Genomic DNA, 55935 nt, shown 5'->3' with positions numbered 1-55935 from the left:
CCGGTCATCGAGCGGACGTCGAAGCGGTCGACGACCGCTTCCGGCAGACCGACTTCCTTGTAGATTTCCACCGCTTCGCCGGCGCCCATGATGCGCACGTCGGGGCGGATTGACTGCAGCGCTTCGCGCGCGGCATCGACCTTGTCGGGCGCGGTTCTCAACACTGCATGGGTGGACTTCACCGCTATGCTCACCGGCGCGCCGATGGCCTTCGCGAGTTCGGCGTCGAGGCCGCGGAAATCGCGCTCGGGCTTCGCGGACTGGATGGTGATCTTGGCTTCATTCCTGGAAGGCGCGCCATAGATGGCGATGCCGGCGCTGTCGGGGCCGCGATCGCTGAGCGATATCAGCATCTGCGACAGCATCGAGCCGAGCTGCGGCTCAAGCGACTTGTCTTTCAGAAAAAGTCCGACGATTCCACACATGTCAGCCTCCCGACGTTACCACTAGACGATGATGTATCGAATGCGTCGTGCGAATTCAATCGTATGAAAAAAATATTCCTGTAGTTACGTATCCGGCTCGATGCGGCCTTGTGAACTATCGCCGCCGTCGCGGGCGCTGTGAATCCATGTGGCGGTGCGGATGCGGGCTATTCTGTAGGCATCGAGGATCGACAGCGCATAGATCAGGAAGCCGCCGGCGTGGCGGCCGACGAAGCTGGCATCGGCCGGCGCGATCTTGGCCGTCACCCAGGCGAGGATCACCATGAAGAACAGGAACTGCAGGCCGCGCACGGGCACGCCCAGAATGACGTGGCCGCTGGCCGGTAAGACGATGGCAGCGCCGAGCACCAGATACGGGTTTGTCGGTGCGGGTGCGCTCATGCGACCTGCCTTTCCTGTCGGTTGATGGCATCGCGCAGCACTGAGGCCGAGGTCAGCAGTCTCTCGACCAGCGTTGGATCCAGCCTTGCGCCGCCGAATGCGGCCTGCCGGAACACGCCGTAGCGCGCCCGCTCGGCCTCGGCCAGCAGCCAGACGATGCGCACGCCGTTCGGGGTGATCAAGAGTTCCTTGGCGCGGCCTTCGGCAAAGATGTCGAGATGGCTGGCGATCAGGTTCTGCGGAAAGCGCGCCGCCCTGAGGTCGGTTCGCAGCACGGCTTCAGCCGGAAATCCCGGAGCCTTCGGCAGCGTATGCTGAAGATGATCGAAATTGGAGAAGGTCGTCGGCGAGCCCGGCCGCATCATCATGTCGAAGGTCGCCGGCACCGCAACCGGCTCTGTGATCGTGACACTCAACCATCGCGCCGGCAGCTTTCGCGTTGCCAGCGTGTCGACGATGGTGCGCAGCTGCACGCGCTGTCCGTTCCATGTGCCGGCCCAGGTGACAACGCCGGCTGTGCCATCGGAGACATCAACGGCATCTGTGATGACGGTCTGGATGCTGGCTGCCTCGGCTGCAAGATCAGCCTTGGCCTTTTTGCGGCTGGCGCGCGTATGCCAGGCGAGGTGCAGGACGAGAGCCACGGCGACCGCCCCGGCCAGCAATGCTGTCGTCACGTCAGACACCTCGTCACGCCATGCCCGCCCAGACCGGCAGGCCCTCTCCTGTCAATAGCCCTGCGGCTTCGGCCACGGCATGGTGAACTGGTCGCCGCGGCGCACATAGCGGTAACGGTAGAAGTGGAACCACAGCGAGATCAGGAAGTAGAAGGCGACCATGGCGATCAGCTGCGTGCCGTAGCCGAGGAAGATCGCAAAGAAGGTCACCACGCAGAGGCAAAACAGCACGATCGCCGGGATCGGGTGGAACGGGTGCGTATAGCCGCGGCGGATCGTGCCCAGCGGCCACTTTTTGCGGAACATCATGATGTTTATGCTCATGAAGGTGTATTGCAGCACGCCCGACAGGATTGAGAAGGTGATCGCCTGGTTGAGGTCGGCGATGAAGGCGAAGGCGAGCGCGATCGGCAACAGGAACAGGATCGAGCGATAGGGCGTGCGGTATTTCGGGTGCACGGCCGAGAACCATGTCGGCAGATAGCGGTCGCGTCCAAGCGAGAACCACGCGCGGGCCGCATCGTTGATACAGCCATTGGCCGACGCCAGTGCCGCGAGCAGCGTGGCGACGAACAACAGGTTTTCCAGCAGCGGGCTGCCGGTCAGCTTGCCGGCGTCCCACAAGGGATAATAGGTGATACCGAGGTACTCCCAGGGCATCAGCGAGGCGCAGACATACCAGGTCATGGCGGCGGCGATCAAAAGCGTGATCATGCCGGCCATGGTGCCGTAAGGCAGCGAACGCGCCGGCGAGCGCACTTCCTCGGCGGCCTGCGTGGTGCCTTCGATGCCGAGATAGTACCAGATGCCGAACTGGAAGGCCGCGATGACGCCGATCCAGCCATAGGGCAGCGCATTGCCGGGGGTGACCAGTTCGTTGAGCTTCAGCACAGCACCCTGCGTCCAGGGGCTGACCGAGAAGAACAGGATAACGATCGAGACATAGGCTATCGCCGTGATGACGAAGTTGACGTTGAGCGTCATCAGCACGCCGCGATAGTTCAGCCATGCCAGCACGACGATGGTGGCGGCAATGAAGGAGTTGTGGGTGAGCCCTTCGACGCCGGCCTTGGCGACGATGGTGTCGCCGAGCAGGATGGCGTCCGAAACCTCCAGCATGGTGTAGGCAAAGACCAGGAACAGCGCGACGTTGAAGGCCATCAGCGGCCCGACAATGTGCTTGGCCTGCGCGTATTGGCCGCCGGCGGCGGCAACCGTCGATGTCACCTCGGAGTCGATCATGGCGACCGAAGTGTACAAGAGCCCGACCACCCAGCAGACGATCAGCGCCGCCAGTGCGCCGCCCTTGTCGGCCGAGAAATTCCAGCCGGTGAATTCGCCGACCAGCACGATGCCGACGCCAAGCGCCCAGACATGGGCCGGGCCGAGCACGCGTAGCAGTGAAACCCTGTCGCCGTGTATTGCCGGTTCAAGCGTGATCGTCATTGTTCAATCCCCACTCAGATCCGGTGTTTTTCGGAAGCGGCTTCAAGCTCGCCTTCGCGCGAGGAAGTCAGCACCTCCTCGGAATAGGTCGTGTCGATCTTGAACCAGTCGTAGAGCATCCACAGCGCAAGCACGACCGAGATGCCCCACGATGCGTAAGAGAGTGCGACCCACATGAGCGTGCTTCCCCAAAATCTCTGGCGTTACTTGTCGTCGAACTTTTCGTTGATGACGTCGCGATATTCGCGGTCGGAGGCGCGGAACAGGAAGACGAAATAGCCGATCAGCACCGCCGCCATGATGATCAGCGTCGGCCAGTCGATGATGTAGTGGAAGCGGTTCTGGATGATGTCGTGCGCGGTCTCCGGCGTATAGCCGAGCTTTTCCCAGATCGAGGCCATGGTCGGGTTCTGTCCCAACGCTTCCCAGGTTTTGGCATCGAGCGCGTCGATGGATTTCGCCGCACCCGCCAGGCCGAGTTTCAATGGCAGCCACAGCGCCACGAAAATGGCGACCACGACGACCACGATATCGAAAATCTGCCCGGCCTTGCCTTGTTCCGGCGGCGTGTAGCGCGACATGACTTCTACCCCTCAGGACGTTCTGTTTTCAGGACTTGCGGTTGCGGGCCGCGTCGGCGTTCTTGATGTCGAGACCGTAGATGAAGTCCTTGTCTTCCTTGTAGTGATTGACCATCGCCAGGATGGCGGCCGTATTGAAGATCAGCACGGCGGCGGCAGCGATAGCGACGACGATCTTGATCCCGGTGTCCGGGATGTAGGGCCATGTCATGACAAGCACGAAGAGGATCGTCGCCCAAAGGCAGATGATCAGGAGCGCGGATCCGCGCAGGTCGGAACGGTACAGCGCTTCGATGCGCTGCTGCAGGTCTGACATCGGTTTCCCCTTTTCCAGCGCCCGACCCCGAATTGGCCGCCCGCTGCCCTCTTTCAACAGAGTGAAATTTTTTTCATAAATTCGGGCCGAATCCAGCAATTGTCAAGCCGATTTTACGTTGGGTTAACCGTTTGTCCCCAGCCGCGAATTTTGCCTGACAATGAAATTATTTGCTTCCGGGTATTGCGGCATCAGGACGTTTGCGATCAATATTCGACCAAATGCTCCCGCCTCGCGCAGGGAGCCGGGAACACAATAGAATTTTCGAACGGAGGATTTGCGGATGACGGCATCCTGGAGATTTTCGACCCTGGCGGATCGCCATCGCGCGTTAGGCTCGAAGCTCGAAGACTGGAGCGGCATGGGCACCGCCTGGACCTACGACAAGGACGCCGACGAGGAATACACCGCCATCCGCACCAGGGCCGGGCTGATGGATGTGTCGGGCCTGAAGAAGGTTCACATCACCGGGCCGCACGCCTCACACCTCATCGACCTGGCAACGACGCGCGACGTGGAGAAGATCTATCCCGGCAAGTCGGCCTATGCCTGCATGCTGAACGAGGCCGGAAAATTCACCGACGACTGCATCCTCTACCGCACCGGGCCGAACGCCTGGATGGTGGTGCACGGCTCCGGCACCGGCCATGAGGAATTGCAGCGCGCTTCCGTCGGCCGCGACGTATCGCTGCGCTTCGACGACAATCTGCACGACCTGTCGCTGCAGGGACCGACCGCGGTCGACTATCTCTCAAAGCATGTGCCGGGCATTCGCGACCTCAACTATTTCCATCATATGCAGACGCAGCTGTTCGGCTTTCCCGTCATGATCTCGCGCACCGGCTATACCGGCGAGCGCGGCTACGAGATATTCTGCCGCGGCCAGGACGCCGGCACGATCTGGGACAGGATCCTCGACGAGGGCAAGAGCGCCGGCATCATTCCGTGCCGCTTCACCACGCTCGATATGCTGCGCGTCGAAAGTTATTTGCTGTTTTATCCCTATGACAACTCGCAGAAATATCCGTTCGAGAACGAAGGCCCCGGCGACACGCTGTGGGAGCTCGGCCTCGACTTCACCGTCAGCCCCGGCAAGACCGGCTTTCGCGGCGCCGAAGAGCATTACCGCCTCAAGGGCAAGGAGCGCTTCAAGATCTACGGCGTGCTGCTCGACGGCAAGCAACCCGCGGATGAGGGCGCGCCGGTCTATCGCGACGGCAAAAAGGTGGGCGTGGTCACCTGCGCCATGTATTCGCCGCTGGTCGAGAAATCGATGGGCATCGCCCGCCTCGACGTCGACTGCGCGGTCAAGGACACCAAGCTCGAGATCCGCAACAAGAGCGGTTCGATCAGGGCGACGGCGCAGCCTCTGCCCTTCGACGATCCCAAAAAGACCAAGCGCACGGCGAAAGGCTGAGGCACAATCGACAGCGAGGGGTTTCGAGGTACGAAGTAGAGAATGGCAGCCAAAACGATCATCAGCCGGCCCATTTACGGAACCCTGTCCCCGCAGCCCGGCAAGCATCATCTTTTCGTGGCGGATGCGGAAGGCGCGCTGGCGATCGTCGATATGGCAAGGACGGCGCCCCCCGGCTTCTTCGACGGCGCCGAAATCGTCTTCATTCCCGGGGCCGACGGCAAGCACGTTGCCGCTCTTGAGGCACTGAAGTCCGCGCAATTTCATGTCGCGCCAACCTTCGCCAGCCTGCTGCCCCGGCTGAAGCAGACGCTTGCCAACGCGCATATGGGCCTGCGCCTCTATCTCGCCGGCACCGAAGGGCTGATCGGCCAGGCCATGCAGGTGGCGCTCGAAGCCGGCATCGATCATACCTCCATGCAGACCGAGCATCGCGGCTCATTGGCGCGGCGCATGCAGTGCGTGCATTGCAAAGGCATCACCGAAAATGTGACGACGCAGCCGGCCACCTGCGCGCATTGCGGCCTGCTGCTTCTGGTGCGCGATCATTATTCGCGACGGCTGGCAGCATTCCAGGGCGTCTGCATAAATGCCGAGGATCGCTCGGAGATCCCTCCCATAGAGGAGGTCTTCCCATGAGCACCGGCACCACCAAGCTCGATGTCGTCGTCAGCGACGTCGTCCCGGTCAACGAACTGGTGACGCGCTTCCATTTCCGCCGCCGTGACGGTGAGCTTTTGCCGACCTTTTCCGGCGGCGCCCATGTCGTGGTCGAGATGCGCGATGGCGACCGCACAAGGCTCAATCCCTATTCGCTGATGGGATCGCCGCTCGACACCCGCGAATACACCATCTCGGTGCGCCGCGACGATGTCGGCCGCGGCGGCTCGTTGTTCATGCACCGGAGCGTCAAGCCTGGCCTGGAGATGGTGGTCAGCTACCCCGTCAATCTGTTCTCGCTCGACCTCAGGGCAAAGAAGCATCTGATGCTTGCCGGCGGCATCGGGATCACGCCGTTCATGGCGCAGACCGCGCAGCTCGCCGGGTCCGGCGGCAATTTCGAGCTGCACTACACCTGCCGCACCGCCTCGCTCGGCACCTATGCCGATGTGCTGCAGGAGCGCTATGGCCGTCGCGTCCGGCTCTATCACGACGACCGCGACGAGCGCATCGAACTCGACCGTCTCTTGTCCTCGCAGCCGCTCGGCACCCATCTCTATGTCTGCGGCCCGGCCGGCATGATCAACTGGGTGCGCGAGCGCGCTGCGGCTCTCGGCTGGCCGGCGGAGACCGTGCACTACGAGCATTTCGCGGCACCCCAGCCCGGCCTGCCGTTCGACGTCACACTTGCCGTCAGCGGCAAGACCATCCGCGTCGGCGAGCAGCAGAGCCTGCTCGAAGCGATCGAGGCCGCCGGCGTCGATCCGCCCTATCTCTGCCGCGGCGGTGTCTGCGGCCAGTGCGAGACCAACGTCGTCTCGTATGACGGCAAGTTCATCCACAACGACCACTGGCTCAGCGAGGAAGACCATCGTTCCGGCTGCAAGATCATGCCGTGCGTGTCGCGCTTCGAAGGCAAGTCGCTGGTCCTGGAAAGATAGGAGGCCAGCTTGGGCATCACCTTTCGCAAGGAAACGTTTCGCGACGATTTCACCTTCAGGAACAGCCCGGAACACATCAGGCGGTTTCCGTTCCCGTTCCACGAAGACGCCTACATGTATGCGGTCAACATCGAGCCGCATGTGGTTGGCCCCAAGGGCAGCGTTCTGGAAAACCTGATCGACGTCGACGAGCACTATGTCGCCGAGATGCAGGACCGTGCACTGGTGCTGGCCGACGATCCGCTGCGCTGCCAGTCGCTGCCGCATATGACGCTGGCCGGCTGGGACCTGCTCGAACTTTTGATGGAGCAACAGGCACTTGGCTATCCCGAGCATTTCACCCTGACCCGCGACGGCGACCGCTGGCGCTGGATCAACCGGCCGCTCGGCATCGACGACACCTTCACCTTCGGCGACACCTCGACGCTGCCTTACGGGCCGATGGAGTACATCACCCGCCAGAGCCAGGGTGATTTCTGCATTCTCGATCAGCGCGACGGCAATCTTTGGATGGACGCCGGCATGGTCACCACCCAGGCCGACTGGTCGCTCGATTTCGACATCGGCATGAACTTTTTCGAATGGCATGCGCCGGTGCCGCTGGCGCATGAGAAGGGCATTTTCGTCCGGGCGCTGAAATTCCTCACCAACATCCAGCAGGGCAAGCCGGCGCGGCGGCTGAACTGGACGATGACCATAAACCCGCGCCTCGACACCAGTCCGGAGAATTACCACAAATGGGGCCCGGACCGCGCGACGGTCACGCCCGAAAATGTCGCCGACAAGGTGCATCTGCGCGTCGAACTGCAAAGCTTCTGGCGGCTGCCGCGCTCGAACGGCATCGTCTTCCCGATCCGCTGCTATCTCATCAAGATGGACGAACTGGTGACACAGCCGAAATGGGCAAGGCGACTGCACCGGGTGATCCGGGATTTGCCGGAAGAGCTGGCCACCTACAAGGGCCTGACGCGGTATCGGCCGACATTGGTGGAATGGCTGTCGAAGCTGGATGATGGCAGTGCGACGTCACCGGGGTTCGGGCCGGACTAAAGGCCCCCTCATCCGGCCGCTGCGCGGCCACCTTCTCCCCGAGCGGAGAAGAGATCGCCAGCGCTGACGCCAGACTCCTCTCCCCTCGGGGCAATCCGGGTGAGCGGGCTGCGGCGGTCCGACTACCCCGCGCTCTGCGGATAGCAAATAATCGACAGATACCGCATCGGAAGTTTCGTCAGTTGCTCCGGCCCGTGCGGCGCGTCGGCGTCGAAGAACAGGCTGTCGCCCGGCTTCATCGGATAGAGGTTGCTGCCGTGCCGGTACACCACCTCGCCCTCCAGCATATAGAGGAATTCCATGCCCTCATGCTGGAAGGTCGGGAACACATCCGAATCCTCGGTCAGCGTAATCAGATAGGGCTCGACGACGACGCCGCTGGTGTTGGAGCCGATATGGCCGAGCAGATTGTATTGATGGCCGGCGCGGGTGCCGCGGCGTTCGACATCTAGCCCTTCGCCGGCCTTGACGAAGACGGCGCTGCGCTCTTCCTCGAATCGGCGGAAGAAGGCGGTGACGGGAACGCCGAGCGCCCTCGACAGCGCCTGCAGTGTGGTCAGCGACGGCGAGGTGATGCCGTTCTCGATCTTCGACAGCATGCCCAGCGAAATATCGGTGGCGACGGCGAGATCGGCGACGGTGATGCCGAGCTTCTTGCGGAAGGCGCGCACCTCGCGCCCGATCGCCACCTCCAGCACTTTTTCGCGCGTGTCGCGAATGGCGTGCGGATTCTGCGTCAGCGGCGCGCGGATGGTTTTTCCGTCCACGGAGGCCTTTGCCGGTGGCTTTGCCCTTGTCGAAGCAGTCTTGGAATCGGAACTTGTCTTCGCCATCTCGCCTCCGAATCCCCATGATTATTTCACTCCAGGTGAACATATTCGGTGCCGATACAGAAACGCAACCGCGCAGCAAGCCCCTTAAGTCGAATGGTGTCCGAACAGGATTTACGCCGTCATCCGTTTTTCCGGAAATCCGCTGGGGCGAAACGCGGTTTCTCCACAAGGCCTGTTGACAGCATCCAAGAGGCAATTACTGTCCTGTGAGTGAAATTTGTTTCGTAAGAGCAATTCCAAAAATCGAATGACACCGGGAGGCCTGCCATGAAAACGCGCGTTGCCGTCATTGGAGCGGGGCCATCCGGTCTGGCCCAGCTCAGGGCCTTCAAGTCGGCTGCCGACAAGGGCGCCGAGATCCCCGAAATCGTCTGCTTCGAAAAGCAGTCGGACTGGGGCGGCCTGTGGAACTACACCTGGCGCACCGGCCTCGACGAGCATGGCGACCCCGTCCACGGCTCGATGTACCGCTACCTCTGGTCGAACGGACCGAAGGAATGCCTGGAATTCGCCGACTATACGTTCGAGGAGCATTTCGGCCGCCCGATCGGATCCTACCCGCCGCGCGCCGTTTTGTGGGATTACATCAAGGGTCGCGTCGAGAAATCAGGCCTGCGCAAATGGGTGCGCTTCAACAGCCCGGTGCGCATGGTCACCTTCTCGGACGAGAGCAGGAAATTCACTGTCACCGCGCATGACCGCACCAACGACGTCACCTACTCCGAAGAGTTCGACAATGTCGTCGTCGCTTCCGGGCATTTCTCGGTTCCCAACGTTCCCTATTTCGAAGGCTTTTCGACCTTCAACGGCCGTATCCTGCACAGCCATGATTTTCGCGACGCCATGGAGTTCAAGGGCAAGGACATACTGATCATCGGCCGCTCCTATTCTGCCGAGGACATCGGCTCGCAATGCTACAAATACGGCGCCAGATCGATCACCTCCAGCTACCGCTCCAAGCCGATGGGGTTCAAATGGCCGGAGAACTGGAAGGAAGTGCCGCTGCTGCAGAAGGTCGTCGGCAAGACGGCGCACTTCAAGGACGGCACCACAAAAGATGTCGACGCCATCATCCTGTGCACCGGCTATCTGCATTCCTTCCCGTTCCTCACGGAAGAGCTGAAGCTGAAGACCGCCAACCGCATGTGGCCGGACGGGCTCTATGAGGGCGTCGTGTGGGAGAAGAACCCGAAACTGTCCTATATCGGCATGCAGGACCAGTTCTACACTTTCAACATGTTCGACGCCCAGGCCTGGTTCGCCCGTGACGTCATCATGGGCCGCATCAAGCTGCCGTCGGGACAGGCGATGGCCGAGCACGGCGCCAAGTGGCGGGCACGCGAAGAGACGCTGGAAGACGCCGAGCAGATGATCTGGTTCCAGGGCGACTACACCAAGGAACTGATGGACCAGACCGACTATCCCGGCTTCGACGTCGAGGCGGTCAACCAGACCTTCATGGAATGGGAGCACCACAAGGCGGAAGACATTATGAGCTTTCGCGACCACGCCTACCGCTCGCTGATGACCGGCACCATGGCGCCATTGCACCATACGCCCTGGCTGCAGGCGCTGGACGACTCGATGGAAAGCTATCTCCAGGTGAAGGGCGTGGCGGCGGAATAGGTCGGCGTGATGCAAAACAATGCGCCGGCACCGGCCCAGTTTCAATTCAGAGGGTAGTCGGGAGCCGCATCGGTCTCCGTCACCTTGACCCACACCAATTCGCTATAATAGGCACCCTCCGGGCCGGTGCCGTACATAGACAGCCTGTCAGCCATCAGCAGATGTGTCATGTCGTTGAGTGCCCGGCCGGTCGGCTCCTCGGGCCAGGCGAAGACGCCGTCGGTTTTGGCGCCGAACCTCACATCGGTGCATCCGAAATCGATCTCGACCTTCCACGACAGCAACGGCCTGATATCGCTGAGCGGCGGGCGCGGCGGATCGGGCTGCTCGAAGTGATGGTCGACCGAGACTCTCGTCGGCACTGCCGGCGTGATGCCTTTGGCTTTGAAGGAGGCGATGGCGTCGTCGCCAAATCGTGCGAGCAGGCCAGCGTGCCATAACCGGTAGGTCGCGCGGAAAAAGCCGCTGACCCGGATAGATTTGCCATCGTTGTTGAAGACGTTCACAGCGGCGTAGAAACGGCGCAGTCGTGGCGCCAGCGCCCGCCAGTCGCATTCGGCCGGTGTCCCCGGCGTCGCGATGAAATCGTCAAGCAGATCGCTGCCGCGCACATTGGCGTTCAGCACCGTGCAATCCTCACCATGGATATGCCAGTGCTGCCGGAGCTCGGCTGCTGCGATGCCGGGCTTGCGCAGCTCTTCCACCGAGGCGCGAACCCGAGCAATCGCGTAGGACGTAGCCGCATCCAACGTCTCAAACCCCGAAACCACATGCTCGCCGGTCATGGCCATGTCGAAGACGACGACAGTAAAAGGCGGTTCGCGCTGATCGGGCATTCGGCAGCAAGCTCAGGCTGGTCGAGGATGAAGCAGCTTTCCGCGCGAAAATGCGTCAAAGTCAAGAGCTGGAGCGCGGCCTGCCATTTCCAGAAGAGGCGAACTCCAGAAGAGGCGAAACCGTTCTATCCGAGCCGTGCTTGAGCTTTCGCGGCTCAGGGGTCGAAGACCGACCGCGATGATGTCGATGGCATGCTATTACCAGCCCCCGAAAATGCCGCGACCCTGGACCGTGCGATGAACACTTCCTGGCCGAGATCGCGTGTGCCGGCCACGGGGCAGGTGATGATCATCACTTCAATCCAGCGGATAGTCGGGAGGCGCCTCCGTCTCGGTCACTTTGGCGGTTAGTATCTCGCAGTCATTGGCCCAGTCGGGGCCATCGCCGCGCATGGCCATCATGTCGGCCATCAGCAGGAACTGCATGGTTCTGAGCGCCCAGTCGGTCGGCTCTTGCGGCCAGGCGAAGATTCCGGCGGCGTCGCCACCGAACTTCACGTCGTGGCAGACAAAACCGACCTCGACCTTCCAGGATCGCAGCGTCAAGCCTGGCGGCGGGTAGGGCGGGTCGGGAAGCTCGAAGTAATTGGCGACCATGAGCTTCGTCGGCTCCGCCGGCTCGATCCCCTTGGCTTTGAAGGCGGCAATGGCGTCGTCGCCAAAGCGCTCGAGGAGGCCGTCTCGCGTCAGCCTGTAGATCGAGCGAAAGAAGCCGCCCGCCCAGACGGATTCGTTGTTGCCGTTGGAGATCAGCAGCGAGGCGCGGAAGCGGCGCAGCCTGGGCGCCAGCGCCTGCCAGTTGCACTCGGCTGGCGTCGCCGGCGTCGCAATGAAATCGTCGAGTAGATCGCTGCCGCGCACTCCGGCGTTCAGCACCGAACAGTCTTCGCCATAGAGCTGCCAGAGCTGGCGAAGCTCAGCAGTGGCGATGCCGGGCTTGCGCAACTCCTCCACCGAGGCGCGAACCCGCGCAATGGCGTAGGACGTCGCCGCCTCCAGCGTCTCAAACCCCGAAACTACGTGCTCCCCGTCCGGCTCGCCGGTCTTGGCCATGTCGAAGACGAGTACGGCAAAAGGCGGTTCGCCGGGATTGGACATTCAACAATTATCCTAGTCTTGCCCGCGCCTTCGCCGTCCAGGCATTGAACAGCCGGTCTGCGACGATGCCGATGAAAGCGATGGCGAGACCCGCGACAATGCCGCGTCCGGAATCGGCCTTGGACAGCGCGATGAAGACTTCCTGGCCGAGGTCGCGTGTGCCGACCATGGCGCAGATGATGATCATCGCCAGCGCCATCAGGATCGTCTGGTTGACGCCCAGCATGATTTCGGGAAGCGCCAGTGGCAATTGTACCCGAAAGAAGGTCTGGCGCGGCGTGCAGCCGGAAACCTTCGCCGCCTCGATCAGCGCCGGTGGCACTTGCCGGATGCCGTGATTGGTGTAGCGGATCGCCGGCACCACGGCGAAGGCGACCGTGGCGATCATGGCGGTGACGTCGCCGACCCGGAACAGCATCACCACAGGAATGATGAAGCAGAAGGACGGCAGCACCTGCAGCGTGTCGATGATGGGCGTGACGATCTTTTCGAAGCGGTCGCTGCGCGCGGCCATCAGGCCAATCGGGATGCCGATCAGGCAAGCGATGAAGGCCGAGATGCCGCAGAGATAAACCGTCGCCATGGTCTTTTCCCACAGGCCGGTGACGGCGCAGAAGGCGGTCAGCGCGGCGACGAAGGCGGCGAGACGCAGGCCACCGAACTGGTAGCCGGCGAGGCCGAGCAGGGCCACCGCGCCGAGCCACGGAAAGCCTTCGCAGAAGGCGCGCAGCGGGTTCAGTACATTGAGGATGAGCGCCACGCGAAACGCTTCGATCACGTCGAAGAAGTTGATCGTCACCCAGCTCACCGCCGCCTTCCACAGTGGCGCAGTGGTGAAGGTGATCGCCTTCGGCACCGCCGCGAAGGCCGGTACGAACAGGCCGAGCAGCGTCGTCACGACCAGGATGGCGATGGCCTGCGACAGATTGGGATAGCGCCGCCAAACGCTCTGGTTCGCCTGCCGTTGAACGTGGCCTTTTGCCTGCTTATGCGCGATCGCCTGGCTGAGCCGGTCGAGCGCGATGGCGAGCGCCACAATGGCGAGCCCGGCTTCCATCGCTTCGCCGACCTTCAGCGCACGCAGCGCCAGCAGCACGTCGTAGCCGAGGCCGCCGGCGCCGATCATCGAGGCGATGATCACCATGTTCAGCGCCAGCATGATCACCTGGTTGACGCCGATCATCAGTGTCGGCCGCGCCGACGGCAGCAGCACGCGCCACAATTTCTGCCGCGCCGTGCAGCCGGCCATCTCTGAGAAATCGTCGATCTCTGACGGCACCCGCGACAGGCCGAGCATCGTCGCCCGCACCATCGGCGGCGTGGCGAAGATGGCGGTGGCGATCATCGCCGAGACCGGGCTGTTGCCGAACAGGAGCAGCATCGGGATGAGATAGGCGAAGGTCGGGATGGTCTGCATCAAATCGAGGGCAGGTGAGATGATCAGCCGCTCGGCCCATGGCTTGCGCCACGCCCAGATGCCGGCGAACAGGCCGGTGACGATGCAGAACGGCACCGCGATGGAAATCAGTGCCAGTGTCAGCATGGCGCTGGTCCATTGGCCGAACAGCGCGGTGTAGAGGAAGCAGCCGCCGACCAGCATGCCGAGTTTTCTACCGCCCACGGCGTGCCCGGCGATGAAGGCGGCTACGCAGACGCCGATCCAGGACAGGCGCGGCAGGAAATAGGCATCGGCGCCGTGACCAATCTTGAAATTCTTGGCCAGCAGGTCGAGCGCGAAATCGAGGGGAACGCCGAGCACCGCGGTGATCGAGCGGGTCAGCCAGGACAAGTTCGGCTTGATCCAGCGCATCAGCGCACTGACCCAGTCGGCGACGGGAACGACCGCATCGGCCGGATAGTTGACGGCCCAGGGCAGTCTGTCCTGCAGCAGAAACACCACCAGCACGGCGGCCAGCGCCAGCGCCCAGACCAGCAGCCAGCGCTGAACCGGTGGCCTCGTTTGGCTGGCGCTTGCCGTCACCGTCATGCGCCGGCTCTCGTATGCTCGATACCGGCCAGCAACTCGATCACCGATTGCGGCGTCACCTCGCCGATCGGCCTGCCGCTGCCGTTGACCACGGCGAAGGGCTTACCCGACGCGACAATGCTGGCCGAGAAGCTGGCGATCTTGGCGTCGGGCAAAACCGTGCCGCCGTGCTCGGCGCCATCGCAGGCACGCATCAGGCTGCGCGCCGAAATCACCTTGGCGCGGTCGACATCGCGGGTGAATTCGGCGACATAGTCGGTCGCCGGGTTGACAACCAGCTGTTCCGGCGTGCCGGTCTGGATGACCTCTCCATCCTTCATGATGGCGATGCGGTCGGCAAGCCTTATCGCCTCGTCGAAATCATGGGTGATGAAGACGATGGTCTTGTGCAGCATGGTCTGCAGCCGCATCAGTTCGTCCTGCATCTCGCGGCGGATCAGCGGGTCGAGCGCCGAGAACGGCTCGTCGAGGAACCAGATCTCCGGCTTGGTCGCGAGGCTGCGGGCAATGCCGACGCGCTGCTGCTGGCCGCCGGAGAGTTCGCGCGGATAGAAATGCTCGCGGCCGCGTAAGCCCACGAGATCGATCACCTCCCGCGCTCTCGTTTCGCGCGTCGGTCGGTCCTGGCCCTGGATACTCAGGGGAAAGGCAATGTTGTCGAGCACGTTAAGATGCGGCAGCAGCGCAAAATTCTGGAACACCATACCCATGCGATGACGCCGCAGTTCGATCAGCGCCGCATCGGAAATCTTGAGCAGGTCGTTGCCTTCGAATTCGACCTTGCCGTGGGTCGGCTCGACCAGCCGCGACATGCAGCGCACCAGCGTCGACTTGCCGGAGCCGGACAGCCCCATGATGATGAAGATCTCGCCCTGGCGTATTTCGAGATCGACGGCGCGCACCGCACCCACCAGTCCGGCGGCAGCGACATCGTCGATGCTGGCCTTGCCGTTACGCTCGCGGATGAAGCTGGCCGCGTTCGATCCGAACAGTTTCCAGACATTACGGCAGGCAAGCTTTATCGGCCGCGCATCCTCCGGCGTGCCAGCCGCCTGCGGTTCAGTCGCTTCCGTCATCCAATGGTCCTTCTGGAAAATGGAGATAAGACCCGGCCGCCAGGGCCGGGTCTGGCTTCCAGTCAGGCGATCACTGCGCCCAGGCTTTCCAGTCGGCTTCATGAGCGGCGATCCAGGCGGCCGCGACGTCTTCCGGCGTCTTGCCGCCGAGGTCGATCTCGCCGCTCATCTTGTTGAGCTCATCGGTGTCGATCGTGTAGGCCTTGGCCACCTTGTAGGCGACCGGCCATTTGTCCTTCATGCCGGACCAGGAGTATTTCCAGATCTCGCCATGCGGCTTGCCGCAATCGTATTTGGCATCCGGGTTGGTGCCCCATTTCGGATCGGTGTAGCATTCGGGCGTATACTCCGGGAATTCAACCCACTCGCCCTTGTACTTGGCCGGCGCCCAGTGCGGCGAATAGATCCACAGCATGATCGGCGCCTTGCGCTGATAGGCCGAGTCCAGTTCGGCGAACATCGCCGCGTCGGTGCCGGCATGGATGACGGTGAAGGGCAGCTTCAGCGCCTCGACGCGCTCGTCGTCAAAACCCTCCCAGGTTACCGGGCCGCCGAGATAGCGGCCCTTCGGCGCCGTCTCCGCTGTCGAGAACGCCTCGGCGCATTTCGGGTCCTTCAGCGCTTCCCAATTGGGCAGGCCGGGGCATTTCTCCTTCATATATTCGGGAAACCACCATTCCTCCTTGGCCTTCGGCCCGAGCTTGCCCAGCCGCTCGGTCTGGCCGGTGGCGTCTGAAGCCTTCATCGCCTCGCCGGCCGTCGTGTCCCAGAACTCCAGGCCGACATCGAGGTCGCCATTGGTGAGACCGGTGGTCAGGCTGGAGAGGTAGTCGGCGGTCGGATATTCGACGGTATAGCCGAGCTTTTCGAGGATACCGCCAAGGATCTTGGCGTTGAGGTTGACGCTGGTCCAGTCGAACAGCGCGATCTTGATCGGGTCGTTGGATTCAGGTGCTGCTGCGTGGACCGGTGATGTAAGCGCACTTGCGGTGGCAAGCGCCAAGGCTCCCATTGATAGGTTCGAAATCACACTGCGAAATGACATGCTTGTTCTCCTGTCAAACCATGTGGAAATTTCTTGATCGTTCCCTTCTTGCGTCTTTTCTTGATTGTGTTGGAAAGGCGGGTCGTTACGCAAGCTCGTTCGCACCAAGCCAGTGCCGCGGCCGCAACTTGCGCAGGCGAAATGGTTGCTCGACTTGGTGTTTATGTGATGCCGGGCGGGCCCGCGTCATGGCATCGGATGGATTGCTGCGTGAGCAATCGTCAACAGATCGATCGCCGCTCCAGCGGCGCTCTCAGACGTGCGAGCCATCAAGGTCCCATGATCTCGGCCGGCGAGCCCCGTCCTCGCCAAGGCCGTTCATGGGATGAAATTATATATACCAACGTTCATGCGGCGCAACGGCTGATGCCCTGTGCACTGCGGAATTTCAGACTGGTCGATTGCCAACCGCCAGAGCTGATTCACGACATGATCAGGCCGCCATCGACATTGATGGTTTGGCCGGTGATGTAGGTGGCGTCGTCGCTGGCGAGAAAGCTGACCAGGCCGGACACGTCCTCGCCGCTGCCGGCGCGGCCCATCGGGATGTTCTTCACCCATTCGGCCATCAGCTCGCCGGGCTTGTAGTCACCCATCAGCTTGCCCCAGGCGGCGTCGTTGTAAGCCCACATGTCAGTGTCGATAATGCCGGGGCAAATCGCGTTGACGGTGATCTTTTCCTTGGCTACTTCCTTGGCCAGGCTCTGGGTGATGCCGACGACGCCGAACTTCGACGCCGCATAGTGCGGCGTGTAGATGAAACCCTGCCGCGCCTGGCCCGACGCCGTGTTGATCAGCCGGCCGCCATCGCCATGCTTGCGGATGCGGGCGATCGCTTCCTGACAGCACAGGAACACGCCCTTGGTGTTGACGGCCATCACCTTGTCCCACTCGGCCTCGGTCATCGCCTCGATCCGGGCGATGGTGATGACGCCGGCATTCTGCACCGAAATGTCGACACGGCCGAATTCCTTCTCGGCGAGATCGTAAAGCGCTGTAACCTCATCCTTCCTGGTCACGTCCATGCGCATCGACGCGACCTTGGCGCCCGCTGCTTTCAGGCCGGCGGCGACGTCCTCGACGCGGGCATCGATGGCGCTGACCACGATCGCGGCACCTTCCTCGGCGAAGCGCTTCGCCATCGCCGCGCCGATGCCACCGCTCGCGCCGGTGATGACCGCAGTCTTGCCTTCAAAACGCTTCTGCATCTTTTCTCCTTACCAGCAGACAAAACCGCCATCGACGATCAGGTCGATGCCGGTGACGTAACTCGCGGCGCGGCTGGCCAGGAACACGGTCGGGCCGACCATCTCTTCCGGCGTCGCCATGCGCCCCATGGGCGTGTCGCGTTCGAAGATCTTGATCTGTTCGGCGACCTCCGGCCGCTTGTTCATCGGCGTCAGCGTGTAGCCTGGGCTCACCACATTGACGCGCAGGCCGCGATCGGCCCATTCCATGGCGAGGCTTTTCGACATGTGGATGACCGCCGCCTTCGACGAATTGTAATGCGCCTGGGTCAGGCCGCGATTGACGATCGAACCCGACATGGAGGCGATGTTGATGATCGAGCCCTTGCGCCGCGTCAGCATGGCGCGCGCCTCGGCCTGGCAGGACAGGAACACGCCGCTGACATTCACGTCGTAGATATTCTGCCATTTTTCCAGCGGCAGCGTCTCGGCCGGCTCGGCCCCGGCGATGCCGGCATTGTTGACGGCGATGGTCAACGCGCCGAGTTCGTTCTCGGTGCGCTCGATCGCTGACGCGAGATCGGCCTCCGACGTCACCGTTCCGGTCAGCACCAGCGCCTTGCGGCCAAGTGCCGAAATCTTGTGCGCCGTCTCGTCCAGCCCGCCCTTGGAGGTGTGGCCGAAACAGGCTATGTCGGCGCCGGCTTCGGCGAGCCCGATGGCAATGGCCTGGCCAATGCCGCTGCCGGCGCCTGTTACCAGCGCTACGTCGCCGCTGAGATCGAATAGTTTCATGTTGTTCCCCCTCCTGAAATGAAGGGGCGCCAGTTTTTGCTGGCGCCCCGCGCGGTCCGGTCCTTGGGAGGATACCACCTGCTGCGCTTTGTTCCGACTCCTGTCCTCAGCTCGTGGCGAGTTCCATCACCGCGACATTGCTGGCCTCGCTGCGGCCGAGAATGCCGCGCTGGCGGCCGCGGCTCAGCACCAGCACCCGGTGCGACAGACCCAGCACCTCCTCGAGGTCGGAGCTCACCACCACCACCGCCATGCCGGAACGGGCGAGGTCGGCGATGACGTCGTAGATCGCTGCGCGCGCACCGACATCGATACCGCGCGTCGGCTCATCGAGGATGAACACCTTCGGCGGGCGTGACACCCATTTGGCGATGATCACCTTCTGCTGGTTGCCGCCGGAAAGCTTGCTGACCGCCTGGCCAGGTTTGCCCTTGACCCCGAGCCTTGCGATGCCGGCTTCGGCGAATTTCTGCACCGCTTTCGGAAACACCCAGCCCTTCGGCGCGACATGGTCGAAATTGCCGAACGCCAAATTCTCGCCGATGGTCTGGTCGAGCACGACGCCTTGCGCCTTGCGGTCTTCCGGCACCAGCACGACGCCGGCCTTGATGGCTGCCGCCGGCCCGCTGAGATGCACCGGTTTGCCGGCAACGCGCACCGAGCCCGACGAGATCGGATCGGCGCCGGCGATCGCCCGCACCAGTTCGGTGCGGCCGGCGCCGATCAACCCGGCAATGCCGAGGATCTCGCCTGCTTTGACCGAGAAGGAAACGTTGTTGAAACTTTTCTCCGGCGAAGACAGGTTGTCGACCTCGAGCAGCGTCTCCTCGCGCGGTGGCGACAGATGCGGGAACATCCGCTCGACCGAGCGGCCGACCATCTGCTCCACCACTGTGCGCACGGGAATATCGGCGCGTTCGTGGCGGGCGACGATGCGTCCGTCGCGCATCACAACCACGCGGTCGGCAATCTGCGCGATCTCGTCGAGACGATGGCTGATGTAGATGAAGGACATGCCCTCCGCCTTGAGCTTGCGGATCTGCTGGAACAAAAGCTCCGTTTCCTCGCCGCCAAGCGCTGCGGTCGGTTCGTCGAAGATCAGCAATTCGGCATTGAGCGTCAACGCCTTGGCGATCTCGACCTGTTGCTGGGCGGCGATGCGCAGCGTGCCCACCTTGCGCTCGGGCGAGACGTCGAGGCCAAGCCGCTTCAACTGCGCCGAGGCCTTGGCGTTCATCGCTGCGCGGTCGATGCGGCCGCCGCGCATCGGCAGGCGCCCGACATAGACGTTCTCCGCCACCGACAGATCCGGCAGCAGCTTCAGTTCCTGATGGATCATGCCCACACCGGCATCGATGGCGGCGGCGGGCGAGGCGGGGGAATAGGGCTTCCCCCGCCAGATGATGGTGCCCGCGTCGGGCCGGGTCGAGCCGGCGATGATATTGGACACCGTCGACTTGCCGGCGCCGTTTTCGCCGAGCAGCGCCACAACCTCGCCCGGCCGCACCTCGAAGCTCGCATCGGCCAGGACCTGGACCGGTCCGTAGCTCTTGCAGAGGCCGTTGACGAAAAGCCCGTTGTGCGGGCTTTCGCTGTGGCGAGGATCAGGAGACATCGTGGCGCTCTCTCTAAGCGGTGCCGCAGGTTACGGGTGCTTGGCGATGAACTGCTCGACATTGTCCTTGGTGGTCAGCGTCGCATCCTGCAGCTGCTCGGCCGGAACGCTTTCGCCGGCCACCAGCTTGATCGCCGCATCAACGGCGAGCCGGCCCATGCCTTGCGTCTGCTGCGTCGCGGTGACGTCGAACACGCCGTCCTTCAGCGCCTTGAGTGCGGCCACGTCGCCATCGAAGCCGGCAACCCAGACCTTGTGGCCGGGATTGGCGACCTTGACCGCCTGTGCCGCGCCCAGCGCCAGCGCATCGGCCTGGCCGATGACGATGGAGACATCGGGATGCGACTGCAGCAGGTCCTGCGTCAGCTTGAAGCCTTCGTCCTGGTGCCAGCCTTCGCTCCACAATTCGCCGACCACCTTGATATCGGGATAGGCCTTGAGCGCTTCGCCGCAGCCCTTCGAGCGATCGACTTCCGGCGTGGTGCCCTTCTGGCCGTGGATGATGATCAGTTCGCCTTTGCCGCCGGCCTGCTTGGCGATGTAGTCGCACACCGCCTGCGCCGAGGCGACACTGTTGGTGGCGATGAAGGTGTCGCCGGGCGCGCCGTCGGCGTTGCGGTCGACATTGACGACCGGGATGCCGGCAGCCTTGGCGGTCTTGGTCGGCACGGTGGCGGCTGTGGCGCCGGCCGGAATGTAGATCAGCGCGTCGATGTTCTGCGTGATCAGATCCTGGACCTGGCTGACCTGGGTCGCTGAATCGCCCTTGGCGTCGACGGTGACGATCTCGATGCCCTTCTCCTTGCCGTAGGCTTCGACCGACTGCTTGATCTGGTTGAAGAAGTCGGCCTGCAAATTGGCCACGGCGAGGCCGAGTTTCTTGGCCTCCTTGGCCGAGGCCATGTCGGTCAGCCCGAGCATAGGAATGATGGCGGCAGCGGCGAGCAGCAGTGAACGTTTGGTCAGCATGTTTTTCCTCCGTTGATAGTCAAACTGTCCCGCCAGCGCATCGCGCCCCTTGGAACATCCCAGTTTCGGATCGACCGATCCGTCTATCGCCCGGACGCTCCGGGCGAATTCTCAATTGTGCCCCGTTCTCTATCGCGCCCTGCGCCGCCAGGTATCGCTGGCGACCGCCAGCGCGATCACCACGCCGATCACCACCTGCTGGATGAAGGGCGAGACGCCGAGCAGATTGAGCCCGTTGCGCAGCACGCCGATGATGAGCACGCCGACCGCGGTGCCGCCGATCGAGCCGACGCCGCCCGACAGGCTGGCGCCGCCGATCACCACCGCCGCGATGGTGTCGAGCTCATAGCCGAGGCCGGAACTCGGCTGCACCGAATCCAGCCGCGCGGCAAGCACAATGCCGGCAAGACCCGCAAGCACGCCGCAGATGGCGTAGACCCAGTTGGTCAGCGACTTCACCGGAATGCCGGAGAGCCGCGCCACCTCGGCGCTGCCGCCGATGGCGTAAAGGCTGCGGCCGGTGGCGCGGTAGTTGAGGAAGATGGCGAAGACGATCGCCAGCACCATCATCACCCCGACTGTGACCGACAGGAAGCCGAAATGGCGGATGATCGACAGGCTGGTGAACCAGTCGGGAAAGCCGACGATCTGCGAACCGTCGGTGATCATGTTGGCAAGGCCGCGCGCCACCGACATCATCGCCAGCGTCGCGATGAACGGCGGCAGCCGGGTGACGGTCACCAGCAGGCCGGACACCAGTCCGCAAAGGCCGGCGACGACCAGTGCTGCAACGACGCCGGCGGCAAGGCCGAGATTGAGATAGTCGGGGTGGGCGACGAAGCCCATCACCATGGCGGCCAGCGCCAGCACCGAGCCGACCGAGAGATCGATGCCGCCGATCAGGATCACCAGCGTCATGCCGATTGCCATGATGCCGAGCACGGTGATCTGGTCGAGTACGTTGAGGATGTTGCGCATGGTGAGGAACGTGTCGGTGGTCAACGTCAACGCCAGGCAAAGCAGCAGCAGCCCGATCAGCGGCCCCATGGTTCCGGCAAACAGCGCCGAAAGCTTCGCGGCCGTCGCACCTTGAGTGCCGGGCGCGGCTTTCAACTCGCCAGCCTTCGACTCGCTTGCATCATTACTCACGGCCACTTCGTCTCCTCCGTCAGCGAAACGGCGATGGCCTGCCGTCCGCTCTTGTTCACCAGGCACCTCCCTGTGAACAATTTATCTTTGATATGCAATTTTGTTCAGCTAAACTGTTCATTAGAAAATTGTCAAGAGCCGTTGCGCCATTCGGCGGTGGTTTGCGCCACCGGGCGGTTTGTCCTAGGGAAGGCCAGGGGGTGGCGCTTGCGGAAAGATTTCCGAAATTTGCCGCGGGAGGGCAAAAGATGGCGACCGTCGAAAACGAGAAGGCCTCGCGCTTCCCCGATGCCGAGCTCAAGGCCCGGGCCGCCTGGCATTACTATGTCGAAGGTCTGACGCAAGAGCGCATTTCCGAGATCCTCGGCGTCGGCCGCATCAAGGTGCACCGCATTCTCTCCGCTGCGCGAGAGGAGGGCATCGTGCAGTTCCGCATTCGCGACAGTGTCGTCGAATGCGTGCAGCTCGAGGAGAGCCTGAAGCAGCGTTTCGGGCTCAGCCAGGCGGTCGTGGTGCCATCAGCCGCTGATCGCAGCAACGCGCCGCTGATGATCGGCCACGCGGCTGCCGCCTATCTCGCCGACAATGTGAATGCCGGCGACGTCATTGCGCTGGGCTGGGGCCGCACGCTGAAATTCGCCATCAACGAATTGCCGAGGCGGCCGATCGCCAGGACGACGGTCGTCTCGATGCTCGGCGGCCTCACCCACGCGCAGCCGCTCAACCCGACCGAAAGCGCCTGGGAGTTCGCCGAAAAGATCGGCGCTGAATGTTTCCTGCTGCCGGTGCCGGTCTATGCCGACAAGCCGGAACAGCGCGATGCCTTCATGAGCCAGCGCAGCGTCCAGGATGTCGTCTTCCGCGCGCGCCGCGCCAACATCGCCGTGCTCAGCGTCGGCTCGTTTTCCAAGGACAGCCCGATCGCCAATTACGGCTTCATCAAGCCGAGCGAACTTGAGGAACTGCAGGCCGCCGGCGCGGTCGGAGACCTCTTGTGCCATTTCATCGACGCCGAGGGCCACCCGGTCGACCATGAGGTCAACCGCCGCGTCTGCGCCTATCCGCTGCAGGATTTGTCCGATATTCCGAGCATCATCCTGGTTTCAGGTGGTCAGGAGAAGGTCGCTGTGATGCGCGCGGCGCTGGCCAACACCAGGATTTCGGTGCTGATCACCGATGAGGATGCGGCCAAAGGCCTGCTCAATCGTTGAGCGCTGTCCGGCGTCGGTCAGAATTCGCAGGGCTCCGGACGACTGTCGTCCGACCAGTCGGCCAGTGCGATCGGCACGAATTTTCCCGCGACCGGTTTGCCGTCGTCCAGGTCCTTTGAGGCAACGCCTCTGCCGGTGAGAAAATTGATGTCGCAACCGCCCAGCGTCGTCTCGACCGAGCCGTCGGCTTTCTGAACATTCCAGTCCCAGTCGCGACTGTAGCCGGCGACAAGGAATTTACCGCCGCGCCAGACGATGGTCAGCGTTGTATCCCATGATTTGTTGGCGCCGCAGCCGAAGCACGAGGTGACGACAAGCGATCCCTTGCCCTTGCTTTCGAGCCCGAGAATACGGTCCTGCGTCAGCGCCTTTTTGACAAAGTCAGGCTTGCGCGAAGGATCGAGCTTTCCTTCGCCGGCAGCCAGATAGATCGAGAGATCCGCCAGCCCGGTGTCGGAATCCGCCGCGATCGCGGCCCGATCCATCCTGCCGTCATTGTCCATGTCGAGCGTGACCTCGAAGGGCGGCTCGTCCTGCGCACGCGCCGTCATCGGAGCTGCCGCAAGCGCGACAATCCAGGGCAGGGCGGCAAGGTGAAATACTGCTTTCATGAGCCCGATGAGTCTAGCATTGGCCGGGCAGGACGCAAAATCGGCAAGCTGGGCAGGTTGGGCATGGGAGCCTCACGCAGGCAAGCTGCGCTTGAACTCAGATCGCACCGAGCCGCGCGTGGATGTCGCGTGTCGCGTGATAGAGGTCGCGGTAGATCGCCTTGCGCGCCCGGTAAGCCGGCACCAGCGTCATATCCGGATCGACACGCCTGGCCGGCGCCGCCGCCATTGCCTTGGCGGCGTCTTCCGCCGAGGCGAACCAGCCGATCGCCGAAGCAGCCAGCATGGCCGCGCCAAGGGCCGCCGCCTCGTTGACCGGCGACACGAACAGCGGCCGCTCCAGCACGCTGGCCATGATCTTCATCAGCAGCGCCGAATTGGTGCCGCCGCCGGCGGAAATCATCTCTCCCGACTTGCCGCCGCTTTCGGCCTCCATCGCCTCGCTGGCGATGGCCTGCTCCAAAGCGATGCCTTCCAGCGTGGCGCGGAAGAGATGCCTGGGCTCATGGTCGAGCGACAGGCCAACAACGGCGCCGCGCGCCGCGCCATCCCAATAGGGGCTCATGACGCCGGCCCAATAGGGCATGACCAAAAGACCGTCGCCGCCGGCCGCAACATCGACCGCACCCTTCTCCAGTTCTGCCGCGGAAGACGCGCCGGTGGTGCGCACGATCCAGTCGACCAGTTGCATGCCCGAGCGCAGCACGGTTTCCAGCATGAAGCCGGAGCCGGTCGGCGAGACCAGCGTGCGAAACGCATCCGAAGTGGTGACCGTGCCGGAATAGCAGCCGCTGACGACGCCGGAGCCGAGCGAGAGATAGCTCCTGCCGGCACCATAGACGCCCATGCCGAGACCCATGGCCTGGCCATCGCCGGCGCCGGCGACAATTGGCGTGCCCGCTTTGAGGCCAGTCAGCTGGGCAATGCTTTCGGCAAGGCCGCCGCAGATTTCGCCTGGGCCGATCAGCGCCGGCAACTGCCGTGGCTGCAACCCTGCAGCCGAGACAAGCTCAGGGTGCCATTCGCCTGTCGTGACATCGAGCAAGCCGAGCGGGTCGGCACTTGCCGTGCTGGTTACCAGCCGTGCGGTCAGCCGGTGAACGAAGAAGCCATGAACATCGACCAGGGCGGCGGCGTTGGCCAGCACCTGCGGCTGGTGTTCCGCCAGCCAGGCGATGGCATAGAGCGCCGGCGTCGGATCCGGCGGCTTGCCGCTCCAGTCGCGGATCGTCTCGCGGCCAAGCTCGGCCGACAGCCTGGCGACTTGAGGCCGGGCGCGCTCGTCAAGCCACAGGATCGCCGGGATGAGCGGCGTGCCGGCCTGATCGATCAGGGTGAAGGTCTCGCGCTGATGGGCTATGGCAATTGCCGCCACGCGCGCGGCGCCGACCTTGTCGGCAACCTGCTTCAGCGCACTGATAAGGGCTGCCCACCAATGTTCGGCATCCTGCTCGAAATGGCCGGGCTTAGGATTGGCCAGCGGATAGGCCTCGCGCGCCTGGAACAGCTCCGCGCCGTCGCCGGTGAAGGCGATCGCCTTCACCGCCGTCGTCGAGGCATCGATCCCGATAACGACATCGTCCATCACAGGGAGATCCCGAAGGTTCAGGCGGCGTTGGTCACAAACTGTCCATCCGACTGGTCTAGACGGCGGCGGATCTGCGTTATCACCATCGAATCGTCGGGTACACAATTTTCATAGGTAAGGAAGTCGCCGGTCTTGACCGGCTTGACCACCTTGGCGCGTTCGGCAATCCCGAGCGGCAGCGCGCCCTTGGCGCGGGCGTCCTCCCAGGTCATGGCGAAGCCGCGATAGTCGTTCTCGCCGATCATGCCGAGCGATTGGCCCGCGCCGAGATCGCTCTTGGCCACCGCCACCGCTTCGGCGACCGGATGGTCGAGGGGCTCCATGTCGGCGCGTTTGTAGACAACGGCGCGCGCCGCCGACAGTGGCACTTCAAGGCTTGTCAGGTGATAGGGACGGTAGATCGTGAAATAGGGGCCCTTGCCGACCTTGAGGTCGACCATGCGCTCCAGCACGCGCGGATGCCTCGTTTCGATGATGCAGAACACGCCGGGCGCCACGCCCTTGCCGATAGAATAGTCCACCACGCCCTTGCGGTGCAGCACGCCGCCATCCTCGCGCGGGCAAAGCACGCTGGCCAGTTCCTCCAGCGTCGCCGTCGGGCCGTGCATGCCCGGCACGTCGGGCACCAGCCCGGTGGCGTTGGCGATAGCCACCATCTCGATCGCCGTCTTGGAACCGTCGACGAACTCGACCAGCATGCGCGCATTCATGTTGCGCTCGGCCGCTTCCTTCTCGTAGTCGGCGGGCATGGCGTCGATCTTGAGCGGGTTGTTTTTGCCCTTGCCGGCGGCGATGATGTTGAAGCCGAGGCTCTTGGCGAAGCCGATGATCTCCAGCGTGCAGGCGGGTTCGTCGCCGGCCGCACCGGTGTAGACCACGCCGGCCTTGCGCGCTTCCTCCTTGAGGAAGCGGCCGATCGTAATGTCCGCCTCGACATTGAGCATAACGATGTGCTTGCCGTTCTTCATCACTTCGAGCGCAAACAGCGTGCCGATGTTGGGATTGCCTGTCGCGTCGATGATGACATCAATGCGGCCGGCCGCGGCCAGCGCATGCAGATCTTCGGTGACAGCGATCTTGCCGGCCTCGATGGCGCGGTCGATGGCAGAGGCGTTCGCAGCCTGGACGATGTCGGAGCGGTCATGGCCGGCGAGCAGTGCGGCATCGATCGCCGCTTGCGGCCGCACCTCGGAAATGGCACCGATCCGCATGCCCGGCATCAGCGCCACCTGGACGACGATGTCGGTGCCCATCTGCCCGGCGCCGGCGAGTCCGATGGTGATGGGCCCTTGGGCTTCAGCGCGCTGCAGAAGTTCCGCTGCAAATTGCGGATGGGCCATATCGCTTCCTCCAGTCATGACGCGCCGCAGCGTCAAATCATCATTTTGAACATTCCTATTTCCATTTGAAAAATATTTCAACCCGCAAATCGGAGAATGGCTGCAGGACCAAATCTCCCACGGAGGATTCGTGGGGTGACAGCTTCATGCTGCGCTTGATCTCAGCCGATCTCTAGGAAAGGCTTGCCGAGCAGGTCGGGCACGACATCGATGCCGAGGCCGGGCCCGTCGGGAATGCCCATGTGGCTGCCGGTGACCGGTGGGGCGTTGGAGGCCGTGCGCACCGTCACCCACTCATGGAAGGCGATGGCGTGCAGCCGGCGTTCTTCCGGCGTCGACAGCGACAGATGCGCCATCGCCGCCGTGTCGATCTCGGCGCCGCCCGTATCCTCGACGGTGATCATGAAACCGAGATCGACGGCGACGTCGCGGATTTGCCTTGTCGTGGTTACGCCGCCAAGCCGCGAGATCTTCAGCGTCAGCCCGTCGGCGGCGCCCAGGCGATGGATTTCCAGCATCGCCTCGAGCGAGATGACGCTCTCGTCCAGCACCATCGGCTTGTCGAGCATGCGGCGCACCGACATGTTCTCCTCGATCGTCGTGCAGGGCTGCTCGAACGTGTAGTCGATGCCGCGCGTTGCATCGGCGAACTGCCGCGCCTGGTAGGGTGTCCAGCCGGCATTGGCGTCGCAGAAAATCACCGTGCCTTTCGGCACGGCCGAAGCGACTGCGCTCACCCGCTCGATGTCTTCATGCACATTGCCGCCGACCTTGACCTGCAGCCGGCGGCAGCCCTGGGCGATGATCCTTTTGGCCAGTGCCGCCATCTGGTCGAGCGTGCCGTGGGTGACGACGCGGTAGGTCTCCGCCATGTCGCTCTCGCGGCCGCCAAGCATGGTCACCAGCGGCACGTCGGCGGCCCGGGCCGCCAGATCCCAGCAGGCCATGTCGAGCGCCGACTTGATGTAGGGATGGCCCTTGAACACCGTATCCATCAATCGGCCGATGCCGGCGAGGCCACGCGGGTCCTGGCCGATCAGGTGCGGCGCGATCTCGACCACGCCCGCGCGCGTTCCCGCCGGAAAGGCGGCCGAATAGAAATTGCCGAGCGGCGCCATCTCGCCCCAGCCGGTTACGCCGCTGTCGGAGGTGATGGCGACGATCACCGCATCGAAGCAGTCTGCAACCCGCCCCTTGGACATGCGGTAGGGCCCGTCCACGAAGGGCTGCACGACGCGATAGGCCTTGATGGTTTTGATCTGCACTTGTCTGTCCGTTGTCTCTAGGCGTTGAGGAGGGTCAGCCCTTCGATGTTCCGCTGATCGAGGCCACGCGCATAGGCAAGCAGTTCTTCGAAATCGAGGTCGATATGCTCGCGCGCATGGCGCTGGGCAGCGCGCATGTCGGCGCCCTTCAAGAGCCGCACATAGGTTTCGTGGAGATCTTCGGCCGGCACCGGCTCGTTGCGGGCCCGCTGGTGCAGGGCAAAGTACATCTGCAGCCGGCTGGTCAGCCGCTGCCAGGTTTCCAGCAGCACCGAATTGTCGGCCCATTCATAGATCAGCCCGTGCAATTGCAGTGCGGTCTCGATCTGGCGGGTGGTGTCGCGCGCGCGCGTTGCCTGCTTCACCGCTTCGTGGCGGCGGTCGAGTTCATCGAAGAAGCGCTGGTCGCGCAGCTTCCATGTCCGCTCGATGGCGAATTCATCGAGCACCTTGTTCAGCGAGTAGGCGTCGTCAATGTCCTTGGCGGTGACATCGATGACGAAGGTGCCGGCATAGGGGATGCTGGTCAGGATGCCTTCCTGCACCAGCTCGCGCATAGCTTCGCGCAAAGGCGCGCGGCTGACCCGCATCTGCTCAGCGATCCTCAGCTCGCTCAGCTTTTGGCCGGGTTCCAGCTGGCCGATCAGGATCGCCCGCCGCAACAGCGCAACGATCTCGGCTCGGCGTGTCGTATCCGCGATCGGATTGAAGTCCAGCTTGGCCATTCCGTCACTCCAGTGAGAGCCGGAAACAGACAAGCAGATTGTCGACAATCCTACAATATGTCTGTTCCGGATTCTTGTGCCTTGCGGTTACTCCAAAAACGGCGTGCGGCGCTCCATAAAAAACGGCGCCCTCGGCGTGGAAGCCGAAGGCGCCGCAGGACCGGGGCTGATGGGGGTTATCAGCTGGCCGGTTTCTCCTGGGGCAATGGCGAGATCGGCATTCCTGGTCCGATCTTCTGCAGATTGCCGGTTATCACCTGGTCGCCTTCGGCAACGCCGCTGAGCACCGCCACAAGGTCGCCGCTGGTCGCGCCGAGCGAGACGATGCGCTGGTCGACCGTGTTGCCCTTGCCGACGACATAGACATATTTGCCGAGCTGGCTCGAACCCAGCGCCACCTGCGGCACCATCAGCGCGTCGGGCAGCTGCTTGATGTGCAGCCGCACCCGGACATACTGGCCCGGCAGCAGCGAGAACTTCGCATTGCCGATGGTGGCGCGCGCCGTAATCGTGCCGGTCGAGTGGTCGACCGTGTTGTCGATGAAGGTGAGTTCGCCCTTCTGGCTGGCTTCGGTCTCGCCGGGCAGCAGCACCTCGACCTCGATCGGGCCGGCGGCCCGGGCCTGTTCGATTTCGGCCAGATCCGTCTCGCTCGGATTGAAGGTGACGTAGATCGGGTCGAGCTGCACCAGCGTGTTCAGCACCGTGCCGGCGACGCTGACCAGCGTGCCGACCGAAGCCTGGTTGCGGCCGACGCGGCCGGCAAACGGAGCGTGGATTTCGGCGTAGCTCAAATTAAGCTCGGCCGTCCGCACCGCCGCCTGGTTGACGGCAAGCGACGCTTCGGCCTGACGCAAGGTGCTCGTGCGCTGGTCGAACCCATCCTTGGCCAGATAACCGCTCTTGGCGAGTTCGGAGCCGCGGCCGAGATTGGAGCGCGCATAGTCGAGGCTCGCCTGGTCGCGCTGCACTTCGGCCTTGGCCTGGTCGAGAGCCGCCTTGAAGTCGTCAGGCGAGATCTTGTAGAGCAGATCACCCTGGCGCACATCCGCGCCGTCCTCAGCCGTCTGCTCCTGCAGATAACCGGGCACGCGGGCCTGCAAGGTGACGCTGCGGATCGCCTCGATGCGGGCGGCGTAGTCGAGATAGATCGGGATCGTCTTCTTGACCACGCTCGTCACCGGCACCGGCATGACGAATGCCGCAGGTGCTGCCGTCGCTGCCGCCGTGCCGGCATTGAGGCTGAGATTGCCCATGTCGAGGAAGTGGACGCTTGCCACCGAGATCGCTCCCAGGGCGACGGCCGTTCCCAAAGCTATTTTCCATTTACGCATTTTGGTCTCCAATTCTATTCGGCTGCTTCGGCCAGGCGCATCGGCGCTGGTTCGGCAGTCGGTTCATTATTGTCCTGGTCATGAGCAGCGTTGCGTTCGCTGCGCACGCGGCGTTCGCGCAGCTGTTCGATGACCGCGTAGAAGACCGGCACGAAGACCAGCGACAGGATGGTCGCCGCGACCATGCCGCCAAACACGGTGGTGCCGATCGACTGCCGGCTTGCCGCACCCGCACCCGTCGCAAACATCAGCGGCAGCACGCCGAGGATGAAGGCGAAGGCCGTCATCAGGATCGGCCGCAGCCTCAGCCGCGCGGCTTCCATCGCCGCGTCGACAATGCTCAGTCCCTCCTCGCGCCGCCGCCTTGCAAACTCGACGATCAGGATCGCGTTCTTGGCGGCGAGGCCGATCAGCATGACGAAGCCGATCTGTGAGTAGACGTCGATCTGCATGCCGCGCAAGAACAGGGCTGCGAAGGCGCCGAACAGGGCCAGTGGCACCGCCAGCAGCACCATGAACGGCATCGCCCAGCTCTCATACTGCATCGCCAGGATCAGGAAGACGAAGACGATGGCGAGGCCGAAGACGACCGACGCGATCGATCCTGCCTTGAGCTCCTGGAAGGTGATGCCGGTCCATTCGAATCCGAAATCCCTCGGCAAAGCGGTGGCAGCGGCCCGTTCCATCGCGGCAACCGCCTGGCCCGACGAGAAGCCGGGGGCAGCGCCGCCATTGATCGTGGCCGAGGCGTTGTTGTTGTAGTGCGGCACGGTTTCCGGGCCGACGAACGGCACCAGTTTGCCCAGTGTGCTCAGCGGCACCATGCCGCCGGAGGCGTTGCGCACATAGAGTCGCGAAAGGTCGCCTGCGTCGGCACGTGCATCCTTGTCGGCCTGGATGGTCACCCGGAAGGTGCGGCCGAACAGATTGAAGTCGTTGACGTAGAGCGAGCCGAGATAGATCTGCAGCGTGTTGAAGACGTCGGGCAGGTTGAGGCCGAGCAGTTTGGCCTTGCTGCGGTCGAGGTCGTAGTTGAACTGCGGCGTCGAGGTCGAGAACGGCGAGAACAGCTGCTGCGGATTGATTTCCGGCTGCTTGCGCGCCTCGGTGATCACGGCTTGCGTCGCGTCGTTGAGAGCTGAACTGCCGCGCCCGGTGAGATCCTCGACGACGAATTCGAAGCCGCCCGTGGTGCCGATACCCGGGATCGAAGGCGGATCGAAGGACAGCGCGAAGGCTTCCGGAATCTGCATCAGCTTGCCGCGCACGTCGGCTACGAGCTTGGACGCGCTCTGGTCCGGGCCGCGCTCTTCCCATGGCTTCAGGATGGCGAACTCGACCGCCGAGTTCGATTGCGCCGCACTGGTAAGGAAGTTCAGGCCGCTGATCGAACCGACAATTTCTACGCCGGGTGTTGCCTGCAATATGTCGCGCGCTTTCTGCGCCACCGCATCAGTGCGTTCCAGCGAGGCGCCGTCGGGCAACTGGATGACGACGAAGAAGTAACCCTGGTCCTCGACCGGAAGGAAGGTCGAGGGCAACTTCTGCCAGACGAAGTATGTGGCGACCAGGCCGGCCGCGAACAGACCGAGCATGATCCAGCGCAGCCGGATGAGGATTCGTACGCCATGGGCATAGGCATGCGACAGCCTGTCGAAACCCGTGTTGAACCAGCGGAACGGGGCGAACTGCGTCTCCCCGCGATGGCGCAGGAAGGCGGCGCTCAGCGCGGGGCTGAGCGTCAGCGAGTTGAAGGCGGATATGCCGACCGAAATCGCCACCGTCAGCGCGAACTGATTGTAGAGCTTGCCGGAGACGCCGGGAATGAAGGCGACGGGCACGAAGACGGCCATCAGCACTGCGGTGGTGGCGATGATCGGTCCGGTGACCTCGGCCATCGCGGCCTTGGTCGCCGCCAGCGGTTTGAGGCCCGCCTCCAATTGTCGCTCGACATTTTCGACCACCACGATGGCGTCGTCGACGACGAGGCCGATGGCCAGCACCATGCCGAGCAGGGAGAGCATGTTGAGCGAGAAGCCCATCATTTCCATGACGACCATCGTCGCCACCAGCGACACCGGAATGGCGATGGTCGGGATGATCGTCGTGCGCCAGCTCTGCAGGAAGATGAACACCACGGCCACGACCAGCACCAGCGCTTCGCCAAGCGTGATCAGCACGTCATGCATCGATGCCGACACGAAGCGCGTGGTGTCGTAGTGCATGGCGTAGGAGACGCCCTTGGGGAAACGGGCCGACAGTTCCTGCATCTTGTCCTTGACGTGCTGCTGCAGATCGAGCGCGTTGGAACCGGGCATCTGGTAGACGGCCAGCACCACCGTCGGGTCCTTGCCAAAGAAGGCCGACGACGAATATTGCAGCGCGCCGAGCTCGATGCGGGCGACGTCGCGCAGCCGCACCAGCGAGCCGGTGCCGGTGTTGGCGCGCACGACGATGTCGCCGAACTCCTTGGGGTCGCTCAGGCGGCCGACGGCGTTGACCTGCATCTCGAAGGCGGTGCCGGCGGGCGCCGGCGACTGGCCGATCTTGCCGGCCGCCACCTGGACGTTCTGTTCCGAGATGGCATTCTGGACGTCGACCGCGGTGATGCCAAGATTGGCGAGCTTGTCCGGGTCGAGCCAGACGCGCATCGAGTAGCGGCGCTCGCCGAATATCTGGACGTCGCCGACGCCAGGCAGCCGCTTCAGCGGATCGACGACCTGCAGATAGGCGAGGTTGCTCAGCGCCACCGGATCGACCGAACTGTCGGGCGAGGTCAGGTTGACGATGAGGACGAAATTCGGGTTCTGCTTCTTGATCGTCACGCCGCCCTGGTTGACGATCGCCGGCAGCGAGGAGGCCGCTTGCGAGACGCGGTTCTGAACGTCGACGGCAGCGGTGCTCAAGGAATAGCCGACATCGAAGGTGATGGTGATGGTCGAGGAGCCGTCATTGGAGCTCGACGACGACATGTAAGTCATGCCTTCGACGCCGTTGATCTGCTGTTCCAGCGGCGTCGTCACCGTATCGGCGACCACTTGCGCGCTGGCGCCCGGATAATGCGCGCTGACCACGACCTGCGGCGGCGTGATGTCGGGAAACTGCGAAACCGGCAAAAGGAAATAACAAATCGTCCCGGCGAGCACCATGATGATGGCGATGGCCGAGGCGAAGATCGGACGATGGATGAAATAATTTACCACGACACGCAAACCTCTTTAGAAGAACCGGCCTCTTTAAAAGAATGGGCAGACCGGGACAGCCGCCTGCTGCGCACCGAACCCGGGTCCTGCAAAAAATACGAAGACGGCGCCGCGCCGCTGAGGCCCTGCTCATCGGCAACGGTCCTCAGCATCGCTTCGAAGGCGCGCGGGTTGACGCGGTCCGCTTTCATCACCAGCCGGATCATCGGATCCCGGATGGCTTCATCGATGGTCAAATCCTTGCGCTGCGACATTGGAGCGTCTCCATTCCAGCGGCCCGCATCGGATGATCGCGAACCGGTTTTCATCTCTTCACCGGCCGGAGCCGCATGACCTGCAATTTTCACCCTTTGTGATCTGGCAGGACCAGTTCACGGCCTTGTTATTGACGGAAGGCTACATAGGTGTTACCAGTAAGTAACATTCGGATAGTTACAGACCGGTAACACCCTAGTCAAGAGGTGAACCGAATTTTTAGGGAGACAAGGAGACTGCGATGGCAGACGGCATTACGGATCGCGTGCGTCCCCGGGATCGAATCCTGGAGACGGCGCAGGACATGTTTCACAAGCATGGCATCAAGGGCGTCGGTGTCGACGCCATCACGGAAGCCGCCGGCACCAACAAGATGACGCTCTACCGTCATTTTGAGTCGAAGGACGAACTGATCGTCCAATGCCTGCGCGCGTCGGCGGCTAAAGGCGCCGCGATGTGGGACCAATTCGAGGCTGAGCATCCCGGCGACAAGCTCGCCCAGTTGCATGCCTGGATTCGCATGGCCGCTGCTTGCCTGGCGGCTGACGGTCGCGGCTGCGACATGGCCAATGCCGCCGCCGAATTGACCGAGCCGGACCATCCCGCCAGGAGCGTGATCAAGGAGCTCAAGAGCGCTCAGCGCGATCGCCTCGTTGCGCTGTGCCGGGATGCGGGCATCGGTCAGGCCGAGCTTCTGGCCGATACGCTGTCGCTGCTGTTCGAAGGGGCGCGCGTCAGCGTGCAGACCATGGGCTGCCAGGGCCCCAGCACGCAGTTCGTGCGCATGGCTGAAGGCCTGATCAGCTCTTTCAGGGCGCGCTGAATTCCAGCTCACCGAGTTTGCAAGGCCCCCTCATCCGGCCGCTTCGCGGCTAGCTCCTCCCCGAGGGGAGAAGAGGCTGGCGCCGGCGCTGATGATCTCCTTTCGCTTTGGCGAGAGGTCGGATTGCAGCGAATTGCTCTTTGCAACTCGGTCTCGGCAATCCGGGTGAGGGGCTTTGGATATGCCAAGTTTCATTTGGGAATGAAAAAAGCCCGCTGCCGGGAGGAGGTGGCAGCGGGCTCGATTTCGAACGAGATGCGGGAGGAGGTGCACCGCGCTCAGCGTCGGCATCGCATCTGGGAGGAGTAGATGGCCGACACCCAGATGAGTAAGGGTTGCCCAATGATTCGGCAACAATGAAAGTTGCATGGCTGCTGTGCAGATTTGCGGCATCTACCCCGACTTGTCGTACAAATCGGAGAAACCGCCACGGCGCGACGTCACTGCACCGGCACGTTTTCCTTGAAGATCAGCCGTGGCTCGATGAACTTCTTCGTCAGGTATGGCGCGGCGGATGCGATCGAGCCAAGCAGGCGGATCACAGATTGCTCCGCGATCAGCCGCGCATTCTGGTCGATGACGACATCGGCGAGGTCGTCGACGAGATAGCCGCGCGTTTCCTTGGTCAGGTCGTGGCAGATGAAGACCGGCTTCTTCTTTGGCTTGGCCTCGAGCAGCGCTCTCGCCACACCTGAGCGCCCGGCGCCGACGCAATAGATGCCGAGCAGTTCCGGCTCGTTGTGCAGCGCCTGCATCGTTGCTGTGTAGCTGCCTTCGGGTTCGTCATTGATCTCGACCGCACTCGAGACGGTGAGATTGGGGAATTCCTCTGTCAGTACCGACCGAAAACCCATTTCGCGCTCCTCGTGCCCGCGATAGGAACGCGAGCCGACGACCATCGCCAGATGACCCTGGCGGCCGTTGAGGAAGCGCCCCATCAACAGCGCCGCCGTGCGTCCGGCAACCCGGTTGTCGATGCCGACATAGGCCGAACGCGGGGCGGCTGGAACGTCGGAGACCAGCGTGACAAGGCGGATGCCGGCCTCGACCACGTCACGCAATATGTTGCGGGTTCGCGGATGATCGACGGCAATGACGCCGACGCCATTGGCCTTCAGCGACAGATTTTCAACCGCCGCCTGCAGCGCTGCCGGTGAGATGCCGCCGAGATTGTGGATCCGGCACGAGGCGACCAGCGGCAGGCGCCCCGCATAGTCCTCGATGTGCCCGGCGAGGTCGATCATGAAACCATTGGCGCCGATCGGCAGGAAGAATTCAAGATGCGCCGGCCGCGACGGCAGCGTCACCTGATCGACCACCGGCAAATAGCCGAGCTGCTTGGCCGCCTCCATCACCCGTTGGCGGTTGGCGGCGCTCGCGCCGGCCCGGTTGTTCAGAACCCGGTCGACGGTCGCGGCCGACAGGCCGCAGCTCCTGGCTATGTCGGCAACGGTGGCTTTCATGGCTGTAGTCATAGAGCATGATCCCGAAAAGTGGGAACCGGTTTTCTCGGACAAACGGGAACCGTTTTGTCAAAACGTCATGCTCTACAACGAGTTAGAGCGGATGCGTTTCCGTGCCAGACGGCGCGAAGACGGTTCAGCCGTGCGATGGCCCGCCTTCGATGATGGCGTCGCGGATCTCCTTGTCCGACATCCCGGTGATGATGCGTTCGACCTCGGCCACGCTGGTCTTCTTCGGGTCGATGTCGTCGGCCACCACCTTGCCCCGGCGCATGACGACGATGCGGTCAACCACCTGGAAGACATGGTGGATGTTGTGGGCGATGAAGATGCAGGAATGCCCGGAATCGCGCGCGTTGCGCACGAAGCTCAGCACGCCTTGCGTCTCGGCGACGCCGAGATTGTTGGTCGGCTCGTCGAGGATGATCAGGTCGCTGTCGAAGTGCATGGCGCGCGCGATGGCGACGGCCTGCCGCTCGCCGCCCGACAGGGAGCCGATCGGCGTCGTCGGCGGGATGTTCTTGGAGATGCCGACCTGTTTCAACAGGTCGCGGGCGACATTGTTCATCGCCTCCTGGTCCATGCGGTTCAAAAAGCGCGGCGGTTTGATCGGCTCGCGGCCAAGGAACAGGTTGCGCGCGATCGACAGCTGCGTCACCAGTGCCGAATCCTGGTAGATCGTCTCGATGCCGTGCGCGATGGCGTCGCTGGTGCTGCGCAGATTGACCTTCTTGCCGCGGATGAAAATGTCGCCGCTGGTCAGCGGCACCGCCCCCGACAACACCTTGATCAGCGTCGATTTGCCGGCGCCATTGTCGCCGAGCAGGCCGACGATCTCCCTTTCGTTGACATGAAAATTGGCGTCTTCGAGCGCCTGCACGCGCCCGTAGGACTTTTTGATGTTGGACATGCGGATGAGCGGTTCAGCCATGGTTCTAGGTCCCTGCCTGATGCCGGCGTTCCAGCCATGAGTGCAGCGCCATCATGCCGAGGATGATGGCGCCGATGAAGATGTTGTAGGCCAGCCCGGGCACGCCGATCAGCACGATGCCGTTGCGCATGACGCGCAGGATGAGGATGCCGAGCACCGTGCCGATGATGGTGCCGCGCCCACCGGTCAGCGCCGTGCCGCCGATCACCACCATGGCGATGACTTCGAGCTCGTAGCCGGTGCCGCTGTTGGGGTTGGCGGCCGACGTGCGCAGCGACGAGATGACGCCGGCAAGCGAAGCCATCACCGACGACAGCACGAACAGGCCGATCTTGACGCCGCTGACGTTGACGCCGCGCGCCCTTGCGGCGCCTGGATTGCCGCCGGCTGCCTGGATCCAGTTGCCGGTCCGGCTTTGCGTCAGCACGTAGCCCAGTGCGATGGCCGCCGCGATGAACCAGAAGAGCGACATGTAGATGCGGAACGGGCCGATGAAGAAATCACCGACCAGCGCTTCGGCCAGCCAGCTGCCCTCGGCGCTCCACGTCCGCTGCGGAAAGCCGTCGGTGACGAACAGCGCGGTGCCGCGCACCACCAGCAGCATGCCGAGCGTCACCAGGAAGGATGGGATTTTCAGCTGCGTGACGAACCAGCCATTGACCAGGCCGATGAAGGCCGCGATCAGCAGCGCGGCGAGGAAGCCGACCTCCAGCGAGGTCAGGCCGCTGTTGAACAGCGTCCACATCAGCACCGGCGAAAAGCCGAACAGCGAGCCGACCGACAGATCGAATTCACCCGACGTCATCAACAGCGTCATCGCCAGCGCGATCAGCCCGAGCTCGACGGTGAAGGCCAGCGTGTTGGAGATGTTCTGCGGCGACAGGAAATCGTGGTTGATGCTCCAGAACACCGCGATTTCGACGATGAGCAGAACGAAGGGCCCGAATTCCGGCCTCGCGATCAGGCGTTGGATGAGCGAACGGTTTTCCACTGATAACCTGCGACAGGAAGGGGAAGGCTGAGCCCAGCGCGCAACGCGAAGGGCTCGGCGAAAAGACAGTCGCGACCGCGGCTGCGGCCGCGACTGTTGAAGGTCTGGGTTATTTGCCCGACAGGATGTCGTCGTAGACCTGCGCGGTGTCCTTTTCATAGAGCGCGCCGGTGATGACGTTGAAGCCCGGAGGAATGCCTGACGCCGCCATGTTGGCCAGCGACAGCGCGACGTAGCTGGTCGCCTGCGGGTCCTGCCACTGGCCGGCATTGACGTAGCCGGTCAGCACTTCCTGGGTGGTGTCGAGCGAGTTGCCCCAGCCGACGACCGGGATTTCGCCCGGCTTGATGCCGGCCTGGTCGAACACCCGCTTGATCGAGCCGGTGACCAGATCGCCGAGGCCGATGATTGCCTTGACCTTGGCCTTGTTGGCGGTGAGATAGTCGACCATGCGGTTGATGGCTTCGGCCTGGTCGAGGGTCGCTTCGGTGATCTCATAGGTGATCCCCAGCGGTTCGAAGACGCTCTTGATGCCTTCCTCTTCCTGGACGCCGTAGGTGGCGCCGGGGATTTCGACCGGCATCCAGACGAAGTCGCCCTTCTTCACCAGGCCCTTGTCGACCAGATATTGCGCCCAGTGCTTGCCGAAGGTGACGTTGTCGCCGCCGACATAGGCGTCGAAGCTTGCCTTGGGATCGGGCGTGTTGAAGTTGATGATCGGGATCTTGGCCGTGTTGGCTTCCTTGGCGATTTCGATCAGGCTGCCCGGATCGGGGCTGGTGGTGACGATGCCGTCGGCCTTTGCCGAGATCGCGGCGCGCACGGCCTCCTGCTGCGAGGCAACGTCGCCATTGTGGAACGAGGTGTTGACGGTGTTGCCGGTGTCCTTCGCCCATTGCTTGGCGCCGGCCAGGAAGTAGGTCCAGACCGGGTCGGCCGGGCCGCCATGCGAAATCCAGTAGAACGTCTTGGCCTGTGCCGCCGCCGGAACGGCCAGCGCCACAATCAAGCCAAGCACGAGTAATCGTAGCCTCGTCAGCATTTGCTTTCCTCCCATGTTGAAAAACGACCTCCACGTCCGGCGATGATCCGGGCCATGCCCTTGATCCTCTCCTCCTGCCAGCGCCGACCCGGATGCGCAGAGCATCTTCTTTTGCGGCCGATGGCAAGCCTCCATCCGCCCAATGGATGGTGGCGCGATGCAACGCGCCATCATCGATCCCATCAGATCGCATCAGTTAGAGGGCGATTCCAGGAAAAGTGTGAAACGGTTTTCCGTCCGGAATTGCGTCAACCAAGAGATAGAGATATTTCCCGGCAAGCAGGCGGGGCTTAAACTCAGGCGCGCGGATTTTCCTGAAAGCGCTCGGCCTGGCGGTTGCGCAGCACCTTGGCCAGCCGGTCGAGCGCGAGCGCCAGCACCATCACCGCGCCGATCACGAAGGGGCTCCATGCGGCGTCGATGCCGAACAGGGTCACGCCGCTCAAGATGACCTGGACGATCAGCATGCCGATCACCGCACCGAAGACGGTGCCGCGCCCGCCGGAAAGCGAGGTGCCGCCGATGATCGCCGCGGCAATCGCCATCAGCACGAAACCGCCGCCTTGGTCGACGTCGGTAACGGGAGAGCCAAGCCACAGCGCGCCCGCCAGCCCCGAGACGATGCCCATCAGCACCAGCGTCTGCAGCCGCACAGCACCTGTCGGGATGCCGGCATAGAGCGCCGCCTGCGGATTGCTGCCGACGGCCTGGATCCGGTAGCCGAAGCGGCTGCGGTGAAGCACGAGGTGCATCACCACCGCCATTGTGACGAAGACAAAGACAGCCGTCGGCACAAGGCCGAACAGCTTGCCGTGAACGATCTCAAAGAAGTCGCCGCCTGGGCTGGCCGGAGCTGTCGCTTGCATCTTGACGGCCACCGCCGCCAAGCCCCGGAACATTGCAAAGGTGCCCAGCGTAACGACGATGGCCGGCAGTCGCAGCGCCACCACCAGCAGGCCGTTGACGAGGCCGAGCCCGGCGCCGAGCAGCACGCCGGAAAGGGCGGCAAGCCACGGGTCGATGCCGGCGGCCAGAAGGAATGCGGTGAGAAGGGCCGCGAGATGGAATATCCAGCCGACGGAAAGGTCGATCTCGCGGAGTGCGAGCACGAACACCATGCCGATCGCCAGCATGCCGGGATACGCAGCGGTTTCCAGCAACGACAGCACATTGGCCTCGTCGAGGAAATCCGGCCGGGCAAAGCCTGTAATCGCCACAAGGACAACGAGCCCGATGAGCGGCCTGAGTTCGACGGGCAGGTGAAGGCTGCGCTTCGGGTGGGCAGCCGAACCGGCAAGCTGTAGCATGGGATCCAATCGTGTCATGCCATGGCTCCCACGAGTTTCTTTTTCGGCCGCTCCGCCTCCGGCATCTCGCCGGTGGTGGTCAGTTGCAGCACTGTCCTTCGCTTCATCTCGGCGCCGGACAGCTCGCCGGCGACCCGGCCGCGGTGGAAGACAAGGACGCGGTTGCTGAGGTTGGTCAGTTCGGACGGCTCGACCGAACGCAGCAAAACGATACAGCCATTGGCCGCCATCTGCCGGATCAGCGCATAGATCTTGCGCTTGGCAGCCGCCTCGATACCGCCAGCCGGATTGTCTAGGAGCAGCACTTGCGGCGCCGTCTCCAGCCATTTGGCGATTACGATCTTCTGCTGATCGCCGGCCAGCAGCGAATTCACCGGCGCGTCCGGCAGGCCCTTGATGCGCAGCGCATCGATCTGCCTTGCGGCGGCGGCGATCGCGGCCTTGGGCGAGTAGCGGCGAGACCCCCAGTTGCGGGCGCCGGTAGCGATGTTGCCTATGTTGAAGGCCAGCGACCGGTCGGGCATCAGGCCGTTGCACAGGCGGTTGGCCGGCACCAGGCCGATGCCGCGCCGCGCCGCTTCGGTCGGATTTCCAGGCAAGCCGTAGCCGTCGGGGAGCCGCACCCTGCCGCCTTGCGCCTCGCGCAGGCCAAACAGCATCTCGAACAGGTCTTCAACGCCCGACCCCTCAAGCCCGGCCAAGCCGAGGATCTCGCCGGAGCGGGCGGTGAAGCTGACGCCGGAAATCCGGCCGCCGCTCAGACCCTCCACCGTGATCCGCGGCCTTATCGTGCTGGCATTGGCCGGCAGTGCAGGCGGGAACAGGCTGCCGCGCTGCTGGCCGATCATGGCGTCGATCACATCGGCTTCGCTCAACGCCGAGCGCTCACTTGTCAGCACGTCACGGCCGTTGCGCATCACGGTGACCTGGTCTGCGATCGCAAACACGTCCTCCAGCCGGTGCGAGACATAGAGGACGCTCGTGCCCTTGGCCTTGAGGTCACTTAGTACGGTGAACAGGTGCTCGGTCTGGCGCCGGTCGAGCGCAGAATTCGGTTCATCGAGGATCAGCAGCCTCGGGCCTTCCAGAATTGCGCGGCCGAGTTCGACATATTGCCGTTCGCCCATGCCGAGTTGTCCCACAGGAGCGTGGACATCGACGTCGAGCTTGAGTTGCCGAAGCAAGGTGCGGCTGCGTGCCTCCATCTCGCGCCTGGAGACGAAGCCATTGCGCAACGGCTCGCGATTGACGAACAGATTGGCCAGCACCGAGCGGTCGGCAAACAGGCCGAGCCCCTGGTGGACGACGCCGAAGCTGTGCTTGCGTGCAGCGATCGGGCTGTCGACGGTGACGATCTGGTCGCCGACGCGGATGGTGCCGCTGTTGGGCCGGAGCACGCCGGCAAGCACCTTCACCAGCGTCGACTTTCCGGCGCCGCTTTCACCGACGACAGCGTGGATGGTCCCCTGTCCGACAGACAGGTTCATATCCCTGAGCGCGACAACGCCGCCATAACGCATGGCGAGATTGCGCACCGATATCATCGGCAAACCGAGCATGCGATTCGGCCCCCACAGACCGCGCCCCGATCCTGGAGCGAATTTCCGATACAGTCACCCGGATTCCGCTAACAAACGGCTTACAGGGACCGGATACGAACGTTTATCGGCTATCCGTTCGTCCCGCTGCTCCGAAATCAGATCAGGTCGGCCTTGGCGAGGTCCCGCATGAGATGGCTGGCGCCGTAGGTCCAGTGCGGGCAATCGGGCGACAGAAGCACGCGGTTCACCAGCGCGCCGAATTTCTCCGACGAGATGGTGACGATGTCGCCGATCTTGTGGGTGAATCCCTTGCCCTTCTCGCCGCGATCCTTCGACGGCACGAACATGGTGCCGAGATAAAGCGCCAAGCCGTCGGGATACTGGTGGTGCGGCCCCATGGCGGCCGCGACCAGCTCTTCGGGCGAACGGCTGATCTCGGCCATCGAGCTCGCGCCCTCCAGCGAAAACCCGTCCTCGCCCTCGACCTTCAGCCGCACCGTGGCGCGCTTGACATCGTCGATGGAAAAGCTTGCGTCGAACAACCGGATGAAGGGCCCAAGCGAGGCCGAGGCATTGTTGTCCTTGGCCTTGCCGAGCAGCAGCGCCGAGCGTCCCTCGACGTCGCTCAGATTGACGTCGTTGCCGATGGTCGCGCCGACGATCTTGCCGGTGCTGGCGGCGATCATGGCGATCTCCGGCTCGGGGTTGTTCCAGGTGGAGACAGGATGCAGCCCGACATCGGCGCCGAAGCCGACGGACGCCATCGGCTGGCATTTGGTAAAGATCTCGGCGTCGGGGCCGATGCCGACTTCCAGATATTGCGACCAGGCGCCGCGCTGGATGAGCTTGGCCTTGATCTCCATCGCTTCGGGTGAGCCGGGCTTCAGCTTCGACAGATCGTGGCCGATCAGCCCGGCAATGTCGGCGCGGATGGCGTCGGCCTTTTCCGCCGAGCCGCGCGCCTGCTCCTCGATGACGCGTTCGAGCAGGCTGACCACGAAGGTCACGCCCGACGCCTTCACCGCCTGCAGGTCGACAGGCGAGAGCAGATAGGGTTTTGCCGGATCGCGGGTGGCCTGAAAACTGTTGGCGGCGATCGCGTCGAGCGAGCCGATCGGTTCGCCCTTGGCAGAGCGCACGTGTCCGGCCGGATCGGCCATCTCGCAGATGTCGCGCACTGTGGGTGCGGTGGTCGAGGTGACGTCGAAAACGATCCCGTCGCGCACGGTGACCACCAGAGGATGCGAGGCATCGCTTGCCCTGGCTCGGCCGATGAAGAGCCCGTCGGCGGGAAGCTGCGTTGGGTTCGTCATGGCTTACGGTCCTTTGATGATCGAGATGGCAGCTGGGCCGCTGCACTTTCACCGGATTCACGCCAAAGGTCTATCCCGTGGCGCAGGCAATTGTCGGTTCTGACATGAGGCCCGCTCTTTCAAAAAAATGAAACTGGCACTAGAATTTTCATTTTCCGCATACTCCAGGTGAAGCCTTGCCCGCACCGTTTTCCGTTCCGATCTGGCAGAAGCCGCAGACCGCATCCGCCTTCCAGTTGCTCGTCACTGCGCCGGTCGACGTTGCCATCGTCGGCGGCGGCTTCATGGGCCTGTCGACCGCCTTGCACGCAGCCCGGCTCGGTCTCGGTGTACAGGTGCTGGAGGCTGGCGAGATCGGCCAGGGCGCCTCGGGCCTCAATGGCGGCCAGGTCATTCCCGGCCTGAAATATGATCCCGAATGGCTGCTCGAGCATTTCGGCCCCGAGCGTGGCCAAGCGCTGGTCGATTTCGCCGCCTCGACGGCGGATACGGTGTTCGATCTCATCCAAGACGAAAAGCTGGCGGTGCCGTTCACCCGCAATGGCTGGATCCAGGCCGCGCATACCGAAACCGCATTGAAAGCGGCGGCGAACAGGGATCGTCAATGGCGGGCGCGTGGCGCCGATGTCCGGCTTCTGAATGAAAGCGAGATCGCCGCTATGACCGGCGCGCAAGGCTATCTCGGCGGCTGGCTCGACCGCCGCGCCGGCATCATCGATCCGCTCGCCTATACAGTGGAACTGGCGCGCATCGCCGCCGCCGCCGGCGCCAGCATTGCCGAGCGGCAGAAGGTGGTGAAACTCCGCAAGGAGGCCGGCCTTTGGCGTGTCTCAACCGAAAGCGGCGCCGAGGTGCGGGCGAAAGCGGTTGTCCTGGCGACGAACGCCTATACCGATGGACTGCTTCCGGGCCTCGCGGAAACGATCGTGCCGCTGCATTCCTTCCAGGTCGCGACCGCGCCGCTGTCATCCAACCTTGCGGCGACGATCCTGCCGGAAGGGCAGGCGGTGTCCGACTCCAGGCGCATTCTCGTCTACTACCGCAAAACAACCGACGGCCATCTGGTGCTTGGCGGCCGCGGCCGCATGGCGCGGCCGAGGAGCGAGGCCGACTGGGCGCATCTGCAGCACGCGCTGGTGCGGCTCTATCCGGCCTCGGCCCATATCTCGATCGAGAAACGCTGGTTCGGTCGTGTGGCGATGACGCCGGATCACCTGCCGCACATCCATGAGCCGGAAAAGGGCCTGCTCGCCGTGGTTGGTTGCCAGGGCAGGGGCGTCGGCCTGATGACCGCGCTGGGAAAACGCATGGCGGGCTACCTCGCGGGCGGCGATGTCAATCAATTGCCGTTCCCGCTGTCGCCGGTCCGGCCGATTCCGTTCCACGCCTTCCGCCAGGTCGGCGTCGCCGCGACCATCGCCTGGTACCGGATGCTCGACGCCTTCGAGCGCTGATTGGGCGCCGGTCGCCTAGGCCTCGTGGATTCAGCTTGACAGTTTCACAAATATGAAAAAAGCTAAGCCGATTTCATATTTCCGTTGAGCAGTCCGATGTCGAGCATCGTTGCACCAGAAGCGCCGGCAGGGTCGTCCCGAGGCTTCCGCTTCGCCATGTTGCTGCCGGGCGGGCTCGTCACCTTGTTCCTGATCCTGTTTGCCCTTGGCCTTGTGCTCTTCCTCTCACTTCGCGGCAATGACGGTTCGCTGCTCGGCGCCGGCTTCACGGCAGGCAACTTCATCACCGTGGTCTCCGATCCGCTCTACTGGACGGTGACGCTGCGCTCGCTGGTGATCGCCGGCCTGGTGACGCTGGCGACCGTCGTCACCGCCTATCCCGTCGCCTACTATCTCGCCTTCCATGCCGGCCGCCGCCGCAGCCTGCTTTTGTTTCTGGTGACCCTGCCGTTTTGGACCAGCTATCTCCTGCGCGTCTTCGCCTGGAAGATCGTGCTCGCCTACAACGGCGTCTTGAACTCGGCGCTGATCGAAAGCGGCATCTGGTCGGAGCCGACGCTGGCCTTCCTCAACACGCCGGCGGCGGTGGTCGTCACGCTGGCGCATGCCTATGCGCCCTTCGCCATCCTGCCGATCTATGTGGCGCTGGACACCATCCCGAAATCACTGCTCGAAGCCGCCTCCGATCTCGGCGCCAGACCGTTCACGGCGTTTCGCCGCGTCGTCTTGCCCAATTCGATGCCGGGCGTTCTGGCGGCCGCCCTCGTCGTCTTTGTGCCGACGGTCGGCGACTATGTCACCCCGGCCATGGTCGGCGGTCCCGCCAGCACCATGATCGGCACATTGATCCAGTCGCAGTTCGGCAAGGCCAATGACTGGCCGTTCGGGGCGGCACTTTCAGTCTGCGTGATGCTGGTCATCCTCTGCGTGGTGCTGGTCGCACGCGGCGCCGACCGCAGATTCGGCAGCCGCACATGAGCGCCGCGCGGAGAGATGATGGCCGCGGCTGGCTCGGCGTCTATGTGCTTGCCTATCTCGTCTTCCTCTATCTGCCGGTGCTGTTGATCCCGCTGTTTTCCTTCAACAACTCCATCCAGGCCGCGTTTCCGCTGCAGGGCTTCACGCTCGAATGGTATGCCACGCTCTATGGCAATCCGGCGCTGTCCGGCGCGCTTTTGAACAGTCTCGTCATTGGCGTCGTGGCCGCCGCCGGCGCCACGCTCTGCGGCATCACCGTCTCCTATATGGACCTCTACGGTCGTTCGCCGCTCGCCGCCACCATCAGCGCCATCTCCAGGCTGCCGATCCTGATCCCCGGCGTCATCGTCGGCATATCGTTGCTGATCCTCGTCAATCTCATCGGCCTCGGCCCGTCGCGCATCGCCATCGTTCTCGGCCACATACTGGTGGCGCTGCCGACCACCGTGGTGATCATGCGCAGCCGGTTTGCCGCAATTCCGAAAACCATTCGCGAGGCCGCACTCGATCTCGGCGCTTCCGACTGGACGACCTTCCGGCGGGTGATGTTGCCGCTCTCGCTGCCGGCCATCGTCTCGGCCTTCATGCTGGCCTTTCTGATTTCCTTCGACGAGTTCATCGTCGTCTTCTTCCTCGCCGGCACCGAGCCGACGCTGCCGCTCTACATCTGGAGCCAACTGCGTTTTCCTCGCTCGCTGCCGACCGTGATGGCGCTGGGGACAGCTATCCTTGCTGTGTCAGTCATCATCGCCGGCATCGCCGAAATCCTGCGCCATCGCGGGCTGAGCACAGCCCGTCGGACGGCGCCCACCAGTCCAGCCTGAACCATAACAAAAGAGGAGAACCGAAATGGCATTCGACCCGAAATCAATTACTGGGCTGAAATCGATCACTGGCCCGAAATCGATCACTGCAAAGACAGCCCGCACCGGGCTTGCCGCGCTTGCAATCGTCCTGTCGTCGACTGTCGCCTTCGCCGCCGACAAGCTGCAATATTTCACTTGGTCCGGCTATGAACTGCCAGACTTCAACAAGAGCTTCCTGACGGCCCATCCCGATGGCGTCGAGGCCTCGATCTTCGGCGACGACGACGATGCCTTCACCAAGGTCAAGGCCGGCTTCCGCCCCGATATCGCCCATCCCTGCTACGACAAGGTGGCGCGCTGGAACAAGGAAGGCCTGCTGCAGCCGATCGATACCAAGCGCATCAAGAACTGGGATTCGATCTTCCCGGTGTTCAAGAACCTGCCCGACATCCAGGCCGGCGACGGCAAGGTCTGGATGGTGCCGTGGGATTGGGGCAACACCTCGATCCTCTACCGCACCGATCTGGTGAAGAACCCGGAAGCGAGCTGGAACCTTCTGTGGGACAAGCAATATGCCGGCCGCATGGCGACCATCGATGCCGTGCATGACACGCCGATCGTTGCAGCACTTCTGGCCGGCGTAAACCCCTTCGATATGACGCCGGAGCAGATGGACAAGGTGGCGGAAAAATTGCGCGAGCAGCGTCCGCTGCTCTCCAACTACACCACCGACATGACCTCGGTCGAACAGGCGCTGGCCAGCGGCCAGCTGGTCGCCGCCATGACCTGGAACGCGTCGGCAACCTCGCTGAAGAAGCAGGGCGTGCCGGTCGAGTTCATGAAGCCGAAGGAGGGCATGCTGACCTGGGCCTGCGGCTTCGTCATGCTCAAGGACGCCAAAAACGTCGACCTCGCCTATGACTTCATCAACAGCCGGCTCGACGCCGACTCGGGTAAGTACCTGATCCAAGCCTACGGCTATGGCAGCTCGCTGAGCACCGCCTTCGCCGGCGTGGCGAAGGACGAACTGGACAAGCTGCAATTGCCGGCGGACCCGGAGGTGATGCTGAAGACCACCATCTTCACCGGCCCGATGAAGCAGAACGACGATGTGGCGAAGATGTTCGAGAAAGTGAAGGCGGGCGGGTGAGGGATCCATCGCCGACGGTTGCGCTGCCCCTCACCTGCCTGCCGGCATCCTCTCCCCGTATAGTGACGGGGAGAGGGGCGCTGTCACCAGCGATTTCGCAAATCGCAAACGTTGCAGAAATGGCGCCGAGTTTGCGACCAGCCGCTTTCTCCCCGTCACTATACGGGGAGAAATGTCCGGCAGGACAATGAGGGCAGCGCCGACGGCAGGTAATTGTGACTAATCTCCTGAAGCCGCGGGTCTTGCCGCCGCGCCAAAGACTGCAACAAGGACCAACTGATGGACATGCTTGAAGCGAAACCAAAGGCCGACGCCGACATTCGCGTCGGCCGGCGCGTGCGGGCGCTGCGGCTGGAGCGCAATTTGTCGTTGGCCGAGCTGGCAGCAAAAGCCGGCGTCTCCATCGGTGCGCTGAGCCAGATCGAGCGCGGCCTGTCTTCGCTGCGCGTCAAGGTGATCTGGCCGCTTGCGGCCGCGCTCGACATCGAGCCTTCGGCGCTGATCACCGACGGCAACGAAGCCGCCAACGATCTCTATTGCGTGCGCGCCGACAAAAGGCGGCAGCTCCCGGTCAAGTCGGAAGGCATCGCCAAGGCGCTGCTGTCGCCGCCGGGCGCGGCGCTGACCGGCCTCTTGGTGACCGTGGAAGCCGATGGCGGCACGGCGGAAGCCTATGCGCATATCGGTCACGAGTTCGGCTATGTCCTGTCGGGCGAGGTCGAACTGGTGGTGGACTCGACAAAATACGTGCTGAAGAGCGGCGACTCCTTTGCCTTCAAGAGCACGCTTCTGCACGCCTTCCGCAATCCCGGCACCGAGCCTTGCCAGATCCTCTGGGTCAACACCACCAAGCCGTCCGAGGTTCGCGATGGCGCCTGATGCGCTGGTACGCGTGGACACGGTCTCGAAGGTTTTCCCCGGCGGCATTGTCGGGCTCGACGCCGTCGATCTCGACATTATCAGCGGCGAGTTCATCACCCTGCTCGGGCCCTCGGGCTGCGGCAAGACCACCAGCCTGCGCGTCATTGCCGGTTTCGAGAGCCCGTCGAGCGGCAAGGTGCTGCTTGACGGCCGCGACATCACCGCGCTCAGGCCGTTCGACCGTCCCGTCAACACCGTGTTCCAGGATTATGCGCTGTTCCCGCATATGAACGTCGCCGAGAATGTCGGCTTCGGCCTGTCGCTGCGCAAACTGTCCGGCGCCGAGCAGGCAAAGCGCGTCCGCGAAGCCCTCGACATGGTCGGCCTCGCCGACAAGCTCGGCGCCCGCGTTTCCGAACTGTCGGGTGGCCAGCGCCAGCGCGTCGCGCTCGCCCGAGCCATAGTCTGCGAGCCGCGCGTTCTGTTGCTCGATGAACCGCTGTCGGCGCTCGATGCGCATCTGCGCGAACAGATGCAGGTCGAACTGAAGCGGCTGCAGTCGCGGCTCGGCACCACCTTCGTCATGGTCACCCACGACCAGACCGAAGCGCTGTCGATCTCCGACCGCATCGTCGTCATGAACAAGGGCCGCATCGAGCAGATCGCGCCGCCGGCTACGCTTTACGACCGGCCGGCGACGAAATTCGTCGCAAGCTTCATCGGCACCATGAACCTCTTGCAATCGCGCTTCATCGGCCGCGACGGCGACCGCCTGCGCTTCGCCGCTGGCGGGCTTTCGCTGGAAGCAACATCCGAAACCGGCGACACACCCGGCGAAGGCACTGAGCGCACCATCGGCGTTCGCCCCGAGGACTTGCTGGCCACCACCGATGCCGCCGCCGGCACCGCGCCGGCGCGCGTCAACTCCATCGTCTTCCACGGCCGCACGCTGCGGCTGCATGCTGAGCTGGGGCAGGGATTGCCGGTGGTGATCGATGCGCCGCGCCAGGCCGAGGGCTTTCAATTCAGCGTCGGCGACGTGGCGCATATCAGCCTGCGCCGTGGTGCCAACTGCCCTATGCTGCCAAGCTGATCCAACCCAATCCCTTCATCGACGGTTGGATTTAACCTGCTGTGAAGATCGCCAAGGTGGAATTAAGTGTGAATTGACTCGCAAAGGAACATATTCCTACTTTGCGGGATGCCCGAACTAAGCACCCGACCGCGCCGAAATGTGCAAACCCTCTGCTTGGCGCATGAAGTCGGGCAGCTAATTCGTGTTCGATGTCGGAACTGCAACATCACTCGACACTATCTGCCTGGCGATCTCGCAAAGCTGGTTGGTGATATCCCCTTTTGGGATGTGGAGCGGCACATGCGGTGCGAGCGCTGCAAAGGTCGTGAGCTCGATGCAGGCATCATTCTGCCAAGCGCTGCTGAACGCCTTAAAATTCGCGTCAGACGTCTTGTCGAAATCCGCATGGTTCGCCGGGTAATCTGGCGAGACGACGATTGAGGAGAGCCGATTTCGGGCTAAAACAGAGACCCTTGGGCCGGGGCCTGTGGTGGGAACTTGATCTGTGTGGCTGGCTTCTCAACGATCACCAACGCGTCGTTGGGCGCCGTCCGCTGCAAACGCCGTGCTTCCGACCATGGCGCCGTCAGCCAAGCCTCGGTTTCCTCCGGCGTGGTGAGGATCACGGGCATAGCCTTCTCATGTATCGGCGCAATGAGAGCATTAGGCTTGGTGGTCATGAAGGCGTATAGCTCGAAGTCGCCGGGACCGTCCTTGACCTTTCGCACGCCCTGCCAAGACGTCCAGAAACCAGCGAAGAAGAACAGCGGCCGGCTCTCGCCACGGGCAAACCAGTAATTTCGCTGGATTCCTGTTTCCGGGTCTTTATCGTTCGCCGCAGGGCTGGGCTCGGCAAAGCTGGTCACCGGCACGACACATCTGTGCTCGACGCCCACATATTGCTGCCAGTGCGAATATTGCGGATTGCGAACGTTGGTGGTGCCGTAGTCGGCCTTACCTTTCATGCGCTCGGGCGGCGTTGGCAAACCCCAAAGCAGTTTCGCCAGTTCACGCTCCCCATCCGTCCTGTTGCGAACGACAAGCCCAGGTTGATTGGGATAGACATCAAGCGAAGGTTCGAGGTTGCCGCTGATATCGCGCAATGTGCGGGTCCATTGGCGGACCGCCTCTTGCGTCGTCGTGATGTTGTAGAGGTTGCACATGCACCCAGCATTGCGGAATTGGCTTTTGTCTGCAACCGAAGTCGCTGTCCGACGCCGCCGCAATCGTCGTCACACAGCCGCGCTATATCATCGTCCTGACACACCTTGTCAGCTGTCGTGCGGGTAAAGGTGGCGGGCCGGCAAGCGCTTCCCTACTTCAAACCAGTCTGAACAGGAGGAACACACATGACCATCGCGGATGTTGCCAAGGATTTCACCGAAATGCTCCAGCAGGGGGATCACCTGGGTGCTGGTGAAAAGTACAATGCCGATGATATCGTCAGCCTCGAAGCCATGGAGGGGCCGATGGCCATCGCCCGTGGCAAGGAGGCTCTCAGGCAAAAGGGCGAATGGTGGCAAGAGAACCACGAAGTCCATGGCGGCTCTGTCGAAGGCCCCTATGTCAACGGCGACCAGTTCGCGGTGCGCTTCAAGTTCGACATAACGCCCAAGGCCACCGGCGAACGGGTCACCATGGACGAGGTTGGCCTGTACACCGTCAAGAACGGCAAGATCACCGAAGAGCGCTTCTACTACTGAGCCCGGGTGCCGTAGGGTTCCGGCGCACTTCGCTGCACGACCCAAAAACCAGGCGGCCGGGACAAAGTCCTGGCCGCAGTGGGAAAAGCTCAAATGGTCTTCACATACTGCGCCAACTGATCGGCCACCGTGCCCCAGCCGTCGAAGAACCCCATCTCTTCATGATTGTTGCGGGTAGCCTGGTCGCGATGGATGGCCGTTGCCGTGTAGCGCGTGCCCTTGTCATCCGACTGAAGCGAAATGACTGCGGTGATGAAGGGCTCGCCCGAGGGCCGATAGCCCGGCAGCAGCGCATCGGTCCACACCAGCCGCTCGTTCGGCACGATCTCGAGATAGCAGCAATGGCGGTCGTTGACCTCCTTGCCGTCGGGCGATTGCATGCGCGTCCGGAACAGTCCGCCCGGACGAAGGTCGATCTCGCAATCGGTGATCAGCCAGGGCTTGGGCGTGAACCATTGCTTGACATGCTCCGGCACCGTCATCGCGCTCCACAAGAGTTCGCGCGGCGCGTCGAGCTTGCGCTCCAGCACAAGGTCCAGTCTGGGGTCGGGCTTGAAGGGATAGCTCACTTTTCTTGCTCCTTGAGGCTCATCACATAGGCGTCGAATTGATCGAGTCGGCGCTCCCACAGCGTGCGCTGTTCGGCCAGCCAGTTTTCGGCGAGCTGCAGCGGTTCGGGCGCCAGCTGATAGGTCCTGGTGCGGCCGATTTTTTCCGATCGCACCAGTCCGCAGCCTTCCAGCACTTTCAGATGCTCGATGAAGGAAGGCAGCGCCATCTCGAAAGGCTGCGCCAACTCGCTGACTGAGGCGGGACTGCGGTTCAACCGCTCGACCACGCGCCGCCGCGTCGGGTCAGCCAGCGCGCGGAAGATGCCGTCGATCGGCGGGAGACTTGTAGTTGGGGCGTGGAGGCTTGGCATGGGCGATCCTGAGGTCTGTCGACGCGGTGCAGCAGATACTTAGGAAATTTCCTTAGTATTGGCAACCTCTAAAAAAGCGCCGCTAGCGATTGGGACGCTGGCAAAGCGGGGAGGGCGGTTTTAGGCTGTCTGAGGATTCGACTGTCAGTCGAGGGAAGCGCGTTTTGACGATCACCATGTACGGCATCACCACCTGCGACACGATCCGCAAGGCGCGCACCTGGCTGGAGGGCCATGCTGTGCCCTACCGCTTTCACGACTACCGGGCCGAGGGGATAGAGGCGGGCAGACTGGACGGGTGGGTCGGCAAGGTTGGCTGGGAAAAGCTGCTCAACAAGGGCAGCACCACATTTCGCGAACTGCCGGACAAGGACAAGCAAGGGCTCGACGAGAAGAAGGCCAGGAAGCTGATGCTGGCCAACCCGACGATGATCAAGCGCCCGGTGCTCGAGGTCGGGGATGAGATTTTGGTTGGCTTCAAGCCGGAGGCTTATGAAGGGGTGGTGAAGTAGCGTCGCCTCGCTTCGTCATCCTGTGGCGAAGCTAGGTTCGAAGCGACGCAGCGCAGACCATGGGATCCTGTCGGTCTCCTTCCCACCCCAAACATAGCATGGGAACAACACACAGGATCCTCGGGTCAGCCCGAGGATGACGAACGCGTGGAGGGCGATCGCTAATTGTGAAGGCTTTCGCTTGCGGCGTATGCAGCGGTTCGCTGTCTCTCAACCCGTCCCGCGCAAATACCCCGCCAACGCCACCGCATTGTTATGCGCCTCGTCATGCGCGCCATAAAGCAGCGTCACCTTGGCCTTGCCGAGCAAGCCACGCAGTTTCGCCACCGCTTCTCTATTCCCATCCAGCTCGACCGAATACCGCACCTGAAACTCCGCCCATCGCGCCGGCTCATGTCCGAACCACCTCCGCAATTCATCGCTCGGCGCGATCTCCTTCAGCCACAGCGTCAGCGCGGCATCCTCCTTGCTGATGCCGCGCGGCCAGATGCGATCGACCAGCACCCGCTGCCCGTCATCGGGCGCGGGTGCTTCGTAAATTCGCTTGACCGTCAGGTCGAAACCCATCCGCCCTCCGCGAGCTTACGCCCACTCGCCCTTGCGCATCACCGGCACCTTGCGGCCATCCTTGTGCACGCCGTCTATGTCGATCTTGTCCGAGCCGATCATCCAGTCGATGTGGATAAAACTCTTGTTGCCGCCGCGCTGGGCGATTTCGTCCTGGCTGAGCGAGGCGCCGTCGACGAAGCATTTTGAATAGCACTGCCCGAGCGCGATGTGGCAGGCGGCGTTCTCGTCGAACAGCGTGTTGAAGAACAGCAGGCCGCTGGCCGAGATCGGCGAGGAATGCGGCACCAGCGCCACCTCGCCGAGCCGGCGCGAACCCTCGTCGGTGTCGAGCACTTTCTTCAGCACGTCCTCGCCCTTCGAAGCCTTGGCCTCGACGATCCTGCCCTCTTCGAAACGCACCGAGATATCGTCGATCAGCGTGCCCTGGTAGGACAGCGGCTTGGTCGAGGATACACGGCCGGAGACGCGCCGTGCATGCGGCGTGGTGAAGACCTCCTCGGTCGGGATGTTCGGATTGCAGGTGACGCCGTTCTTGGCAGTCGAGGCGCCGCCCATCCATTCATGGCCATCGGCCAGCCCGACGGTGAGGTCGGTGCCCGGGCCGCTGAAATGCAGATCATGGAAATTGTGCTCGTTCAGCCACTTTGTGCGGCCGCGCAGCGCTGCATTGTGCGCCGTCCAGTTTGCGATCGGGTCTTCCACATCGACCCGTGATGCCGAAAAGATCGCATCGGCGAGCTTCACCACGGCGACATCGTCGGCATCGCCGGGGAAGACCTGTTTTGCCCAGGCGAGATCCGGGTAGGCGACGATGTTCCAGTTGATGTCGAAGCCGGTGATCTTTTCCAGCGCCGGCTGGTAGGCCATCGAGTTCGCCTTGTTGGCGCGCGCCACTTTCGCCGGGTCCTGCGCCGACAACAGCGACGGGTCCTCGCCGCGCACGGCAAGCCGCGCCGCATTGTTGGAAAAGGCCTTCGCCATGCCTTCATACATCCAGCCGGCGGCGCGGTCGAAGCCGGCATCCGCCCCGTAGCGGAAGCGCGCCAGCGTGATCTCGTCATCGTTGAAGATCGGCGTTACCAGCCCGGCGCCCGCCTTGTAAGCGTGCTCGACGATGCGCCTGGTCAGCGGCAGGGCTGCGGTCGACGAGGTCAGCACCAGATCCTGCCCCGGCTGCAATTGCAGCCCGACCTTGATGGCGACTTCCGCCAGCCTGTCGAGCTTCACCGGGTCGATCGTTGCGGAAACGCCGCGCGAATGTGTGGTCATGATCCTGCCTGTCTTGGTCTTGGGGGTGAAGCTTCCAACATAGATCGGCGCGGCTGTGCTTTCCAGCACTGTCGCGACGGACAGCCCTAGGCAGCGCTTTCCAGCGCGCTGAACTGCGCCACGGTCGCCGCGATTTCCTCGCGGATCCAGATCTTGAAATCGCGCACCTTGCGGCTTTCGGTCTTGGTCGCCGAGGTCACCAGCCAGTAGCCGAGGCCGCTCTGCGCCCGCACGCCGAAAGGCGCGACGAGGCGGCCGTCGGCCAGCGCATCGGCGGCCAGCAATTGCCAGCCGAGCATGACGCCGTGGCCCGCGATTGCCGATTCCAGGCACAACATCGGGTCGGTGAAGCGCGCGCCCTTGCGAAAAGTGACCGGCTCGGCCCCGGCAGCCTTGAACCAGCTCTCCCAGTTGATCATCGCCCGCTCGTCGGTGATGGCGCAGGTCTGCGCCAGGTCTTCGATCGACTTCAGTTTCTTGGCGATCACCGGCGCGCAGACCGGAAAGACTTCCTGCGCCAACAAAAGTTCCGCCCGGCCGCCCGGCCATTTGCCGTCGCCAAGCCGGATGGCGATGTCGATGTCGGAACGTTCGAGATCGGCGAGGCGCACCGAGGCGTCGATGCGCAGCAGCACGTTGGGATGGCGATCGAAATGCCGCGACAATCGCGGCAGCAGCCATTTCGAAGCGAAGGCCGGCGCCACCGAAACCACCAGCGTGCATTGGCTTGCCTCGTCGGCCAGCGCCACCGCCTGCGCCAGCTCGCGAAAACCGGCGCCCAGCCGGGCGGAAAAAACCGTGCCGAACTCGGTCAGCACCAGCCCGCTCGCCGTTCGTTCAAACAGCGCCTGTCCAAGCTGCTTTTCGGTGCGGTTGATCTGCTGGCTGACGGCGCTGACGGAGACGTTGAGCTCGCCGGCAGCGGCCGCCAGCGAGCCGAGGCGGGCGACGGTTTCGACGGCGCGCAAGCCGTTGAGATGGACGCGGTTCAGCATAGCCATTCCAGTTTTTCTAAACCGGCGCGGCCGAAATCTCAATTGAAAGACGGCGAGACAGGGCAGATTCTAGCGGGACAGTCAGACCGAGGAGGTGAGGATGGTGACGATCGTATCATTGCTCAAAGTCTTTGCCGGCTACACGCGGCGGCGCCATGACGGCGATGTCCTCAATTGGGTGACCGATCCGCTGTCGCATCCCGTGCTCGACACCATGTCGGAGCGCGAACTCGCCGACATGCCGTTTCGCCTGACGGCGCGCCGCACTGCATACGAGACGGCGCAAGCAGGCTGCCGCTGAAATCGCGGACGCGGTAACTGGGAAGGCGATACCGTCGGCGCCAGCGCTGCCCCTCATTGCCCTGCCGGGCATTTCTCCCCGTAAGGGGAGAAAGGTCGCCGGCGCCGAAGGTTTTGCCAATTACCAGCCCTGCAGGCAAGGGCGCCGAGGCACACGGTTAACTGTCCAGCCGATAGATGGGTAACACTTTGAACCGGATACATAGGTGACACTTCTCTCCCCCTATGCGTCCGCCGCAGCGCCAAGCGGATTGGTTGGCGCGGCG

Annotated in this window: 55 protein-coding genes (1 of these 55 only partly in view); 16 read left to right on the top strand and 39 right to left on the bottom strand. The window is 63.2% G+C overall.

Annotated features, from left to right (window positions below; genetic code table 11):
- The 7 genes from NKK50_RS29065 to NKK50_RS29035 form a co-directional block, all read right to left on the bottom strand.
- Window positions 1-425, bottom strand: the beginning of a protein-coding gene (locus NKK50_RS29065; RefSeq protein WP_352544254.1) for a class II glutamine amidotransferase. 472 nt of this gene lie to the left of the window's left edge; the window shows 425 of its 897 coding nt (coding positions 1-425); it begins with the start codon at window positions 423-425; its stop codon lies beyond the left edge, outside the window.
- A gap of 84 nt (window positions 426-509) precedes the next feature.
- The gene (locus NKK50_RS29060; RefSeq protein ID WP_023668549.1) at window positions 510-827 is read right to left on the bottom strand and encodes a hypothetical protein; all 318 of its coding nucleotides are present in this window, start codon (window positions 825-827) and stop codon (window positions 510-512) included.
- On the bottom strand, window positions 824-1513 hold the full coding sequence (locus tag NKK50_RS29055) for a hypothetical protein (protein WP_023687063.1): 690 nt from the start codon (window positions 1511-1513) through the stop codon (window positions 824-826). The genes NKK50_RS29060 and NKK50_RS29055 overlap by 4 nt, the downstream gene beginning before the upstream one ends.
- A 42-nt stretch (window positions 1514-1555) precedes the next feature.
- A complete protein-coding gene (locus NKK50_RS29050) occupies window positions 1556-2950 on the bottom strand; it encodes an APC family permease (protein WP_023668547.1) in 1395 nt (464 codons plus the stop codon).
- Window positions 2951-2964: 14 nt separating this feature from the next.
- Window positions 2965-3126, bottom strand: coding sequence for a hypothetical protein (locus NKK50_RS29045; protein WP_023668546.1), 162 nt, complete (start codon window positions 3124-3126; stop codon window positions 2965-2967).
- A gap of 27 nt (window positions 3127-3153) precedes the next feature.
- Window positions 3154-3531 (bottom strand): hypothetical protein, encoded by a 378-nt coding sequence (locus tag NKK50_RS29040; RefSeq protein ID WP_023668545.1) that lies wholly within the window; start codon window positions 3529-3531, stop codon window positions 3154-3156.
- Between the two features lie 28 nt (window positions 3532-3559).
- The gene (locus NKK50_RS29035) at window positions 3560-3847 is read right to left on the bottom strand and encodes a hypothetical protein (RefSeq protein ID WP_023668544.1); all 288 of its coding nucleotides are present in this window, start codon (window positions 3845-3847) and stop codon (window positions 3560-3562) included.
- 283 nt (window positions 3848-4130) lie between these two features.
- On the opposite strand from NKK50_RS29035, the gene NKK50_RS29030 reads away from it, so the two are divergent.
- Genes NKK50_RS29030 through NKK50_RS29015 form a run of 4 tightly spaced genes read left to right on the top strand, consistent with a single transcriptional unit; the run spans window position 4131 to window position 7915 of the window.
- A complete protein-coding gene (locus NKK50_RS29030; RefSeq protein ID WP_023668543.1) occupies window positions 4131-5264 on the top strand; it encodes an aminomethyl transferase family protein in 1134 nt (377 codons plus the stop codon).
- A gap of 42 nt (window positions 5265-5306) precedes the next feature.
- Window positions 5307-5903, top strand: a complete 597-nt coding sequence (locus tag NKK50_RS29025; protein WP_023668542.1) for a dimethylamine monooxygenase subunit DmmA family protein — start codon at window positions 5307-5309, stop codon at window positions 5901-5903.
- Window positions 5900-6865, top strand: coding sequence for a PDR/VanB family oxidoreductase (locus NKK50_RS29020; protein ID WP_023687064.1), 966 nt, complete (start codon window positions 5900-5902; stop codon window positions 6863-6865). Before NKK50_RS29025 ends, NKK50_RS29020 begins: the two co-directional genes overlap by 4 nt.
- Window positions 6866-6874: 9 nt before the next feature.
- On the top strand, window positions 6875-7915 hold the full coding sequence (locus NKK50_RS29015) for a heme-dependent oxidative N-demethylase family protein (RefSeq protein WP_023735617.1): 1041 nt from the start codon (window positions 6875-6877) through the stop codon (window positions 7913-7915).
- Between the two features lie 122 nt (window positions 7916-8037).
- Here the strand turns inward: NKK50_RS29015 and NKK50_RS29010 are convergent, their stop codons facing one another.
- A complete protein-coding gene (locus NKK50_RS29010) occupies window positions 8038-8748 on the bottom strand; it encodes a helix-turn-helix domain-containing protein (RefSeq protein WP_023687066.1) in 711 nt (236 codons plus the stop codon).
- A gap of 267 nt (window positions 8749-9015) precedes the next feature.
- Here NKK50_RS29010 and NKK50_RS29005 point away from each other — a divergent pair, with 267 nt between their 5' ends.
- A complete protein-coding gene (locus NKK50_RS29005; protein WP_023709929.1) occupies window positions 9016-10374 on the top strand; it encodes a trimethylamine monooxygenase in 1359 nt (452 codons plus the stop codon).
- Between the two features lie 41 nt (window positions 10375-10415).
- On the opposite strand, the gene NKK50_RS29000 is transcribed toward NKK50_RS29005, so the two are convergent.
- From NKK50_RS29000 to NKK50_RS28955, 10 genes are all read right to left on the bottom strand, one after another.
- Complete coding sequence (locus tag NKK50_RS29000; RefSeq protein WP_352544253.1) at window positions 10416-11210, bottom strand: hypothetical protein; 795 nt, start codon at window positions 11208-11210, stop codon at window positions 10416-10418.
- Between the two features lie 297 nt (window positions 11211-11507).
- Window positions 11508-12308 carry a hypothetical protein gene (locus NKK50_RS28995; RefSeq protein ID WP_023825993.1) on the bottom strand — a complete coding sequence of 267 codons (801 nt, stop codon included), beginning with the start codon at window positions 12306-12308 and terminating at the stop codon, window positions 11508-11510.
- Between the two features lie 7 nt (window positions 12309-12315).
- Window positions 12316-14295: an ABC transporter permease gene (locus NKK50_RS28990; RefSeq protein ID WP_023834836.1), complete on the bottom strand. Its 1980-nt coding sequence runs from the start codon at window positions 14293-14295 to the stop codon at window positions 12316-12318.
- Window positions 14292-15371 (bottom strand): quaternary amine ABC transporter ATP-binding protein, encoded by a 1080-nt coding sequence (locus NKK50_RS28985; protein ID WP_023825995.1) that lies wholly within the window; start codon window positions 15369-15371, stop codon window positions 14292-14294. The genes NKK50_RS28990 and NKK50_RS28985 overlap by 4 nt, the downstream gene beginning before the upstream one ends.
- A 70-nt stretch (window positions 15372-15441) precedes the next feature.
- Entirely contained in the window at window positions 15442-16416 is a 975-nt protein-coding gene (locus tag NKK50_RS28980; RefSeq protein ID WP_023732157.1) for an ABC transporter substrate-binding protein, read from the bottom strand.
- A gap of 422 nt (window positions 16417-16838) precedes the next feature.
- Window positions 16839-17624: an SDR family oxidoreductase gene (locus tag NKK50_RS28975; protein WP_023834835.1), complete on the bottom strand. Its 786-nt coding sequence runs from the start codon at window positions 17622-17624 to the stop codon at window positions 16839-16841.
- A gap of 9 nt (window positions 17625-17633) precedes the next feature.
- Window positions 17634-18398: an SDR family oxidoreductase gene (locus NKK50_RS28970; RefSeq protein ID WP_023752581.1), complete on the bottom strand. Its 765-nt coding sequence runs from the start codon at window positions 18396-18398 to the stop codon at window positions 17634-17636.
- Window positions 18399-18504: 106 nt separating this feature from the next.
- Complete coding sequence (locus tag NKK50_RS28965; RefSeq protein WP_023696615.1) at window positions 18505-20013, bottom strand: sugar ABC transporter ATP-binding protein; 1509 nt, start codon at window positions 20011-20013, stop codon at window positions 18505-18507.
- 30 nt (window positions 20014-20043) lie between these two features.
- Window positions 20044-20982, bottom strand: coding sequence for a sugar ABC transporter substrate-binding protein (locus tag NKK50_RS28960; RefSeq protein WP_023668529.1), 939 nt, complete (start codon window positions 20980-20982; stop codon window positions 20044-20046).
- Between the two features lie 129 nt (window positions 20983-21111).
- A complete protein-coding gene (locus NKK50_RS28955; RefSeq protein ID WP_050587056.1) occupies window positions 21112-22095 on the bottom strand; it encodes an ABC transporter permease in 984 nt (327 codons plus the stop codon).
- A gap of 284 nt (window positions 22096-22379) precedes the next feature.
- Here NKK50_RS28955 and NKK50_RS28950 point away from each other — a divergent pair, with 284 nt between their 5' ends.
- Window positions 22380-23342 carry a sugar-binding transcriptional regulator gene (locus tag NKK50_RS28950; protein WP_023668527.1) on the top strand — a complete coding sequence of 321 codons (963 nt, stop codon included), beginning with the start codon at window positions 22380-22382 and terminating at the stop codon, window positions 23340-23342.
- Between the two features lie 17 nt (window positions 23343-23359).
- Here NKK50_RS28950 and NKK50_RS28945 read toward each other — a convergent pair whose 3' ends face one another.
- The 8 genes from NKK50_RS28945 to NKK50_RS28910 all read right to left on the bottom strand — a co-directional run bounded on the left by NKK50_RS28945 (window position 23360) and on the right by NKK50_RS28910 (window position 33662).
- The gene (locus NKK50_RS28945; protein WP_023668526.1) at window positions 23360-23953 is read right to left on the bottom strand and encodes a hypothetical protein; all 594 of its coding nucleotides are present in this window, start codon (window positions 23951-23953) and stop codon (window positions 23360-23362) included.
- Between the two features lie 97 nt (window positions 23954-24050).
- On the bottom strand, window positions 24051-25538 hold the full coding sequence (locus NKK50_RS28940) for a xylulokinase (RefSeq protein ID WP_023692138.1): 1488 nt from the start codon (window positions 25536-25538) through the stop codon (window positions 24051-24053).
- A gap of 20 nt (window positions 25539-25558) precedes the next feature.
- Window positions 25559-26881: an NAD(P)H-dependent oxidoreductase gene (locus NKK50_RS28935; protein WP_023668524.1), complete on the bottom strand. Its 1323-nt coding sequence runs from the start codon at window positions 26879-26881 to the stop codon at window positions 25559-25561.
- A 161-nt stretch (window positions 26882-27042) separates the two neighbouring features.
- Complete coding sequence (locus tag NKK50_RS28930; protein ID WP_352544252.1) at window positions 27043-28146, bottom strand: mandelate racemase/muconate lactonizing enzyme family protein; 1104 nt, start codon at window positions 28144-28146, stop codon at window positions 27043-27045.
- A gap of 17 nt (window positions 28147-28163) precedes the next feature.
- The gene (locus tag NKK50_RS28925; protein WP_023704855.1) at window positions 28164-28871 is read right to left on the bottom strand and encodes a GntR family transcriptional regulator; all 708 of its coding nucleotides are present in this window, start codon (window positions 28869-28871) and stop codon (window positions 28164-28166) included.
- 179 nt (window positions 28872-29050) lie between these two features.
- A complete protein-coding gene (locus tag NKK50_RS28920) occupies window positions 29051-30205 on the bottom strand; it encodes an efflux RND transporter periplasmic adaptor subunit (RefSeq protein ID WP_023687079.1) in 1155 nt (384 codons plus the stop codon).
- A gap of 14 nt (window positions 30206-30219) precedes the next feature.
- Window positions 30220-33408, bottom strand: a complete 3189-nt coding sequence (locus NKK50_RS28915; protein ID WP_352544251.1) for an efflux RND transporter permease subunit — start codon at window positions 33406-33408, stop codon at window positions 30220-30222.
- Window positions 33402-33662, bottom strand: coding sequence for a hypothetical protein (locus NKK50_RS28910; RefSeq protein WP_023668519.1), 261 nt, complete (start codon window positions 33660-33662; stop codon window positions 33402-33404). Before NKK50_RS28910 ends, NKK50_RS28915 begins: the two co-directional genes overlap by 7 nt.
- 242 nt (window positions 33663-33904) lie before the next feature.
- Between NKK50_RS28910 and NKK50_RS28905 the strand changes: the two genes are divergently transcribed.
- Window positions 33905-34486 (top strand): TetR/AcrR family transcriptional regulator, encoded by a 582-nt coding sequence (locus NKK50_RS28905; RefSeq protein WP_023668517.1) that lies wholly within the window; start codon window positions 33905-33907, stop codon window positions 34484-34486.
- Window positions 34487-34926: 440 nt separating this feature from the next.
- Here the strand turns inward: NKK50_RS28905 and NKK50_RS28900 are convergent, their stop codons facing one another.
- The 7 genes from NKK50_RS28900 to NKK50_RS28870 all read right to left on the bottom strand — a co-directional run bounded on the left by NKK50_RS28900 (window position 34927) and on the right by NKK50_RS28870 (window position 43074).
- Window positions 34927-35949 carry a LacI family DNA-binding transcriptional regulator gene (locus NKK50_RS28900; protein ID WP_352544250.1) on the bottom strand — a complete coding sequence of 341 codons (1023 nt, stop codon included), beginning with the start codon at window positions 35947-35949 and terminating at the stop codon, window positions 34927-34929.
- A 136-nt stretch (window positions 35950-36085) separates the two neighbouring features.
- Window positions 36086-36880: an ATP-binding cassette domain-containing protein gene (locus NKK50_RS28895; RefSeq protein ID WP_023668515.1), complete on the bottom strand. Its 795-nt coding sequence runs from the start codon at window positions 36878-36880 to the stop codon at window positions 36086-36088.
- Window positions 36881-36884: 4 nt separating this feature from the next.
- On the bottom strand, window positions 36885-37871 hold the full coding sequence (locus NKK50_RS28890) for an ABC transporter permease (RefSeq protein ID WP_023668514.1): 987 nt from the start codon (window positions 37869-37871) through the stop codon (window positions 36885-36887).
- A 109-nt stretch (window positions 37872-37980) separates the two neighbouring features.
- Complete coding sequence (locus NKK50_RS28885; protein WP_023687083.1) at window positions 37981-38913, bottom strand: substrate-binding domain-containing protein; 933 nt, start codon at window positions 38911-38913, stop codon at window positions 37981-37983.
- A gap of 296 nt (window positions 38914-39209) precedes the next feature.
- A complete protein-coding gene (locus NKK50_RS28880) occupies window positions 39210-40238 on the bottom strand; it encodes an ABC transporter permease (RefSeq protein WP_196813737.1) in 1029 nt (342 codons plus the stop codon).
- Window positions 40235-41779, bottom strand: coding sequence for a sugar ABC transporter ATP-binding protein (locus NKK50_RS28875; protein WP_352544249.1), 1545 nt, complete (start codon window positions 41777-41779; stop codon window positions 40235-40237). Before NKK50_RS28875 ends, NKK50_RS28880 begins: the two co-directional genes overlap by 4 nt.
- A 137-nt stretch (window positions 41780-41916) precedes the next feature.
- The gene (locus NKK50_RS28870; protein ID WP_352544248.1) at window positions 41917-43074 is read right to left on the bottom strand and encodes a fumarylacetoacetate hydrolase family protein; all 1158 of its coding nucleotides are present in this window, start codon (window positions 43072-43074) and stop codon (window positions 41917-41919) included.
- A 176-nt stretch (window positions 43075-43250) separates the two neighbouring features.
- Between NKK50_RS28870 and NKK50_RS28865 the strand changes: the two genes are divergently transcribed.
- From NKK50_RS28865 to NKK50_RS28840, 6 genes are all read left to right on the top strand, one after another.
- A complete protein-coding gene (locus NKK50_RS28865; protein ID WP_352544247.1) occupies window positions 43251-44528 on the top strand; it encodes an NAD(P)/FAD-dependent oxidoreductase in 1278 nt (425 codons plus the stop codon).
- A gap of 96 nt (window positions 44529-44624) precedes the next feature.
- Window positions 44625-45506 carry an ABC transporter permease gene (locus NKK50_RS28860; protein ID WP_352544246.1) on the top strand — a complete coding sequence of 294 codons (882 nt, stop codon included), beginning with the start codon at window positions 44625-44627 and terminating at the stop codon, window positions 45504-45506.
- Window positions 45503-46330, top strand: coding sequence for an ABC transporter permease (locus NKK50_RS28855; RefSeq protein WP_023709184.1), 828 nt, complete (start codon window positions 45503-45505; stop codon window positions 46328-46330). The genes NKK50_RS28860 and NKK50_RS28855 overlap by 4 nt, the downstream gene beginning before the upstream one ends.
- A 25-nt stretch (window positions 46331-46355) precedes the next feature.
- Window positions 46356-47462, top strand: a complete 1107-nt coding sequence (locus NKK50_RS28850) for an ABC transporter substrate-binding protein (RefSeq protein WP_023668506.1) — start codon at window positions 46356-46358, stop codon at window positions 47460-47462.
- Between the two features lie 279 nt (window positions 47463-47741).
- Complete coding sequence (locus tag NKK50_RS28845) at window positions 47742-48341, top strand: helix-turn-helix domain-containing protein (RefSeq protein WP_023684396.1); 600 nt, start codon at window positions 47742-47744, stop codon at window positions 48339-48341.
- On the top strand, window positions 48331-49416 hold the full coding sequence (locus tag NKK50_RS28840; protein WP_352544245.1) for an ABC transporter ATP-binding protein: 1086 nt from the start codon (window positions 48331-48333) through the stop codon (window positions 49414-49416). Before NKK50_RS28845 ends, NKK50_RS28840 begins: the two co-directional genes overlap by 11 nt.
- A 440-nt stretch (window positions 49417-49856) precedes the next feature.
- On the opposite strand, the gene NKK50_RS28835 is transcribed toward NKK50_RS28840, so the two are convergent.
- Entirely contained in the window at window positions 49857-50561 is a 705-nt protein-coding gene (locus NKK50_RS28835; RefSeq protein ID WP_023684394.1) for an SOS response-associated peptidase, read from the bottom strand.
- A 186-nt stretch (window positions 50562-50747) separates the two neighbouring features.
- On the opposite strand from NKK50_RS28835, the gene NKK50_RS28830 reads away from it, so the two are divergent.
- A complete protein-coding gene (locus NKK50_RS28830) occupies window positions 50748-51101 on the top strand; it encodes a nuclear transport factor 2 family protein (RefSeq protein WP_023684393.1) in 354 nt (117 codons plus the stop codon).
- A gap of 89 nt (window positions 51102-51190) precedes the next feature.
- Here NKK50_RS28830 and NKK50_RS28825 read toward each other — a convergent pair whose 3' ends face one another.
- Complete coding sequence (locus tag NKK50_RS28825) at window positions 51191-51670, bottom strand: SRPBCC family protein (protein WP_023726386.1); 480 nt, start codon at window positions 51668-51670, stop codon at window positions 51191-51193.
- On the bottom strand, window positions 51667-52023 hold the full coding sequence (locus NKK50_RS28820) for an ArsR/SmtB family transcription factor (protein ID WP_023687094.1): 357 nt from the start codon (window positions 52021-52023) through the stop codon (window positions 51667-51669). The genes NKK50_RS28825 and NKK50_RS28820 overlap by 4 nt, the downstream gene beginning before the upstream one ends.
- A 164-nt stretch (window positions 52024-52187) precedes the next feature.
- Here NKK50_RS28820 and NKK50_RS28815 point away from each other — a divergent pair, with 164 nt between their 5' ends.
- The gene (locus NKK50_RS28815; RefSeq protein WP_023709906.1) at window positions 52188-52535 is read left to right on the top strand and encodes an ArsC family reductase; all 348 of its coding nucleotides are present in this window, start codon (window positions 52188-52190) and stop codon (window positions 52533-52535) included.
- Window positions 52536-52745: 210 nt separating this feature from the next.
- Here NKK50_RS28815 and NKK50_RS28810 read toward each other — a convergent pair whose 3' ends face one another.
- The 3 genes from NKK50_RS28810 to NKK50_RS28800 form a co-directional block, all read right to left on the bottom strand.
- Complete coding sequence (locus NKK50_RS28810) at window positions 52746-53102, bottom strand: DUF488 domain-containing protein (RefSeq protein ID WP_023834820.1); 357 nt, start codon at window positions 53100-53102, stop codon at window positions 52746-52748.
- Between the two features lie 15 nt (window positions 53103-53117).
- A complete protein-coding gene (locus NKK50_RS28805; RefSeq protein ID WP_031204566.1) occupies window positions 53118-54374 on the bottom strand; it encodes an aminopeptidase in 1257 nt (418 codons plus the stop codon).
- Between the two features lie 86 nt (window positions 54375-54460).
- A complete protein-coding gene (locus NKK50_RS28800) occupies window positions 54461-55375 on the bottom strand; it encodes a LysR substrate-binding domain-containing protein (protein WP_023716127.1) in 915 nt (304 codons plus the stop codon).
- A gap of 94 nt (window positions 55376-55469) precedes the next feature.
- Between NKK50_RS28800 and NKK50_RS28795 the strand changes: the two genes are divergently transcribed.
- Window positions 55470-55670, top strand: a complete 201-nt coding sequence (locus NKK50_RS28795) for a hypothetical protein (protein ID WP_023834818.1) — start codon at window positions 55470-55472, stop codon at window positions 55668-55670.
- Window positions 55671-55935: the final 265 nt, after the last annotated feature.

It is taken from the genome of Mesorhizobium sp. M0001, assembly GCF_040324255.1.
Taxonomy (GTDB): Bacteria; Pseudomonadota; Alphaproteobacteria; order Rhizobiales; family Rhizobiaceae; genus Mesorhizobium.
The sequence above is the reverse complement of the archived record's forward strand: the minus strand, read 5'-3'. Positions and strand labels throughout refer to the sequence as shown.

What these genes read in the sequence shown, in the direction of transcription:
- NKK50_RS28895 (WP_023668515.1), bottom strand. Translation starts at nt 36,880, where the DNA reads ATGGCTGAACCGCTCATCCGCATGTCCAACATCAAAAAGTCCTACGGG.
- NKK50_RS28990 (WP_023834836.1), bottom strand. Translation starts at nt 14,295, where the DNA reads ATGACGGTGACGGCAAGCGCCAGCCAAACGAGGCCACCGGTTCAGCGC.
- NKK50_RS28940 (WP_023692138.1), bottom strand. Translation starts at nt 25,538, where the DNA reads ATGGACGATGTCGTTATCGGGATCGATGCCTCGACGACGGCGGTGAAG.
- NKK50_RS28960 (WP_023668529.1), bottom strand. Translation starts at nt 20,982, where the DNA reads ATGCTGACCAAACGTTCACTGCTGCTCGCCGCTGCCGCCATCATTCCT.
- NKK50_RS28935 (WP_023668524.1), bottom strand. Translation starts at nt 26,881, where the DNA reads ATGGCCCATCCGCAATTTGCAGCGGAACTTCTGCAGCGCGCTGAAGCC.
- NKK50_RS28845 (WP_023684396.1), top strand. Translation starts at nt 47,742, where the DNA reads ATGGACATGCTTGAAGCGAAACCAAAGGCCGACGCCGACATTCGCGTC.
- NKK50_RS29060 (WP_023668549.1), bottom strand. Translation starts at nt 827, where the DNA reads ATGAGCGCACCCGCACCGACAAACCCGTATCTGGTGCTCGGCGCTGCC.
- NKK50_RS28810 (WP_023834820.1), bottom strand. Translation starts at nt 53,102, where the DNA reads ATGGGTTTCGACCTGACGGTCAAGCGAATTTACGAAGCACCCGCGCCC.
- NKK50_RS28860 (WP_352544246.1), top strand. Translation starts at nt 44,625, where the DNA reads ATGTCGAGCATCGTTGCACCAGAAGCGCCGGCAGGGTCGTCCCGAGGC.
- NKK50_RS28995 (WP_023825993.1), bottom strand. Translation starts at nt 12,308, where the DNA reads ATGTCCAATCCCGGCGAACCGCCTTTTGCCGTACTCGTCTTCGACATG.
- NKK50_RS28840 (WP_352544245.1), top strand. Translation starts at nt 48,331, where the DNA reads ATGGCGCCTGATGCGCTGGTACGCGTGGACACGGTCTCGAAGGTTTTC.
- NKK50_RS28795 (WP_023834818.1), top strand. Translation starts at nt 55,470, where the DNA reads ATGGTGACGATCGTATCATTGCTCAAAGTCTTTGCCGGCTACACGCGG.
- NKK50_RS28880 (WP_196813737.1), bottom strand. Translation starts at nt 40,238, where the DNA reads ATGACACGATTGGATCCCATGCTACAGCTTGCCGGTTCGGCTGCCCAC.
- NKK50_RS28835 (WP_023684394.1), bottom strand. Translation starts at nt 50,561, where the DNA reads ATGTGCAACCTCTACAACATCACGACGACGCAAGAGGCGGTCCGCCAA.
- NKK50_RS28855 (WP_023709184.1), top strand. Translation starts at nt 45,503, where the DNA reads ATGAGCGCCGCGCGGAGAGATGATGGCCGCGGCTGGCTCGGCGTCTAT.
- NKK50_RS29025 (WP_023668542.1), top strand. Translation starts at nt 5,307, where the DNA reads ATGGCAGCCAAAACGATCATCAGCCGGCCCATTTACGGAACCCTGTCC.
- NKK50_RS28905 (WP_023668517.1), top strand. Translation starts at nt 33,905, where the DNA reads ATGGCAGACGGCATTACGGATCGCGTGCGTCCCCGGGATCGAATCCTG.
- NKK50_RS28985 (WP_023825995.1), bottom strand. Translation starts at nt 15,371, where the DNA reads ATGACGGAAGCGACTGAACCGCAGGCGGCTGGCACGCCGGAGGATGCG.
- NKK50_RS28920 (WP_023687079.1), bottom strand. Translation starts at nt 30,205, where the DNA reads ATGCGTAAATGGAAAATAGCTTTGGGAACGGCCGTCGCCCTGGGAGCG.
- NKK50_RS28885 (WP_023687083.1), bottom strand. Translation starts at nt 38,913, where the DNA reads ATGCTGACGAGGCTACGATTACTCGTGCTTGGCTTGATTGTGGCGCTG.
- NKK50_RS29045 (WP_023668546.1), bottom strand. Translation starts at nt 3,126, where the DNA reads ATGTGGGTCGCACTCTCTTACGCATCGTGGGGCATCTCGGTCGTGCTT.
- NKK50_RS28910 (WP_023668519.1), bottom strand. Translation starts at nt 33,662, where the DNA reads ATGTCGCAGCGCAAGGATTTGACCATCGATGAAGCCATCCGGGATCCG.
- NKK50_RS29050 (WP_023668547.1), bottom strand. Translation starts at nt 2,950, where the DNA reads ATGACGATCACGCTTGAACCGGCAATACACGGCGACAGGGTTTCACTG.
- NKK50_RS29030 (WP_023668543.1), top strand. Translation starts at nt 4,131, where the DNA reads ATGACGGCATCCTGGAGATTTTCGACCCTGGCGGATCGCCATCGCGCG.
- NKK50_RS29040 (WP_023668545.1), bottom strand. Translation starts at nt 3,531, where the DNA reads ATGTCGCGCTACACGCCGCCGGAACAAGGCAAGGCCGGGCAGATTTTC.
- NKK50_RS28870 (WP_352544248.1), bottom strand. Translation starts at nt 43,074, where the DNA reads ATGACGAACCCAACGCAGCTTCCCGCCGACGGGCTCTTCATCGGCCGA.
- NKK50_RS28800 (WP_023716127.1), bottom strand. Translation starts at nt 55,375, where the DNA reads ATGGCTATGCTGAACCGCGTCCATCTCAACGGCTTGCGCGCCGTCGAA.
- NKK50_RS28805 (WP_031204566.1), bottom strand. Translation starts at nt 54,374, where the DNA reads ATGACCACACATTCGCGCGGCGTTTCCGCAACGATCGACCCGGTGAAG.
- NKK50_RS28950 (WP_023668527.1), top strand. Translation starts at nt 22,380, where the DNA reads ATGGCGACCGTCGAAAACGAGAAGGCCTCGCGCTTCCCCGATGCCGAG.
- NKK50_RS28925 (WP_023704855.1), bottom strand. Translation starts at nt 28,871, where the DNA reads ATGGCCAAGCTGGACTTCAATCCGATCGCGGATACGACACGCCGAGCC.
- NKK50_RS28850 (WP_023668506.1), top strand. Translation starts at nt 46,356, where the DNA reads ATGGCATTCGACCCGAAATCAATTACTGGGCTGAAATCGATCACTGGC.
- NKK50_RS29000 (WP_352544253.1), bottom strand. Translation starts at nt 11,210, where the DNA reads ATGCCCGATCAGCGCGAACCGCCTTTTACTGTCGTCGTCTTCGACATG.
- NKK50_RS28830 (WP_023684393.1), top strand. Translation starts at nt 50,748, where the DNA reads ATGACCATCGCGGATGTTGCCAAGGATTTCACCGAAATGCTCCAGCAG.
- NKK50_RS28980 (WP_023732157.1), bottom strand. Translation starts at nt 16,416, where the DNA reads ATGTCATTTCGCAGTGTGATTTCGAACCTATCAATGGGAGCCTTGGCG.
- NKK50_RS28965 (WP_023696615.1), bottom strand. Translation starts at nt 20,013, where the DNA reads ATGTCTCCTGATCCTCGCCACAGCGAAAGCCCGCACAACGGGCTTTTC.
- NKK50_RS29010 (WP_023687066.1), bottom strand. Translation starts at nt 8,748, where the DNA reads ATGGCGAAGACAAGTTCCGATTCCAAGACTGCTTCGACAAGGGCAAAG.
- NKK50_RS28820 (WP_023687094.1), bottom strand. Translation starts at nt 52,023, where the DNA reads ATGCCAAGCCTCCACGCCCCAACTACAAGTCTCCCGCCGATCGACGGC.
- NKK50_RS29005 (WP_023709929.1), top strand. Translation starts at nt 9,016, where the DNA reads ATGAAAACGCGCGTTGCCGTCATTGGAGCGGGGCCATCCGGTCTGGCC.
- NKK50_RS28970 (WP_023752581.1), bottom strand. Translation starts at nt 18,398, where the DNA reads ATGAAACTATTCGATCTCAGCGGCGACGTAGCGCTGGTAACAGGCGCC.
- NKK50_RS28945 (WP_023668526.1), bottom strand. Translation starts at nt 23,953, where the DNA reads ATGAAAGCAGTATTTCACCTTGCCGCCCTGCCCTGGATTGTCGCGCTT.
- NKK50_RS29035 (WP_023668544.1), bottom strand. Translation starts at nt 3,847, where the DNA reads ATGTCAGACCTGCAGCAGCGCATCGAAGCGCTGTACCGTTCCGACCTG.
- NKK50_RS28975 (WP_023834835.1), bottom strand. Translation starts at nt 17,624, where the DNA reads ATGCAGAAGCGTTTTGAAGGCAAGACTGCGGTCATCACCGGCGCGAGC.
- NKK50_RS28900 (WP_352544250.1), bottom strand. Translation starts at nt 35,949, where the DNA reads ATGAAAGCCACCGTTGCCGACATAGCCAGGAGCTGCGGCCTGTCGGCC.
- NKK50_RS29020 (WP_023687064.1), top strand. Translation starts at nt 5,900, where the DNA reads ATGAGCACCGGCACCACCAAGCTCGATGTCGTCGTCAGCGACGTCGTC.
- NKK50_RS28875 (WP_352544249.1), bottom strand. Translation starts at nt 41,779, where the DNA reads ATGCTCGGTTTGCCGATGATATCGGTGCGCAATCTCGCCATGCGTTAT.